The 49,673-nt window shown below is 73.7% G+C and carries 21 protein-coding genes (1 of these 21 only partly in view); 11 read left to right on the forward strand and 10 right to left on the reverse strand.

The window, feature by feature from the left end:
- Positions 1-6,503 carry the 3' portion of a type I polyketide synthase gene (locus E6R18_RS08810; protein WP_240799655.1) on the forward strand. The gene continues 1,525 nt to the left of window position 1, outside the view, so the window shows 6,503 of its 8,028 coding nt (coding positions 1,526-8,028); the start codon falls outside the window, past its left edge; it ends in the stop codon at positions 6,501-6,503.
- Positions 6,504-6,590: 87 nt separating this feature from the next.
- Here the strand turns inward: E6R18_RS08810 and E6R18_RS08815 are convergent, their stop codons facing one another.
- Complete coding sequence (locus E6R18_RS08815; RefSeq protein WP_168712304.1) at positions 6,591-7,550, reverse strand: ACP S-malonyltransferase; 960 nt, start codon at positions 7,548-7,550, stop codon at positions 6,591-6,593.
- 81 nt (positions 7,551-7,631) lie between these two features.
- On the opposite strand from E6R18_RS08815, the gene E6R18_RS08820 reads away from it, so the two are divergent.
- The 4 genes from E6R18_RS08820 to E6R18_RS08835 all read left to right on the forward strand — a co-directional run bounded on the left by E6R18_RS08820 (position 7,632) and on the right by E6R18_RS08835 (position 12,005).
- The gene (locus tag E6R18_RS08820) at positions 7,632-8,834 is read left to right on the forward strand and encodes an alpha/beta hydrolase (protein ID WP_136316286.1); all 1,203 of its coding nucleotides are present in this window, start codon (positions 7,632-7,634) and stop codon (positions 8,832-8,834) included.
- Between the two features lie 402 nt (positions 8,835-9,236).
- Complete coding sequence (locus E6R18_RS34775; protein ID WP_240799656.1) at positions 9,237-9,473, forward strand: hypothetical protein; 237 nt, start codon at positions 9,237-9,239, stop codon at positions 9,471-9,473.
- An 84-nt stretch (positions 9,474-9,557) separates the two neighbouring features.
- Positions 9,558-10,547, forward strand: coding sequence for a UDP-glucuronic acid decarboxylase family protein (locus tag E6R18_RS08830; protein ID WP_136316287.1), 990 nt, complete (start codon positions 9,558-9,560; stop codon positions 10,545-10,547).
- Positions 10,548-10,679: 132 nt separating this feature from the next.
- Entirely contained in the window at positions 10,680-12,005 is a 1,326-nt protein-coding gene (locus tag E6R18_RS08835; RefSeq protein WP_240799657.1) for an activator-dependent family glycosyltransferase, read from the forward strand.
- Between the two features lie 53 nt (positions 12,006-12,058).
- On the opposite strand, the gene E6R18_RS08840 is transcribed toward E6R18_RS08835, so the two are convergent.
- A complete protein-coding gene (locus E6R18_RS08840; protein ID WP_136316289.1) occupies positions 12,059-26,860 on the reverse strand; it encodes a type I polyketide synthase in 14,802 nt (4,933 codons plus the stop codon).
- Entirely contained in the window at positions 26,857-34,422 is a 7,566-nt protein-coding gene (locus tag E6R18_RS08845; protein ID WP_168712305.1) for a type I polyketide synthase, read from the reverse strand. Before E6R18_RS08845 ends, E6R18_RS08840 begins: the two co-directional genes overlap by 4 nt.
- A gap of 454 nt (positions 34,423-34,876) precedes the next feature.
- Here E6R18_RS08845 and E6R18_RS08850 point away from each other — a divergent pair, with 454 nt between their 5' ends.
- The 3 genes from E6R18_RS08850 to E6R18_RS08860 all read left to right on the forward strand — a co-directional run bounded on the left by E6R18_RS08850 (position 34,877) and on the right by E6R18_RS08860 (position 37,698).
- Positions 34,877-35,626: an alpha/beta fold hydrolase gene (locus E6R18_RS08850; RefSeq protein ID WP_136316291.1), complete on the forward strand. Its 750-nt coding sequence runs from the start codon at positions 34,877-34,879 to the stop codon at positions 35,624-35,626.
- 10 nt (positions 35,627-35,636) lie between these two features.
- Positions 35,637-36,875 carry a macrolide family glycosyltransferase gene (locus E6R18_RS08855; RefSeq protein ID WP_136316292.1) on the forward strand — a complete coding sequence of 413 codons (1,239 nt, stop codon included), beginning with the start codon at positions 35,637-35,639 and terminating at the stop codon, positions 36,873-36,875.
- A gap of 88 nt (positions 36,876-36,963) precedes the next feature.
- Complete coding sequence (locus E6R18_RS08860) at positions 36,964-37,698, forward strand: FkbM family methyltransferase (protein WP_136316293.1); 735 nt, start codon at positions 36,964-36,966, stop codon at positions 37,696-37,698.
- 89 nt (positions 37,699-37,787) lie between these two features.
- Here the strand turns inward: E6R18_RS08860 and E6R18_RS08865 are convergent, their stop codons facing one another.
- Complete coding sequence (locus E6R18_RS08865) at positions 37,788-39,404, reverse strand: beta-N-acetylhexosaminidase (protein WP_240799658.1); 1,617 nt, start codon at positions 39,402-39,404, stop codon at positions 37,788-37,790.
- A gap of 515 nt (positions 39,405-39,919) precedes the next feature.
- Here E6R18_RS08865 and E6R18_RS08870 point away from each other — a divergent pair.
- Positions 39,920-40,585: a PAS domain-containing protein gene (locus E6R18_RS08870; RefSeq protein ID WP_240799659.1), complete on the forward strand. Its 666-nt coding sequence runs from the start codon at positions 39,920-39,922 to the stop codon at positions 40,583-40,585.
- 48 nt (positions 40,586-40,633) lie between these two features.
- Here E6R18_RS08870 and E6R18_RS08875 read toward each other — a convergent pair whose 3' ends face one another.
- Positions 40,634-41,842: a macrolide family glycosyltransferase gene (locus E6R18_RS08875; RefSeq protein ID WP_240799660.1), complete on the reverse strand. Its 1,209-nt coding sequence runs from the start codon at positions 41,840-41,842 to the stop codon at positions 40,634-40,636.
- Between the two features lie 195 nt (positions 41,843-42,037).
- On the opposite strand from E6R18_RS08875, the gene E6R18_RS08880 reads away from it, so the two are divergent.
- Together E6R18_RS08880 and E6R18_RS08885 are read left to right on the forward strand one after the other, a co-directional pair.
- Entirely contained in the window at positions 42,038-42,688 is a 651-nt protein-coding gene (locus E6R18_RS08880; RefSeq protein WP_136316295.1) for a class I SAM-dependent methyltransferase, read from the forward strand.
- A gap of 26 nt (positions 42,689-42,714) precedes the next feature.
- A complete protein-coding gene (locus E6R18_RS08885) occupies positions 42,715-43,575 on the forward strand; it encodes a 1,4-dihydroxy-6-naphthoate synthase (RefSeq protein ID WP_136316296.1) in 861 nt (286 codons plus the stop codon).
- Positions 43,576-43,623: 48 nt separating this feature from the next.
- Here E6R18_RS08885 and E6R18_RS08890 read toward each other — a convergent pair whose 3' ends face one another.
- From E6R18_RS08890 to E6R18_RS08910, 5 genes are all read right to left on the reverse strand, one after another.
- Positions 43,624-44,883, reverse strand: coding sequence for a macrolide family glycosyltransferase (locus E6R18_RS08890; RefSeq protein ID WP_136316297.1), 1,260 nt, complete (start codon positions 44,881-44,883; stop codon positions 43,624-43,626).
- Entirely contained in the window at positions 44,870-45,910 is a 1,041-nt protein-coding gene (locus tag E6R18_RS08895; RefSeq protein WP_136316298.1) for a Gfo/Idh/MocA family oxidoreductase, read from the reverse strand. Before E6R18_RS08895 ends, E6R18_RS08890 begins: the two co-directional genes overlap by 14 nt.
- Positions 45,911-46,000: 90 nt before the next feature.
- Positions 46,001-47,311, reverse strand: coding sequence for a lipopolysaccharide biosynthesis protein RfbH (rfbH, locus tag E6R18_RS08900; RefSeq protein ID WP_136316299.1), 1,311 nt, complete (start codon positions 47,309-47,311; stop codon positions 46,001-46,003).
- Between the two features lie 27 nt (positions 47,312-47,338).
- Positions 47,339-48,313, reverse strand: a complete 975-nt coding sequence (locus E6R18_RS08905) for an NAD-dependent epimerase/dehydratase family protein (RefSeq protein WP_240799661.1) — start codon at positions 48,311-48,313, stop codon at positions 47,339-47,341.
- A 193-nt stretch (positions 48,314-48,506) separates the two neighbouring features.
- Positions 48,507-49,673, reverse strand: a 1,167-nt coding sequence (locus E6R18_RS08910) for an alpha/beta fold hydrolase (RefSeq protein WP_136316300.1), incomplete at its 5' end; no start/stop codon positions are given.

Below are 49,673 nucleotides of genomic sequence, written 5' to 3' on the forward strand. Positions count from 1 at the left end.
TGGGCAAGGTGATGCGGCCGGCGCTGGCGAAGGCTCCGGGGCGGCTGGTGCTGTCGCGTGCGCAGGAGGAGAGCGGTCCGCGGGAGGCCGGGGGCGAGGCCGGTCTGTGGGTGCGGCGGCTCGCCGAGGCGCCGGAGGACGGGCGCGCGGAGGTGCTGCTCGACCTGGTCCGGGGCGAGGTCGGCGCCGTGCTCGGGCGGTCGGCGGCGGCTTCGGCAAAGGTCGCCTTCCGGGAGCTGGGGGTCGACTCGGTGCTGGCCGTGCGGCTGCGCGACCGGCTGGCCGCGGCCTGTGGTCTGCGGCTCCCGGCGACGCTGGTCTACGACTACCCGACACCGGCGGCCGTCGCGGCCCACCTCGGTGCGAAGCTCGCCGGCGGCACGGGGGTGCCGGACGGGCAGGACACGGCCGCCGCGGGCGGGGACGCGGCGGACTCCGCGATCGCCGTCGTGGGCATCGCCTGCCGCTTCCCGGGCGGGGTCACCTCGCCGGAGGAGCTGTGGCGGCTGGTGGCCGAGGAGTCGGACGCCGTGGGCCCCTACCCCGGGGACCGCGGCTGGGACCTGTCGCAGCCGCTCGGCCCGGACGCGGAGCGGACCGGCCCCGACTACGCCCGCACCGGGGGGTTCCTGGACGGCGCCGACCTCTTCGACGCCGCCTTCTTCGGCATCAGCCCCCGCGAGGCCCTGGCCATGGACCCGCAGCAGCGGCTGCTGCTGGAGTGCGCCTGGGAGGCGTGCGAACGCGCGGGCATCGCCCCGACCTCCCTGAAGGGCACCCGTACCGGTGTCTTCGCCGGGGCCATGGCCGGCGAGTACGGCGCGCGGCTGCTGGGCCGCCCGGCTCCCGAGGGCCTGGAGGGCTATCTCGGCAACGGCAGCGCGGGCAGTGTCGCCTCCGGCCGGCTCGCGTACACGCTGGGGCTCGAAGGCCCGGCGATGACGGTGGACACGGCGTGCTCGTCCTCGCTGGTGGCGCTGCATCTCGCCGCGCGGTCGCTGCGGGCGGGCGAGTGCTCGATGGCCCTGGCCGGCGGGGTGACGGTGATGTCCACCCCTTCGCCGTTCATCGAGTTCGGCCGCCAGCAGGCGCTGTCCGTCAGCGGCCGGTGCAGTCCGTTCTCGGCCACCGCCGACGGGACGACGTTCGGCGAAGGCGTGGGGCTGCTGCTGCTGGAGCGGCTGTCGGACGCGCGGCGCAACGGCCACCGCGTGTGGGCCGTGCTGAAGGGCTCCGCCGTGAACCAGGACGGCGCCTCCAACGGCCTGACCGCGCCGAGCGGCCCCGCGCAGCAGCGGGTGATCCGCCAGGCCCTGGCCGACGCGTCCCTCCCGGCCGCGGAGGTGGACGTGGTCGAGGCGCACGGCACGGGCACCACGCTCGGCGACCCGATCGAGGCGCAGGCGATCATCGCCACGTACGGGGCGGAGCGCCCGGACGGCGAACCGCTGTGGCTGGGCACGCTGAAGTCGAACATCGGGCACGCCCAGGCCGCGGCCGGTGTCGCGGGCGTCATCAAAATGGTGATGGCCATGCGCCACCGGGTGCTGCCGAGGACGCTGCACGTGGACGAGGCGTCCCCGCTCGTGGACTGGTCGGCGGGGGCGGTCGAGCTGCTGACGGAGGCCCGGCCGTGGCCCGCGACGGACGGGCGGCCCCGGCGGGCCGGTGTGTCGGCGTTCGGCGCGAGCGGCACCAACGCGCACCTGATCCTCGAAGAGGCCCCCGAGGAGCCCCGTGACGATCAAGACGATCAACCGGAGGACCGGGAAGCCGGTCCTGCCGTGGTGCCGTGGGTGCTGTCGGCGCGCGGTGAGGCGGCGCTGCGGGAGCAGGCGGCCGCGCTCGCGGCGCCGGGCGGTGCCGGTGGGGCCGGCGCGGTGGACGTGGGCTGGTCGCTGACGACCGGCCGAGCGCGGTTCGAGCACCGTGCCGTGGTGGTCGGGGACTTCGCCGCCGGCCTGAGGGCGCTGGCCGCGGGCGAACGGGCCGACCATGTGGTCACCGCAGTGGCGGACACCGCCGCGAGCCGCAGGCCGGTGTTCGTCTTCCCCGGGCAGGGCGCCCAGTGGGCGGGCATGGGCACGGCGCTGGCCGACGCCTCCCCGGTGTTCGCGGCGCGGCTGGCCGAGTGCGAGGCGGCGCTGTCGGAGTTCGTGGACTGGTCGCTGACGGATGTGCTGCGCGGTGTGGAGGGTGCGCCGCCGCTGGAGCGGGTCGATGTCGTCCAGCCCGCCTCGTTCGCCGTGATGGTGTCGCTGGCCGCGCTGTGGGGCTCCTTCGGCGTGGAGCCGGCCGCGGTGGTGGGCCACTCGCAAGGGGAGATCGCCGCGGCCTGCGTGGCCGGGGTGCTGTCGTTGCGGGACGCGGCCCGGGTGGTGTGCCTGCGCAGCAAGGCGATAGCGGAGCTGGCCGGGCCCGGCGCCATGGCGTTGGTGACGGCGCCGGCCCAGCGGGTGGCGGAGCTGCTGGCGGAGGGCGTGTCGGTGGCGGCGGTCAACGGCCCGTCCCAGGTGGTGGTCTCGGGCGAGGTGTCCGCGGTGGAAGCGCTGCTGGCGCGGTGCGACGAGCAGGGTGTACGGGCCCGGCGGATCGCGGTCGACTACGCCTCGCACTCCCCCGCGATGGACGTACTGGCCGAGCGGCTGACGGCCGACCTCGCCGGTATCGAGCCCCGGGCCGGCCGGGTGCCGGTGGTGTCCACGGTGACCGGGGAGCCGGCCGACCCGCTGACGATGGACGCCGGTTACTGGCTGACGAACCTGCGCCGGCCGGTACGGTTCGCCGACGCCGCGCGGACGCTGGCCGAACAGGGGCACACCGCGTTCGTCGAGGTCTCCACGCATCCGGTGCTGACGGCCGCCGTCGCCGACGTGGCGCAGGACGCGGCCGTGGTGACCGGCTCGCTGCGGCGTGACGACGGCGGCTGGGACCGCTTCCTGACGAGCGTCGGCGAAGCGTGGGTCCGGGGCGTGGGCGTGGAGTGGGAGGCCGCCTTCGACGGTCTGCGTCCCCGGACCGTGGACCTGCCGACGTACCCCTTCCAGCGGCAACGGCACTGGCTCCAGGCCCCTCCCTCGTCGGGTGACCCCGCCTCGTGGGGCCAGCGCGCGGCCGCCCACCCGCTGCTCGGCGCCGTCGTGCGCCTCGCGGACGGGGACGGCGTCGTCCTGACCGGCGTGCTCTCGCCCCGGTCCCAGACCTGGCTCGCCGACCACGTCGTGGGCGGGTCCGTCCTCTTCCCCGGCACCGGGTTCGTGGAGCTGGCGCTGCGCGCGGGCGACGAGGCCGGCATGGACGTCCTGGACGACCTCGTCATCGAGGCGCCCCTGGTGCTGCCGGAGTCCGAGAGCGGCGAGGTGTGGATCCAGGTCCGGGTGGGCGAACCGGACGGGACGGGGCGCCGGCCGGTCGGCATCCACGCCTGCGCGGCCGGGACCGACGACGACGGGGACGACGACGGTGATCCGGTGTGGACCCGGCACGCCGCCGGATTCCTCACCGCGGCCCCGGCGGGCGACGGAGGAACCGCCGCTGCCGAGGACGCGTCGCCATGGCCGCCCGCCGGCGCCGAACCCGTCGAACTGGACGGGATCTACGAACGGTTGGCGGACGACGGGCTCGGTTACGGCCCCGCGTTCCAGGGGCTGCGCGCGATGTGGCGGCGGAAGGACGAGGTGTTCGCCGAGGTCGCGCTGCCGGCCGACGCGGGCCGCGACAAGGGGTTCGGGATCCACCCGGCCCTGCTGGACGCCTGTCTGCACCCGGACGTCATCGCGGCGAGCGGCGGGCGGCTGCGCCTGCCGTTCGCCTGGGGCGGGGTGCGGCTGCACCTGACCGGTGCCTCCGTCCTGCGGGTGCGGCTGAGCCGTGGCGCCGACGGGGACGTGGCCCTCTCGGCCACCGACGAGTCCGGCGCCCCCGTGGTGGCGGTCGGAGCGCTCAGGACCCGGCCGGCCCAGCCCCGGATCGCGCAGTCCGGCATCGCGCGCGACGCCCTGCTGCGGGTCGAGTGGAGCCCGCTGCCCGCCCCGGAGCGGAACGCGGACGGCCGGCGCTGGGCCGTGGTGGGGCGCGGGGTCTCCGCCGGGACCTACCCGGACGTGGCGGCTCTGGCCGCGGCGGCGGCCGGGGGCGACGCCGTGCCGGACTACGTACTGGCACCGTGCACGCAGGCGCCCCGGCTCCCGCTTGCCGAGGCGGTGCGCCGGGCCACCGGCGAGGCGCTGCGGCTGATCCAGGAGTGGCTGGCCGAGGAGAGCCTGTCCTCGGCCCGGCTGGTGCTCGCCACCCGGGGCGCGGTGGTCGGCACCGGTGTCGGGAAGGTGACCGACCCGGTGCACGCGGCCGTGTGGGGGCTGGCCCGCTCGGCCCAGTCGGAGCACCCGGGGCGGATCGTCCTCGCGGACTTCGACGTCGCCTCCTCGCAGGAGGACTGGCGGATGCTGGCCGCGGCCATGGCGTCGGCGCCCGGCGAGGAGCAGTTCGCGCTGCGCGCCGGCTCGGTGCTGACGCCCCGTCTGGCCCGGGCCGCGGCCGGGGCCCCCGTCCCGCCGCCGCCCCCGCTCGACCCGGACGGCGTGGTCCTGATCACCGGCGGCACCGGGATGATCGGCCGGGTCATCGCCCGGCACCTGGTCACCGAACACGGCGTACGGCACGTGGTGCTGGCAGGCCGGGGCGGCGACGCGGGCGAGCTGCCGGCGGAACTCGCCGCCCGGGGGGCCGAGGTGCGGGCGGTCGCCTGCGACGTGGCCGACCGCCCGTCCCTCGCCCTGCTGCTGAAGAGCCTGGACCGCCCCCTGACGGCGGTGATCCACGCCGCCGGCGTACTGGACGACGGGGTGATCACCTCGCTCACCCCAAAACGGCTCGACGCGACCCTGCGGCCCAAGGCCGACGCGGTGGCGCACCTGGCCGACCTGGTCCTGGAGCGGGGCGACGAGCTCGCCGCGTTCGTCACCTTCTCCTCCCTGGCCGGGGTCCTCGGCGGCTCCGGACAGGCCAACTACGCGGCGGCCAACGCCTTCCTGGACGCCCTCATGCAGCAGCGCCGCGCACAGGGCCTGCCGGGGGTGTCGGTGGCCTGGGGCCTGTGGGAGCAGCCGGACGCCGGCCCGGGTCTCGCGGCCGGCCTGGCCACGGCGGACCGCCGCCGGCTCGCCGCGGGCGCCGTGCGTCCGCTCACCCCGGAGCAGGGCGCGGCGCTGTTCGACGCGGCGCTCGGCCTGGCCGGGGCCCACGACGACGCCGTGCTGGTGGCCGCCCGCTTCGACCGCGCCCGCCTGCGCACCACCTCGTCCGGGCTGCTGCGGGGACTGGCGCGCGGCCCCGCGCGGCGCGCCGCCGCCGGTGCGGACCGGATGTCGCTGCTGCGGCGCCTGACCGGCCGTCCGCCGGCCGAACAGCAGGACGTACTGGTGGAGTTGGTGCGCCAGGAGGTCGCCTCGGTGCTGGGCTTCACCGGCCCCGAATCGGTCGCCCCCTCCCAGTCGCTGGGCGAGGCCGGATTCGACTCCCTGACCGCCGTGGAGCTGCGCAACCGGCTGGGCGAGGCCACCGCTCTGCGGCTGCCCACCACGCTGGTCTTCGACCACCCCACGGCCGTCGCCCTCGCCGCCCACCTGGTCGAACGGCTCGCCGACGGAGGTGCGGGCGGCCCCGCGGCGGACGGGGCGGACGCCGAGGCGGACGTCTTCGGTGCGCTGTTCCGGCAGGCGTGCGCGGACGGCCGTACCGACGATGCCTTCGCCTTCCTGCGCAGCGCCGCGCTGCTCCGGCCCCGGGGCGTGGCTCCGGTCGAGCCGGTGCGGCTCGCCTCGGGCGGCTCCGGGCCCGCGCTGGTGTGCGTCAGCTCCCATGTGGCACTGGGCGGTGCGCACGAATACGCCCGCATCGCCGCGTCGCTCCGCGGGCAGCACCCCGTATGGGCGCTGCCCAATCCCGGGTTCGACACGTCCACGCCACTGCCGCCGAGCAGGCGGGAGCTGGTCGAGGCGCACGCGGAGCGCGTGCTGAAGAGCGCGGACGGAGAGCCGTTCGTCCTGGTCGGGTCGTCGTCCGGCGGGGTGATCGCGCACGCGGTGGCCGGTCTGCTGGAGGCGGCCGGCACTCCCCCGACCGCGGTCGTCCTGCTGGACAGCTACGCGCCCGCCGTCCTCAACTCCTCGCTCGCCGCGACCTCGTTCCGAGACGCGCTGGTCGAGGGGCTGCACGAGCGACAGAGCCCGTTCGCGCGGCTCGACTTCACCCGGCTGACGGCGATGAGCTGGTACGGGGAGCTGTTCGCGGAGTGGAAAGCGGAGCCGCTGGGCGTTCCGGTGCTGCTGGTACGGGCCTCGGAGCCGCTCGCCCCCTCGCTCGAAGGAGAGGACTGGCGGACGGTGTGGAAGACGGCACACACCACAAGGGACGTGCCGGGCAGCCACTTCACCCTGATGGAGGGCCACGCTGAGAGCACGGCCCAGGCGGTACGGGAGTGGCTGGAGGCGGTGCCGGGGTAGGGCCCGCCCCCGCCCCCGCCCCCGCCCCCGCAACAGCTCGGGGCGGCCGGCCGTGCCGGTCCGGCCGCCCCGGTGCGGGCCGACGCGCTACCGGCGCAGCGGCACCCCGTGCTCGAAGACCGCCGCGACGGCCCTCGGGACCGCGTCCGGGTGGTCGACGCAGACCACGGGGAAGGGGAAGTACATCGCGTCCAGGCTGGGCGAGGGGCCCACGATCAGCCCCAGCCTGGTGCCGCGCTGCTTCATCTCCTGGGTCAGGTGCACCAGGCTGATCGGCGAGACGACGTTGGCGGTGAACATCTCGCGCACCTCTTCGGCGCGGGTGAGGACCTTCTGCTCCAGCGACGAGCAGAGCGGCAGCGCGGGGTCGGTGAACGGCATCGACGCGATGTGCTCGCGGGTCACCTCCTGGGCCTGCGCGCGCAGCGGGCTGTGCTCCGCCACATCGGTGCCCTCGGTGACGCTGACCAGGCCGCCGGTGTCGGCGCTGAGCTTCTCCAGCGCGTCCCGGTAGCCGCTGAGCATGGCGACCCGCACCCTGCGGTCCTTGTCCCAGCCGAAGTCACAGCTCAGATAGACGCCCTCGCGGCCGGCGCAGAGGTCGGCCGGGTCGTCGTCCGGGCCGAGGTAGGCGGCGGCAAGGGCCTCTTGCCGCTGCGGCTCCCGCGGCGTCACCGCCGTGCCCGGCCGGAGCTCCCCGCGCATCAACAGGCCCATGAGCTCCCGGCGGTCGCAGGCTCCGGCGACGCAGGAGGCGGCCATCCCGCCCAGGCTCATGCCGCCGGCCATGTGCGGGCGCAGCCCCTTCTCGGCGAGCACGTCCTGGATGCCGAGCTGGGCCGCGGCCAGCCCGACGGGCACCGCGATCCGCCGGATCTCGTCGCTGTACTCCCCGTTCTGCCGCACCAGGCCCTCGACGTCGAGTCCGGTCCACGCCGCGGCCCGGGCGAAGGATTCGCGCACCGCCGCGTACTGGTCGTAGAACTCGATGACCCCGCCCGGTTCGTAGCGGAACTGATTCGTACCAAAAATGGATGCCAGAGCCACGTGTGTCACCTCCATGACATGGCAACGCTAGGCGAGGAAGTACCGGGATTATTTCCAGAGTTGAAACGGATATGATCAACCATGCCTATGGGATACGTGGTGTCCACCGCACTCCTCACCTGGTGCACTTTCTTCTCCGTTGTCGCGCCGCGGCGGCCCCGGCCACTGGCGAACCTGAGCTTCTGGTTCGGCATGGTCCTCAACGAGGTCCCGGTCATCGGCATACTCGCCGTGCTGGCCTCCACGGCGCTGGCCGAGGCCCAGGGCGATCTGGACTCCACGGCCAGCAAGGTGACCGCCGTGATCGCCCTCGCCACCATCCCGGTGATGGCCGTGGCCGTCTGGCGGGGCCTGCGGGCCGGGCGGGTGGTCGAGCGCGCCCTCGACGAGGGGCTCGGCGCCGGCCGGCGGTCCCTGGTGCCCGAGCCACCGCGGCCGTCCTGGCCCCGCCTCCTGCTGCTGCGGCGCCTGACGCGGAACCTCGACGTGGTGCGGATCCCCAACCTCAGCTACGGGGACGCCGGCCGCCGCAACCTGCTCGACGTCTACCGGCGCCGCGACGCCCCGCAGAACGGCCCCGTCCTGATCTACTTCCACGGCGGCGGGTTCACCAGCGGGGGCAAGAGCCGCGAGGCACGCCCCCTGCTCTACCGGCTCGCCTCTCAGGGCTGGGTGTGCATCAGCGCCAACTACCGGCTGCGGCCCGAGACCGACTTCCCCGGTCACCAGATCGACGCCAAGAAGGTCATCGCCTGGGCCCGCGAGCACGCCGCCGAGTACGGCGCCGACCCGTCGAAGGTGTTCGTGGCGGGCAGCTCGGCCGGCTCCAACATGGCGGCCATGTGCGCGCTCACCCCGAACGACCCGCAGTACCAGCCCGGATTCGAGTCGGCCGACACCTCGGTCACCGCGGCGATCTGCCTCTACGGCTACTACGGCTTCTTCTTCGGCGCGGAGCCCGACGTGCCGCCCTCCCCGAACCAGCCGTATGCCTACCTCAACCCCGGCGCCCCGCCGATCCTCATCGCGCACGGCACCAAGGACGCGCTGGCCACCGTCGAGGGCGCCCGGTACTTCGTCGACCGGCTGCGCGGCGTTTCGAACAGCGCGGTGGTGTACGCCGAACTGCCCGGCGCGCAGCACGCGTTCGACCTGTTCCACTCCGCGCGCTGCGAGGCCGTCGTGGACGGCGTCCAGGCGTTCACCGCCTGGGTCCTGGCCAGGTCGGGACGCGCGGCCGAGCCGGCGCCCCAGCCGGAACCCGAGGCCCCGCCCACACACTAGGCATTCACTCAGAAGCCCGGCCGGCGGGATCACTCGGCGCATCGGGGCGGACATGCTGATCTGCGCCCGCAACCGGAGCGGGCGGCACGCGCCGTCCCGAGCCCTTGAGTGGTGATCCCGCCTTGACCCGCCGTCGAGCCCACATCGCAATGATCGGTACGCCGTTCCTCGGTCATGTGATCCCGGCATCCGAGGTCCTGGCCGAACTGGTGGCGCGCGGGCACCGGGTGACCGCCGCCAACGGGGAGGCCGTGGCGGACCGGCTGACCGGGACCGGCGCCGAGTTCGTGCCCGTGGTGCGGCGCCTGCCGGACGACGGCGGGGCGTGGGTGCAGGACCCGGTCTCCACGCTGAACGTGCTCCTGGACTGCAACATGCAGGTCCTGCCGCAGCTGCGCGCGCATGGTGGTGGTGCCGCAGGGCTCCGACCAGATCAGCACCGCCGAACTGCTGGTCGAGCGGGGGGTGGCCCGGCGTATCGACACCGCGGACGCCACCCCGGAGGCGCTGCGCGACGCGGTGACCAGGCTGGTGGCCGACCCGCTGGTCCGGGGCCGGCTGGCGGCGCTGCGCGCCGAGGTGCGGTCCGAGGGCGGTGCGGGGCGGGCCGCCGACATCGTCGAGGCGATGCTGGAGTGAGACCTGCCTCCCGCCGCCGGGGCCCGGCCACCGGACCGGATGCGTACCCCCTACCCGTCGCTGCATCTCTGTAGGGAGTTGGACATGAGCCACACCGCTCGACCCGAGGGTCTGTCGGGACACACGGCGAAGCGGGCGGTGGTGACCGGCGGTGCGGGTTTCGTCGGCTCCCATCTGTGCCGCGCCCTTCTCGCTGCCGGGGACAGCGTCGTCTGCGTCGACAACCTGAGCACCGGGCGGCTGCGGAACATCGCCGATCTGCTGGACCATCGCCGCTTCACGTTCCTCGACGCGGACATCGTCGAGCCGTTCTCCGTATCCGACCAGGTCGATCTGGTCCTGCACCTGGCGTGCCCGGCGTCGCCGCCGGACTACTTCCGGATGCCGGTGGCGACGCTGCGGGCGGGCGGGCACGGGACGTACAACGCGCTGTGCCTGGCGCGCGACACGGGTGCCAGGTTCGTCATCACGTCCACGTCGGAGGTGTACGGCGACCCGCTCGTGCACCCGCAGCGCGAGGACTACTGGGGCAACGTCAACCCCGTCGGCCCACGGGCCTGTTACGACGAGTCGAAGCGGTTCTCGGAGGCGCTGACGGTGGCCTTCCGCGACGAGTACGGCGTCGACACCGGGATCGCCCGGCTCTTCAACTCCTACGGCCCCGACATGCGCGACGACGACGGCCGCGTCGTGCCCACGTTCATCAAGCAGGCGCTGGCCGGCAAGCCGCTGACCGTCATGGGCGACGGTTCGCAGACCCGCTCGCTGTGCTACGTGAGCGACACGGTGCGCGGCATCCTCGCCCTCGCCCGCAGCTGCGAGACCTCCCCGGTCAACATCGGCAATCCGCATGAGATCACCATGCGGGAGCTGGCCGAGTACGTCCTCGGGCTGACCGGCGGCCACTCCCCCGTCCACTACGTCGAGGCGCGCCCGGACGACCCGCAGCGCCGGCGGCCCGACATCGGCAGGGCGCGCCGGGTGCTGGACTGGGAGCCCGAGGTGCGGCTGTTCGACGGGCTGAAGGAGACCATCGCGGCGTTCGCCCTGGCCGGTGACCTCTCGGCCGTGTGACCGACGCGCGCGGACCGGGAAACTCTGGGTGTTTCCCCCGATGCTCGGGGGGCGGCCCGCCCGGGTCCCCGGTGCGGGCCGAACCTGGACGGACTCCGGATCCTTTGTCTCTCCCAGGAGTTCACCGTGCGCGTGCTGTTCGCAACCATCCCCGAGAAGTCCCATCTGTTCTGCATGACGCCGCTGGCGTGGGCCATGCGCGCCGCCGGCCACGAGGTCAGGGTCGCCAGCTGCGAGGAGCTGACCGATGCCGTCGCCGCGACCGGGATGACGGCCGTCGCGGCCGGCACCAATGACGGCATCAACGCGTCGATGCACGCCAACCGCGATGCGCAGGAAGTGGCCGAGCTGATCAGCTGGAACGAGCTGGATCCGGCGAAGCTGACCTACGAGGCCGAGGCATACCGCGCCCAGGTGGTCGCGTACGCCTGCGCCATGTTCAACGAGACGATGATCCCCGGCCTGGTGGAGTTCGCCCGCGCCTGGCGGCCCGACCTCGTGGTGTGGGACTCGCTGACGTACGCCGGTCCCATCGTCGCGGGCGTCGTCGGCGCCGCGCATGCGCGCTCGCTGTGCTTCGCGGACGTGTGGGTGAAGAAGCGCGAGATCCTGCGGGAGCTGGCCCTGGACGTGCCGGCCGCCGAGCGGAGGGATCCGCTCGCCGAGTGGCTGGGCGAACGTGCCGAGGAGTTCGGGGGCGCCTTCGGCGAGGAGCTGACGACCGGGCAGCTCACGCTGGACCCGCTGCCGAAGAGCCTCGGCATCGACACCGGCGCCCCGCGCACCCCCATCCGGTTCGTGCCGTACAACGGCCCGGCGATCGTGCCCGACTGGCTGCGCACACCGCCCGGGCGGACCCGGGTGTGTATGACCCTGGGCGCCTCCAACACCGAGCGCCACGGCGGCGACTACGTGTCCAAGGCCGACATCCTCGGGCAGCTGGCGGAGCTGGACGCCGAGGTGGTGGCCGCGCTGCTGCCGGCGCAGATCGAGGAGCTGGGCACGCTGCCGGACAATGTGCGCGCCGTCCCGTCCGTACCGCTGCACGCCCTGCTGCCCAGCTGCTCCCTGCTGATCCACCACGGCGGCTTCGGCAGCTACGCCAACGCGCTCATGTACGGCGTCCCGCAGCTCACCGTCACCACCCCGCTGGCCGATCAGCTCTACCGGGGCGCCGGGATCGAGGAGCAGGGGGCGGGGCTGCTGCTCGGCACGGACCGGGCGACGCCCGACGCGGTGTACGAGCGGGCCGCGCGCATCCTGGCGGACGGCTCCTTCCAGCAGAACGCCACCCGCCTGCGCGAGGAGGCCACGGCCCTGCCCTCGCCGGCCGAGGTGGTGCCCGTGCTCGAACAGCTGGCCCACGACCGGCGGGAGACGCCTTGGCAGTTCGAGGGCACGCCGGTCTCGCGGCTGGACGACATGTTCACCGCGCTCGTGGTGCCGCCCCGGGGCTGACACCTCCAGGGGACAGCGCAGAGGGGGCGCCGCAGCGGGCGCTCCCTTCGCTGTCAGCTGTCCAGCTCGTCCAGGAACCGGAAGATCTCGTCGTCGCTCGCCCCGTCGAAGTCGGCGGGGGCGGGGTCCTCCTCCTTGGGCGCCGCGGGTGCCTGGGCGGGGATGACGGGCGTTCCGGTCAGCCGCCCCAGCGCGGCCCGCAGCCGTGTCTCCAGCCGGTCGCGCAGCGCGTCGTCGCCGGCCAGGTCGGGAAGGGTCTCGGCCAGCTGCTCAAGGCCGTTCAGGAGCGGGGCGAGGGCGCGTTCGGCGTCGGACGGCAGGATCTCGTGCAGATGAGCGGCGAGCGAGGCCGGGGCCGGGTAGTCGAAGAGCACGGTCGCCGGCAGGCGCAGGCCGGTCCTCTCGCTGAGCCGGTTGCGCAGTTCGACGGCGCTGAGCGAGTCGAAGCCCATGCCCAGGAAGCCCGCCTCCACGTCGACCAGTTCGGCGTCCGGGTAGGCCAGCACCACCGCCGCCTCCCGGCGCACCAGGTCGAGCAGGGCCCGCTTGCGGGCGGGGCCGGTCAGCGCACCGAACGGGTCGGCCGGTGCGGCTTCCGGCTGCCCGGACCCGCCGCTCGCCCCGGTCGCCGGTGTCCCGGCGGCCGCGACGGTGGGGCGGACCGGGCCGCGCACCAGGCCGCGCAGCATCGCGGGCACCTGCTCCGGCTGCCCGTCCTCGAAGACGCCGAGGGCCGTCCGGGCGGGTACGAGCACCGCCTCGGTGCGGCCGCGCGCCGCGTCGAACAGGGCGAGCGCCTCGGCGGTGGACATCGGTACGAGGCCGCTGCGGGCGAACCGCGCGAAGTCGGCGTCGCTCAGCTTGCCGGTCATGGTGCTCAGCTCGGCCCACGGCCCCCAGCACAGCGAGACCCCGGGCAGCCCCTGGGCCTTGCGGTGACCCGCGAGGGCGTCGAGGAAGGCGTTCGCGGCGGCGTAAGCGGCCTGGCCGGCCCCGCCGAGCGGTGAGGCCAGTGAGGAGAACAGGACGAAGCCGGAGAGACCGGCGTCCGATGTCAGTTCGTGCAGGTTCAGCGCGGCGTCGGCCTTGGGCGCGAGCACCCGGTCGACCTGGTGGGGGGTGAGCGCGGTGACGACTCCGTCGTCGACGACCCCAGCGACGTGCACGACGCCGGTGAGCGGGTGCTCGGCGGGGATGCCGTCGAGCAGCTTCCGCAGGGCGGTGCGGTCGGCGGCGTCGCATGCCTCGATCGTCACCTCGGCGCCCAGGGCGGTGAGTCCGGCGCGCAGCTCGCCCGCCCCGGCGGCGGCCGGGCCGCTGCGGCTGATGAGCAGCAGGTGCCGTACGCCGTGCTCGGTGACCAGGTGCCGGGCGAGCAGCCGGCCGAGCGTGCCGGTGCCGCCGGTGATCAGGGTGGTGCCGGCCGGGTCCCATGCGGCGGGCGTGCTGTCGGCGGGGACCCGGGCGAGCCGGGCGAGGTGCACCCTCCCGTCGTGCAGCAGCAGCTGGGGTTCGTCCCCGGCGAGCGCGGCGGCCAGTGCGCCGCCCGTCGCCGGGTCGTCCACGCCGGTGCCGCCCCCGTGGCCGACGTCGAGGAGGGCGAACCGTCCCGGGTTCTCGGTGATCGCCGCCCGGACCAGTCCGTGGACGGTCGCGGCGGGCAGGTCGGCCGGTCCCCCGTCGTGGCCGGCGGCCACCGCGCCGCGGGTCACCAGGACCAGCCGCGCCCCAGCGAACCGCTCGTCGGCGAGCCAGCCCTGGACCAGTGCGAGGGCCCAGTGGGCGGCGGCCCGCGCGGCCCCGGCGGGTTCTCCCGCGAAGGCGGGTGCGACGGCGAGGACGCGCTCGGGGACGGCCGCCCCGGACTCGGCCAGGGCGTGCAGCGTCGGGTGGTCGTGGAGGGCGACGGCACCGCCCAGCGCGGCCAGTGTGCCGGGTGCGGCTTCGGCGCCGACCGTCGCCCAGGCGGCGTCGCGGGGCGCCGCCCCGGCCGGGACGGGCGTCCACTCGGTGCGCATCAGCGACTCGGTACGCGGGCGGCGCGGCTCGGCCGCGGTCCTCGGGCGGAACGCCAGCGACTCGGCGTGCGCGACCGGGGTGCCGGCCGGGTCCCAGACCTGTACGGACACCGTGTGCTCGGCGAGGTCGTCGAGCCTGACCCGCAGCTGCCGGGCGCCCGAGGTGTGCAGTACGACGTTCTGCCAGGAGAACGGCATCACGCCGGCGTCACCGATCGTGCCCACGGACACCGCCTGGAGCGCCGCGTCGAGGAGGGCCGGGTGCAGTCCGTAGCCGGCCGTGTCGGCGGTGTCGGGCAGCGCGACCTCGGCGAAGACCTCAGGGCCGCGCCGCCAGGCGGCGGTGAGGCCCTGGAACACCGGGCCGTAGTCGCTGCCGTTCGCCGAGAGGCGCGGGTAGAGGCCGTCGAGGCCGATCGGTTCGGCGTCCTCGGGCGGCCACACGGCGGGGGCCGGGACGGCGGGCAGTGTGTCGGGCAGCAGCGTGCCGGTGGCGTGCTTGTGCCACTCGGTCCCGTCACCGGCACGGTCCGGCCGCGCGTACACGTCGAGGGTGCGGGCCCCCGTGGCGTCGGCGGCGCCGACCCGTATCTGCACCTGTGCCGCCGAGCCCTCGGGCAGTGCGAGCGGTGCGTGCAGGGTGAGTTCGCCGACCCGGCCGCAGCCGACCTGGTCGCCCGCCCGGACGGCGAGTTCGAGGTACGCGGTGCCGGGCAGCACCACCGTGCCGTCGATGACGTGGTCGGCCAGCCAGGGCAGCCGGCCCGACGAGAGCAGCGCGGTCAGCACCACGCCGCCCTCGGCGAGCTGGACGGCTCCGCCGAGCATCGGGTGCCCGGGTGCGTCCATGCCCGCCGCCCGTACGTCCCCAGCGGGGTCCGGGGCGTCGAGCCAGTAGGTCTGCCGCTGGAACGGGTAGGTGGGCAGCTCGGCGGACGCGTCGCCGGCCGGCAGGAGGGCCGTCCAGTCGCAGGCGCCGCCGTGCACATGGAGTTCGGTGAGCGCGCCGAGGGCGGTCGCGGTCTCGTCGCGGTCGCGCCGCAGGGCCGCCGCCACCACGCCGGGGGTGTCGCCGGTGCGGCTGTCCGCGGCCATCGCGGCGAGCACGGCGTCCGGCCCGATCTCAAGGAACCGGGTGACGCCCGCCGCCTCCAGGGTGCGGATTCCGTCGGCGAACCGGACGGCTTCACGCAGCTGCCTCACCCAGTACTCGGCCGTGCACAGCTGCTCGGCCGTGGCCGTCTCACCGGTGACGTCGGAGACCAGGGGGATCGTCGGCGGTGCCATCGGAATGTCCCGGACGGTCGCGGCGAACTCCTCCAGCATCGCGTCCATGTGGGGCGAGTGGAACGCGTGGCTGACCCGCAGGTAGGTGGTCTTGTCGCCGAGGCTCTTGAAGTGCTCGACCACGCGGTCGACTTCGGTGGTGTCCCCGGAGACGACGGTGGCCAGCGGCCCGTTGACCGCGGCCACGGCGATCCGGTCCGTACGGTCCGCGAGCAGCGGCCGCACCTCGTCCTCGGCGACGGCGAGGGCGGCCATCGCGCCCCCGGCCGGCACCTGCCCCATCAGCCGGCCGCGCGCCACGACCAGGCGGCACGCGTCGGGCAGGGTGAAGACGCCGGCGAGGTGGGCGGCGGCCAGTTCGCCGATGGAGTGCCCGATGAGGTGGTCGGGCACGACGCCCCAGGAGGTGAAAAGCCGGAACAGCGCGACCTCGACGGCGAACAGCGCCGGCTGGGTGTACGCGGTGCTGTCCAGCAGGTCCGCCTCCGGGCTGCCCGGCGCGGCGAACACGATGTCGCGCAGCGGCCTGGGCAGGTGCAGGTCCACCTGGGCGCAGACCTCGTCGAAGGCGTCGGCGTAGACCGAGTACGTGTCGTACAGCTCGCGGCCCATGCCGGGGCGTTGGGCGCCCTGCCCGGAGAACAGGAACGCGGTGCGGCCGCCGCCGGCGGTGCCGGCTGCGGACGGGGCGTCGGTGCGGCCGTCCAGCCAGTCGTTGAGCCGGTCTTGGAGCGCGTCGCGGTCGGTGCCCCAGCACACCAGGCGGTGTTCGAAGCGGGAACGTGCCGCGAGGCCGCGGCCGATCGCCGCCGCGTCGTGGCCGGGCTCCGCGTCGAGGGCGCCGAGCAGGTTGCGGACCTGGTCGGTCAGCGCGGCGGGGGTGCGGGCGGACAGGGCCCACGGCAGGAGCCGCGGGGCGGGCCCGTCAGCGGCCTCCGGTGCGCCGGACGGGAGCGGCGGTGCGACCGCCGGGCCCTCTTCGACGATCACGTGCACGTTCGTGCCGCTGATCCCGAACGAGGACACCGCGGCGCGGCGCGGCCCGTGGTCGCCGGGCCAGGCCCGTTCGTCGGCGAGGAGCCGTACGGTTCCGGCCGACCAGTCGACGTGCGGGGTGGGCCGGTCGATGTGCAGGGTGCGCGGCATCGTGCCGTGCCGCATCGCCAGTACGGCCTTGATGACCCCGGCGATACCGGAGGCGGCCTGGGTGTGCCCGATGTTCGACTTGACCGAGCCCAGCCACAGCGGCCGGTCCGCGGGCCGGTCCTGGCCGTAGGTGGCGAGGAGCGCCTCCGCCTCGATGGGGTCGCCGAGCGCGGTGCCGGTGCCGTGCGCCTCCGCCAGGTCCACGTCGGCGGCTTCGAGCCCCGCGTCGGCCAGCGCCTGGCGGATCACCCGCTGCTGGGCGAGTCCGTTGGGCGCGGTGAGGCCGTTCGACGCCCCGTCCTGGTTCATCGCGCTGCCCCGGACGACGGCGAGGACGCGGTGGCCGTTGCGGCGGGCGTCGGAGAGCCGTTCCACGAGGACCATGCCGACGCCTTCGGCCCAGCCGGCCCCGTCGGCCTCGGCGGAGAACGCCTTGCAGCGGCCGTCCTCGGAGAGCGCGCCCTGCCGGCTGAACTCGATGAACGTGTACAGCGTCGAGAGCAGGGTCACGCCGCCGGCGAGCGCCATCGTGCTCTCGCCGGAGCGCACGGACTGTGCGGCCAGGTGCAGGGCGACCAGCGAGGACGAGCAGGCGGTGTCCACGGTGACGGCGGGGCCTTCGAGCCCGAAGGTGTAGGCGACCCGGCCCGATGCCACACTGGCCGCGCTGCCGGTGGCGAGCTGGCCCTCGAACTCGCCCGCCGACGCGGCGGCCCGGGGTCCGTAGTCGGTCTGGTTCGCCCCGACGAACACCGCGACCGGGCTGCCCTTCAGCGTCGCCGGGTCGATCCCGGCCCGCTCGAACGCCTCCCAGGAGGTCTCCAGGAGCAGCCGGTGCTGCGGGTCGATGGCCGGTGTCACGCGCGGCGAGATGCCGAAGAACATGGGGTCGAACGCGCCGACGTCGTCCAGGAATCCGCCGCCGCGCGTGTAGTGCGTGCCGGGGTGGTCCGGGTCCGGGTGGTAGCTGCCCGCCAGGTCCCAGCCGCGGTCGGTGGGGAGGCCGGTGACCGCGTCGCGGCCTTCGGACAGCAGCTCCCAGAACTCCTCCGGGGTGCTCACGCCGCCGGGGAAGCGGCAGCTCATCGAGACGATCACCACCGGGTCGTCGTCCACCGCGCCGTCCCGGCCGGTGGCCGGGGCCGACTCGCGTGCGGGCGGCTGCGGCGCGGCGGAAGCCGCGCCGTCCGTGCCGAACAGCTCGGAGAGCAGGTGCCGGGACAGCTGGTGCGCGGTGTTGTGGTCGAAGACGACGGTGACCGGCAGCCGCAGGCCGGTGACCTTGTTGAGCCGGTTGCGCAGCTCGACGGCGGTCAGCGAGTCGAAGCCCAGTTCGCGCAGGGCCCGGTCGGTGTCGAGGCCGTCCGCGTCCGGCAGGCCGAGGACGGCCGCCGCATGAGCGCGTACGAGATCGAGGAGCGCCTGCTGCCGCTCGGCCGGGGAGAGTCCCGCGAGCCGGGCCGCGAGGCCGCCGTCGTCCTGCGGTTCGCCGGACTGCGGCGGCGCGGTCTCCCGGGCCTCCGGGAACTGTTCGAGCACCCGCCCGGCGCGGCCCGCCGTGCACGACGGGCCGAACACCCGCCAGTCCACGTCGGCGACGGCGAGGTAGCCGAGGTCGTGGTCGAGCGCCTGCCGCAGCCCGGAGATCGCCGTCTCCGGCGCCATCAGGGTCACTCCGTCGCGGCGCAGGGAGGCGCCCACCTCACCGGAGGCGAGCCCGACCCGGTCCCAGGCGCCCCAGGCCAGTGAGGTGGCCGGAAGCCCCTCGGCGCGGCGGGCCGAGGCCAGCGCGTCCAGGTAGGCGTTGGCGGCCGCGTAGCTGCCCTGCCCGGGCAGGCCGAGCGTGCCGGCCAGCGAGGAGAACAGGACGAACGCGTCGAGACCGAGGTCCTTCGTCAGCTCGTGCAGATGGTGTGCGGCGACGGTCTTGGGGCGCAGCACCGCCTCGGCCCGCTCCGGGTCGAGCGCGTCGAGCAGGCAGTCGTCGAGGACGGCCGCCGCGTGGACGACGGCGGTCAGCGGGTGCTCGGGGCCGATGCCGTCGAGCAGTTCCCGCAGGGCGGTGCGGTCGGCCACGTCGCAGGCGGCGATGGTGACGCGGGCGCCGAGCCCCGTCAGTCGCCGGGTCAGCTCGGCTGCTCCGGGGGCCTGTTGGCCGCGCCTGCTGGTCAGCAGCAGGTGCTGGGCGCCGTTCGCCGCGAGCCAGGCGGCGATCTCGGCGCCGATGCCGCCCGTGCCGCCGGTGACCAGGACGGTGCCGCAGGGGCGCCAGTCGCGTACGGGGGTGTGGCCGGCCAGCTTCTTGCGGGCGAGCCGGCGCACGTAGAGCCCGCCCGTCCGCACCGCGATCTGGTCCTCGCCGCCGGGGGCGCCGAGCCCGCGCACCAGCCGCTCCCCGGCCCGCTCGTCCGCGTCGGCGGGCAGGTCGATCAGGCCGCCGAACCGCTGCGGGTACTCCAGGGCGGCGATCCGGCCCATTCCCCACAGCAGGGCCTGCTCGGGCACGGGGGCCCGGTCGGAGCGTCCGACGCCGACCGCGCCCCGGGTGGCGATCCACAGCGGCGCCGCGATCCCGGCGTCACCGAGTGCCTGGACGACCAGCACCGCCCGGTCCAGGTCCTGCTGGTCCGGGTCGGCCCCGTCGTGGTCCGCCCGGTCGCGGAGCGCGAGCAGGGACAGGACGCCGGTGGCCTCCGCCGCGCCGTCACGCAGCCGCGCGGCCAGCCGGGCCCGGTCGTCGCCCTCGTCCACGTCGAGCACGGTGACGTCGGCGCCGTACGCCGTGAGCGCCTGCCGGGCCCGTTCCTGCCAGGCGTGACGGCCACCGGCCGGGGCGAGCAGCAGCCAGCGGGAGCCGTCGATGCGCGGCGTCACGCCCCGGGCGAGGGGCTGCCACTCGACGTCGTAGCGCCACGCGTCCAGTGCGGAGTCCTGGCGCCGCCGGCGCCGCCAGCCGGCGAGTACGGGAAGCACCGGCTCCAGTGCGGCGGGGTCCTCGACCCCGAGCGTTCCGGCGACCGCCTGCGGGTCCTCGCTCTCGACGGCCGCCCAGAACGCGGCGTCGGCGGGGTCCTGCGCGCTCTCACCGGAGCCCGTCCGCTCCTGATCCTCCAGCCAGTAGTGGCTGCGCTGGAAGGCGTACGTGGGCAGGTCGACCGGCGCCGGGGGCGTGCCCGGGAAGGCGGCCGTCCAGTCGATGTCCACCCCACGGACCCACAGCTCCGCCGCACTGGCCAGGAACCGGTCGAGGCCGCCGTCGTCGCGTCGCAGCGATCCGGTGACCACGCTCTCCTCGGCCAGCTCCTCGACCGCGGCGGAGAGCACGGGGTGCGAGGAGACCTCCACGAACACGCCGTAACCGTCCGCCGACAGCTTCTCGACCGCCTCGGCGAAGCGGACCCGCGAACGCAGGTTCGTGAACCAGTAGCCGCCGTCCATCACCGAGCCGTCGATGAACTCACCCGTCACCGTCGACAGAAGCGGAATCGTGCCCGCACGCGGAGTGATACCCGCCAGCGCATCGGCCAGTTCGGACCGCAGGACGTCCATCGACGCCGAGTGCGAGGCGTAGTCCACCGCGATCCGGCGCGCCCGCAGTCCCAGCTCGCGGCAGGCCGCGACCACCTCCTCGACCCCGGCGACCTCACCGGATACGACCACCTGCGAGGGGCCGTTGACCGCGGCGACGGACACCCGGTCGCCCCACGGGGCGAGGATCTCCTCGACCCGGGCGACGCCCGCGCCGACCGAGGCCATCGTGCCCGCACCACTGGCCAGCTCCGCGATGGCGCGGCTGCGCAGGCAGGCGACCCGCAGCGCGTCCTCCAGGGACAGCACGCCGGCCACGTACGCGGCGGCGATCTCGCCCTGCGAGTGACCCACCACGGCGGCCGGTACGACGCCGTACGACTGCCAGACGGCCGCCAGGCCCACCATCACCACGAAGGACGCGGGCTGGACCACATCCACACGTTCCAGAGGAGGCGCGTCCGCGCTGCCGCGCAGGACAGCGGTGACCGACCAGTCCACCAGCCCCGCCATCGCGGCCTCGCACTCCGCCACGACCCCCGCGAACACCGGGGACTCATCCAGCAACCGGGCGCCCATCGACGCCCACTGCGCGCCCTGGCCCGGGAACACGAACACCGGCCGGCCCACCGGACCGGTCACGCCGGACACCACGCCGGCCGCAGGCTCACCCTCGGCCAGAGCCCCGAGCCCGGCCGCGTACGTACCGAGCACCACGGCCCGGTGCTCGAACCGTGCCCGGGTCGTCGCCAGCGACCAGCCCACCGACACCGGATCGGCGTCGGCCAGCGCACCCAGCGCCGCCGCCTGACCCCGCAGCCCGGCCGCGCCCCGCGCCGACAACAGCCACGGCACCACGGGCGGGACCGGGCCCTTCGTCGCGGGGATCTCCTCGCGGGGCGCCTCCTCCAGGATGACGTGCGCGTTGGTCCCGCTGATCCCGAACGCCGACACACCCGCACGCCTCGGCTGCTCGCCGCGCGGCCACTCACGGGCCTCGGACAGCAGCTCCACCGCACCGGCCGACCAGTCCACATGCGACGACGGCGTGCCGACGTGCAGCGACTTCGGCATCAGGCCGTGCCGCATCGCCAGCACCATCTTCATGACACCCGCGGCACCCGCCGCGAGCTGGGTGTGGCCGATGTTCGACTTCACCGAACCCAGCCACAGCGGCCGGTCCTCGGGCCGGTCCTGCCCGTAGGTGGCGAGCACGGCCTGCGCCTCGATCGGATCGCCCAGCGCGGTGCCCGTACCGTGCGCCTCCACCACGTCGACCTCGGCCGACGCGACGCCCGCGTTCGCCAGGGCCTGCCGGATCACCCGCTGCTGGGCGGGGCCGCTGGGGGCGGTGAGACCGTTGGACGCGCCGTCCTGGTTCATCGCGCTGCCGCGGACGACTGCCAGTACGTGGTGCCCGTTGCGCCGGGCGTCCGAGAGCCGTTCCAGGAGCAGGACGCCGACGCCCTCCGCGAGGCCCATGCCGTCCGCGTCGTCGGAGAACGCCTTGCTCCGGCCGTCCTCCGCGAGCGCGCGCTGCCGGCTGAAGCCGACGAAGCCCGTGGGCTCCGCGGCGATCGTGGCGCCTCCGGTGAGCGCGAGCGAGCACTCGCCCGACCGCAGCGACTGCGCCGCCAGGTGCAGGGCCACCAGGGCCGAGGAGCATCCGGTGTCCACGCTGACGGCGGGGCCGTCGAGGCCCAGCACGTACGAGATGCGCCCCGAGGCGATGTTGGTGACCGTCCCGGTGATCAGGTGGCCCTCCACCCCTTCCGGGACCTGCCGCAGGTTCGTGCCGTAACCGTCGTTCCCGACGCCGAGGAAGACCCCGCAGGCGCTGCCGCGCAGGCTGTGCGGGTCGATCCGGCCGTGCTCGATCGCCTCCCACGACGTCTCCAGGAGCAGCCGCTGCTGCGGGTCCATGGCCAGTGCCTCGCGCGGCGAGATCCCGAAGAACCCGGCATCGAAGTGGCCCGCGTCCCGGACGAATCCGCCGGTACGGGCATACGTGCGCCCCGCCTCGTCCGGGTCCGGGCTGTAGAGTCCCGTGAGGTCCCATCCCCGGTCGCCGGGGAAGGCGGAGACGGCGTCGCCGCCTTCCCCGAGCAGCCTCCACAGGTCGTCCGGTCCGCTGATCCCGCCCGGGAGCCGGCACCCCATGCCGATGATCGCGATCGGGTCGTCCCCGGTCGCCGGGCCGATGGCCGCGACGGGCGACGCCGCAACGTCCGTGCCTGCCTCCTCGCCCGCACCGAGCAGGGCCGTGAGCAGGTGCTGTACGAGGCGGTCGACGTCCGGGTGGTCGAAGACGAGGGTGGTGGGGAGCTTCAGACCGGTGGCGGTACGCAGCGAGTTGCGCAGTTCGACCGCGAGCAGCGAGTCGAAGCCGAGGTCGCGGAACGACCGCGCGTTCTCCAGGGCGTCCGACGAGGCGTGCCCGAGCACGTGCGAGACGTGGGTACGCACCAGATCGCGCAGCAGGCGCTCCTGCGCGTCGGGGGCCAGCGGGCGCAGCCGCTCCAGCAGCGGGTTCTCCTCGGCCGCCGACGCTTCGCCTTCCGCCAGGGCGGCCCTGACCTCCGGGATCTCGTCGAGCAGCGGGCGCCGGCGCGCGGCGGTGAAGACGCGGCTGAAGTCCGCCCAGTCGACGTCGCCGATGACGATGAACTCCTCGTCGTCGGCCATCGCCTGGCGCAGCCCGGCCATCGCGGTCCGCGGGTCCATGAACCGCATGCCGTACCAGTTCAGGGAGCTGGACTCGGCCGCGGCCTCGCCCATGCCGTCGTCGGCGGACCACAGGCCCCAGTAGATCGTCGTCCCGGTGCGGCCACGGGCGCGCCGGTTCCGGGTGACCGAGTCGAGATAGGCGTTGCCCGCCGAGTACGAGCCGTGGTCGCCCGCGCCCCACAGTCCGGCCACGGACGAGTAGAGCAGGAAGGCGTCCAGGTCCCGGTCGAAGAGCCGGTCGAGGTTGGCCGTGCCGACCAGCTTGGCCGCCGCGCCGTCCTCGAACGCCGCGAGTTCCACGTCCCGGAGCGAGTCGAAGCGGCTCACCCCCGCGCAGTGCACCACGGTCCTGATCGGCGGCGCCCCGTCGGCTTCCACGTCCGCGACGAGCCCGGCCAGCGCCTCGTAGTCGCAGACATCGACTGCGGCGACCGTCACCCGGGGGCCCATCGCCCGCAGCTCGTCGGCGAGTTCACCGGCGCCGGGCGCGTCGGGGCCGCTCCGGGAGACGAGCACCAGGTGCTCGGCGCCGCACGTCGCGAGCCAGCGCGCCGTGTGCGCGGCGAGGCCGCCGGTGCCCCCGGTGATCAGGGCGGCGCCGCTCGTCCGGAAGGCCGGCGCGGACGCGTCCCGGCGCGGGTCGCGCCGCAGCCGGCGCAGCAGCGCCTCACCGGAGCGGATCGCGACCTGGTCCTCGTGGTCGCCGGCGCTCAGGGCGTCGGTCAGCAGGCCGGCGTCGTCAGCCGTCAGCTCTGCCGGCAGGTCGATCACACCGCCCCACGCCTGCGGGTGTTCCAGGCCGAAGACCAGCCCCAGGCCCCACGTGCTGCTCTGCTCCGGGTGACCCACGCGGTCCGCGGGGCCGGCCGAGACCGCGTCCCGGGTGCACAGCCACAGCGGTACGGGCTCCTCCCGCTCCGCCACGGCCTGCATCACCAGGAGGTTCAGAGCGAGCCCCGCGCTCAGCCCGGGACGCTCGGGGTGCGCCTGCTCGTCCAGCGCGAGCAGCGACAGCACACCGGCCGCCCCCGCGTGCGCGGCCAGCGCCTCCGCCACCTGACGCCGGTCGTGCCCGGCGTCCAGCACCACAGGTACGACCTCGGCCCCGCGCCCACGAAGACCCTCGGTGACCAGCGCGACGGTGTCACCGCCCTGCTGGGCCGCCGAACTCACCACGACCCAGGTGCCGGACAGCCGCGCACCCGTGCGGACGGTACGCGGCAGCCATTCGATGTCGTAGCGCCACGTGTCCAGCACCGCATGCGCGGTCCGGCGCTCGCGCCACCCGTCGAGCGCGGGCAGTACGGCGCTCAGGGGCGCGTCCTCGGGGAGGCCCAGTTCGCCGGCGAGCGCACCGGTGTCGCCCCCGCGAACGGCTGCCCAGAACTCGGCGTCGACAGGGTCCTGCGCGCTCTCGCCGGAGCCCGCCTGCTCCTGATCCTCCAGCCAGTAGTGGCTGCGCTGGAAGGCGTACGTGGGCAGGGCGACCGGCGCCGGGGGCGAGTCCGGGAAGGCGGCCGTCCAGTCGACGTCCACGCCACGGACCCACAGCTCCGCCACACCCGCCAGGAACCGGTCCAAGCCGCCATCATCGCGTCGCAGCGAACCGGTGACCACGGACTCGTCCGCGATCTCCTGGACGGCTGCCGACAGCACCGGGTGCGAGGAGACCTCCACGAACACGCCGTAACCCTCGGCCGCCAGCTTCTCGATCGCCTCCGCGAAACGAACCTGGGAGCGGAGATTGGTCACCCAGTAGTCGGCGTCCATCCCGGAGCCGTCGATGAACTCACCCGTCACCGTCGACAGAAGCGGAATCGTGCCCGCACGCGGAGTGATACCCGCCAGGCTCGTGGCCAGCTCGTCGTGCAGTACGTCCATGGCCGGCGAGTGCGACGCGTAATCCACCGCGATACGACGAGCCCGCAACCCCAACTCCACGCACCGGGCAACAGCCTCCTCCACGGCAGCGACCTCACCCGAGACCACCACCTGCGAAGGACCATTCACCGCAGCAACCGACACCCGACCACCCCAGGCGGAAAGAATCTCCTCCACCTGGACGACACCGGCACCGACCGACGCCATCGTCCCGGCCCCGCTCGCCAACCCGGCAATCGCCCCACTGCGCACGCAGACCACCCGCAGCGCATCCTCCAGCGACAACGCCCCCGCCACATACGCGGCAGCGATCTCCCCCTGCGAGTGACCCACCACAGCCGCCGGCACGACACCGAACGACCGCCACACCGCCGCCAAACCCACCATCACCACGAACGAAGCCGGCTGAACCACATCGACCCGCTCCAAGGACACAGCCCCGCGCAGCACATCGGTGACCGACCAATCCACCAACCCGGACATCGCGGCCTCACACTCGGCCACAACCCCCGCGAACACCGGCGACTCATCCAGCAACCGGGCACCCATCGACACCCACTGCGCCCCCTGCCCCGGAAACACGAACACCGACCGACCCACCGGACCAGCCACGCCCGACACCACACCAGCCGACGGCTCACCGCCCGCCAACGCGCCCAACCCGGCCCCGTACACACCCAGCACCACAGCCCGGTGCTCGAACCGCGCACGCGTCGTCGCCAACGACCACCCCACCGACACCGGATCAGCGCCGGCCAGCACACCCAGCGCCTCCGCCTGACCCCGCAGCGCAGCCGCACCCCGCGCCGACAGCAACCACGGCACCACCGACGACGACACCGAAGGCACCGGCTCCGTAACCTCCGGAGCAGCAGGCGCCTCCTCCACGATGACGTGCGCGTTCGTCCCGCTGATTCCGAACGCGGACACACCCGCCCGTCGCGGACGGTCCTCCTGGCCCGGCCACTCCCGCGCCTCGGCCAGCAGCTCCACCGCACCCGCCGACCAGTCCACATGCGACGACGGCGTGCCCACGTGCAGCGACTTCGGCATCACACCGTGCCGCATCGCCAGCACCATCTTCATGACGCCCGCGACACCGGCGGCGGCCTGGGTGTGGCCGATGTTCGACTTCACCGAACCCAGCCACAGCGGACGGTCCTCGGGCCGGTTCCGGCCGTACGTCGCCAGCAGCGCCTGGGCCTCGATCGGGTCACCGAGTGTCGTGCCCGTGCCGTGCGCCTCCACCACGTCGACCTCGGCCGCCGCCACGCCCGCGTTCGCCAGCGCCTGCCGGATCACCCGCTGCTGTGCCGGACCGCTGGGGGCGGTCATGCCGTTGGACGCGCCGTCCTGGTTCACGGCGGAGCCGCGGAGGACCGCCAGGATCTGGTGGCCGTTGCGCTGGGCGTCCGACAGGCGTTCCAGGAGCAGGACGCCGACGCCCTCGCCCCAGCCGGTCCCGTCCGCGTCGTCCGAGAACGCCTTGACCCGGCCGTCCTCGGCGAGCCCCGACTGCCTGCTGAACTCGGTGAAGTTGAGCGGATGGCCCATCACCGCGGCGGCACCGGCCAGCGCGAGGTCGCAGTCGTCGTCGCGCAGGGCCCGGATCGCCAGGTGCAGGGCCACCAGGGCCGAGGAGCAGCCCGTGTCGATGGTGACGGCGGGCCCTTCCAGGCCCAGGGTGTAGGCGATCCGGCCGGACATCACGGAGTCGTGGCTGCCGGTCAGCAGGTGGCCCTCGACGCCCTCGGGCACCGCCCGTACGCCGGCGCCGTAGCCCGCGTTGCTCGCACCGACGAAGACGCCCGCGCGCTCGCCGGTCAGGCTCTCGGGGTCCATGCCGGCCCGCTCGATCGCCTCCCACGACGTCTCCAGGAGCAGCCGCTGCTGCGGGTCCATGGCCAGTGCCTCGCGCGGCGAGATCCCGAAGAACCCGGCGTCGAATTCGGCGGCGCGGGCCAGGAACGCCCCGCGCCTGGTGTAGCTGGTGCCGGGGTGCTCGGGGTCGGGGTGGTACAGCGCGTCCAGGTCCCAGCCCCGGTCATCGGGCATCGCGCCGACGACGTCGGCGGCGGACTCGACCAGCTCCCAGTACTTCTCGGGAGTGTCGGCGCCGCCGGGGAAGCGGCAGCTCATCGCGACGATCGCGATGGGCTCGGTCTGCTTGTCCTCCAGCTCCCGGACCCTTTTACGGCTGGTTCGCAGCTCGGCAGTGAGTCGGTTCAGGTACTCCCGCAGCCGCTGTTCGGTCGCGTCGCCGCTCATCTGATACCCAACTCCCGGTCGATCAGGTCGAAGATCTCGTCGTTCGAAGCCGCCGTCAGGTCGTCGTCGGCCTGTTCGCCGGCCGTGGTGTACTCGGCCGGCTCCACCCGGCGCAACAGGGCGCGCAGTCGGTCGGCCAGGCCGAGGCGGTCGCGCTCCTCGTCCGGCAGGGCGGACAACCGGGCTTCCACACGGTCCAGTTCGGCCAATACGTCGTCGGCCCCACCGAACAGCTCGTCGCTCAAATGCTGGACGAGCGCGACCGGAGTGGGGTGGTCGTAGATGAGGGACGCGGGCAGCCTGAGGCCGGTCGCGGTGCCCAGCCGGTTGCGGAACTCGAGCGCGGTGAGGGAGTCGAAGCCGAGTTCCTTGAAGGTCGAGCGCGGTCGCACGCTCTGCGGTCCGTCGGCCTTGAGCACGACGGCGGCCTCGCCCGTGACCAGGTCCGTCAGGGCGCTCTCCCGCTCCTGGGCGGGCAGCCCGGCGAGCCGGTCCGCGAGCGCCGACGAGGGCTCGGGCGCCGGCTCGGCACCGTCCGTGTACGAGCGCGGCACCGGCTGCGCGGCGGCCTGCTGTACGGGGCTGAGCTCGGCGACGAGGCGGCGGTCCCGCGTCATCGTGTACAGCGGCAGGAAGCGGGCCAGGTCGAAGTCGGCGACGGCGACGGTCGTGTCGCCCTGCCCCACCGCGCGGGCGAGTGCCCGGACCGCCCGCTCGGGCGTCATGAGACGTACGCCGCGCCGCGCGAACAGATCGGCGGCGTCCCCCTCGGACATCCCGCCGTCCCAGGCGCCCCAGGCGACGGACGTGGCCACCGCGCCCCGGGCGCGCCGCTCGGCGGCGAACGCGTCCAGGTAGGCGTTGGCGGCGGCGTACCCGGCCTTGCCCACGTCGCCCCAGATGCCGGCCCCGGACGAGAACAGGACGAAGGCGTCCAGGTCCAGGTCCGCGGTGAGGGCGTCCAGGTTGCGGGCGCCCGCCACCTTCGCCCGCAGCACCCGGGCGAGTTCGGCGGTGGACAGGTCGCCGACCGGGGTCTCGGGGTGGGTGGTCCCGGCGGCGTGCACGACGGCGGTCAGCGGCCGTTCGGCGTCGATCGTGGCGAGGAGGGCGGCGAGCCGGTCCGCGTCGGCGGCGTCGCAGGCCGCGACGGTCACCTGTGCGCCGAGTGCGGTCAGTTCGGCGGTCAGCTCCTCGGTACCCGGCGCGTCCGGGCCGAGGCGGCTGGTCAGGATCAGGCGGGCCGCTCCGTTACGGGCGGCCCAGCGCGCCACGTGGGCGCCCAGGACGCCGGTGCCGCCGGTGATCAGTACGGTGCCGCGCGGCCGCCACGGCTCAGCGTCCGGCGCGGGGGCGTGGACGAGTCTTCGGGCGTACACGGCGTCGTCGCGTACGGCCACCTCGTGCTCGCCGGTGGTCCCGGACAGGACCGTCGCGAGGTGCGGGAGGCTGTCCTCGCCGAGGTCGTGCGGCAGGTCCACGAGGCCGCAGGCGCGGTCGGCCTCCTCAAGGCCGAGCACCACGCCCAGGCCCCACACCTGCGCCTGGAGGGGCGCGCGGACCGTGTCGTCGGGTGCGGTGCCGACCGCGCCCGACGTGGCCAGCCACAGCGGGGCGCCGGGAGCACGCCCGGCCAGGGCCCGCACCGCGGCGACGGTGCCGGCGAGGCCGGCGAGGCCGGCGGTGGCCCCGGGCTCGTCGTCGCACGGCCGCTCGTCCAGGGCGGCCAGCGACAGGATGCCGTCGATCCGGTCCGGCAGCGCGACGTCCTCGCGCGCCAGGTCGTCCACGCCGACGGCATGGGGGGTGGCGCCGTGCCGGGCGAGGCCCGTCAGCACCGTCTTCACGAGGCCGTCGCGCGCCGGGCTCTGCGGGGTGACCACCAGCCAGTCGCCGGTGAGCGCGGGCTCCCCGGTGTCCGGCACGGGGGTCCAGTCGACGCGGTAGCGCCAGCTGTCGATGACGGCGGTCTCCTGGCGCGCGGCGGCCCGGGCGGGTGCTTCGAGCCAGTGGCGGCGGCGCCGGAACGGGTACGTGGGCAGGTCGGCCGCGGGCCGCGCGGACCCCCCGGTGAACGCGGGGCCGAAGTCGACGGGGGCGCCGCGCACCCATGCCTCGGCGAGCGAGAGGAGCATGCGGTCGGGCCCGCCGTCGTTCCGCCGCAGCGAGCCCACGGCGCAGGCGTCGCCGTGCTCGGCCAGGGTCTCCTCGGTCGCGGCGAGCAGCACCGGGTGCGGGCTGCACTCCACGAAGAGCCCGTGGCCCTGCCCGGCGAGCGCCCGCACGGCCTCGGCGAACCGCACGGGGCGGCGCAGGTTCGTGCCCCAGTAGGCGGCGTCGAGCGCCGGGGAATCGATCCAGTCGGCGGTGACGGTGGAGAAGAACGGCACCTGCGGCGTGCGGGGCCGGACCGGGGCGAGCAGTGCGCCCAGTTCGTCGAGGATCTCCTCGACGTGCGCGGAGTGCGAGGCGTAGTCGACGGGGATCATCCGCACCCGTACGCCGCGCTCCTGGCAGTCGCGGCTCACGTCATCGAGGGCGGCGGGGTCTCCGGAGAGCACCACCATGCCGGGCCCGTTGACGGCGGCGACCGACAGCCGCCCGTCGAACCGGGACACCAGGGCGTCGGCCTCTTCCTCGGGCACCGCGACGATGGCCATGGCGCCGCGTCCCGCCAGCGCGGTCAGCGCCTTGCTGCGCAGGCACACCACCCGCGCCGCATCCTCCAGCGACAGCGCCCCGGCCACGCAGGCGGCGGCGATCTCGCCCTGCGAGTGCCCGACCACGGCGGCCGGTTCGATCCCGTACGAGCGCCATACGGCGGCCAGCGCGACCATCACGGCGAACGACGCGGGCTGCACCACGTCCACCCGCTCCAGCGACGCGGCCCCCTCCGCGCCCCGCAGCACATCGGTCAGCGACCAGTCGACGTACGCCGACAGCGCCTCCTCGCACTCGGCGACGGCCCGCGCGAACACCTCGGAGCCCTCCAGCAGACCTGCGCCCATGCCGGCCCACTGCGCACCCTGCCCGGGGAAGACGAACACGGTCCGCCCCAGCGGTCCCGCGAGCCCGGACACCACGTACGCGCACGGCTCACCGGCCGCCAGGGCCCGCAACCCCTCCTCGTGGCCGCCCACGACCACGGCCCGGTGCTCGAACCAGGTCCGGGCCGTCGCCAGTTCCCGCCCCACCGCCGCCGGTTCGGCGCCGCCGTCCGGCCAGGCGCCCAGCGCCGCCGCCTGGTCGCGCAGGACCTGCGCGTCCCGGGCCGACAGCAGCCACGGCACGACGGGCGAACCGCCTGCGGCCGGTTCCGCCACGGGCACGGGCCGAAGCTCCGGGGCCTGCTCCAGGATGACGTGCGCGTTGGTGCCGCTGATGCCGAACGCGGAGACAGCGGCCCGGCGCGGCCGGTCCGTGTCCGGCCAGGGCCGGGATTCGGCGAGCAGGCGGACGCCGCCCGCCTCCCAGTCCACCCGCGAGGTGGGTTCGGCCACGTGCAGGGTGCCCGGCAGGGTGCCGTGCCGCAGCGCCTGCACCATCTTGATCACGCCGACGACGCCGGCCGCCGCCTGGGTGTGGCCCACGTTGGACTTGACCGAGCCGAGCCACAGCGGTCGCTCGGCCGGCCGGCCTTCGCCGTACGTCGCGATGAGCGCCTGGGCCTCGATCGGGTCGCCGAGCCGGGTGCCGGTGCCGTGCGCCTCGACGGCGTCCACGTCCGCCGCGTCGAGGCCGGCCCGGCCCAGCGCCTGGCGGATCACCCGCTGCTGGGACAGGCCGTTGGGCGCGGTCAGCCCGTTCGACGCGCCGTCCTGGTTGATGGCGCTGCCGCGTACGAGGGCCAGCACCCGGTGCCCGTTGCGGCGGGCGTCGGACAGCCGCTCCACCAGGAGCACGCCGACGCCCTCGGCCATGCCGAAGCCGTCCGCGCCCTCGGCGAACGCGCGGCAGCGGCCGTCGGCGGACAGCGCGCGAAGCCGGCTGAAGCTGATCAGCGAGGCGGGCGTCGGGGTCACCGACACCCCGGCGACCAGGGCGAGTCCGCACTCGCCCGAGGCCAGCGACTGGGCTGCCATGTGCAGGGCGACCAGGGAGCCGGAGCAGGCCGTGTCGATGCTGACGGCGGGCCCGGTGAAGCCGAAGTGGTAGGCGAGCCGGCCGGAGGCGACGCTCGGCGCGCCGCCGGTGACCTGGTAGCCCACCAGCTCGTCCGGCAGGCTGTCCGAACTGACGTAGTCCGAGGGCATCACGCCCGCGAACACGCCGGTGTCACTGCCCTTGAGGTCGTCCGGGAGCAGCCCGGCGTTCTCGAACGCCGCCCAGGCGGTCTGCATCAGCAGCCGCTGCTGCGGGTCCATGGCCAGCGCCTCGCGGGCGGAGATGCCGAAGAACTCGTGGTCGAACTCGGCGGCCGTGCCCAGGAATCCGCCGGCCCGCACATAGCTGGTGCCGGGCCGGTCCGGGTCGGGGTCGTACAGCGCGTCGACGTCCCAGCCCCGGTCGGCGGGGAGCGGGCCGATGGCGTCGCCCCCGGCCACGAGGAGCTTCCACAGCGCGTCCGGGCCGTCCACCTCGCCGGGCAGGCGGCACGCCATGCCGACGATGGCGAGCGGTTCGTCCGCGGCCGTACGGACCGGCTCGGGCGCGGCGGGTGCCACGGGCCTGCCGTGCACCGCCTCCAGCAGGTACGCGGCCAGCCGTTCCGGGGTGGGGTGGTCGAACAGCACGGTGCCCGGCAGGTCGACGGCCAGGTCGGTGGCGACCCGCCCGCTCAGCCGGAGCAGCGACTGCGAGTCGAACCCGATGTCCTTGAACGGTGTCCGGGCCGGGACCGCTTCGGCTTCCTCGTATCCGAGCACGGCGGCCGCCCGCGTCCGGACCAGGTCCAGCAGGACGAGCAGCCGCTCGTCCTGCGTACGGGCCGCGGCGAGGCGTGCGGCGGCCGCGCTGGTCACGACCTCCTCGCCGGTGGCCGGCTCGGCGGCGGTGTCGAACCAGTGGCGCCGCCGCTGGAAGGCGTAGGTGGGCAGGTCCACGGTGGCCGGTGCGGGCCCCGGGAAGAGGGCCGTCCAGTCGACGTCGACGCCGTCCGTCCACAGGCGGGCCAGAGCCGTGACGGCGGTGACGGGTTCGGCCTGTTTGCGGCTCAGCGCCGCCACGGCGAGGGCGCCCTCGCGGGTCTCGCCGATCGCGCCCACGAGCCCGGCGTCCGGGCCCAGTTCCATGAACCGGGTGACGCCGAGGGACGCGAGACGGGTGAGGGCGTCCGCGAAGCGGACGGTGCCGCGTACCTGGTCGGCCCAGTAGGACGCGGTGAACTCGGTGACCGGCTCGGCGGTGAGGGTGGAGACGATCGGGATGCGCGGGGTTCCGTACGTCAACTCGCTTGCGGCGGAAGCGAATTCGGACAGCATGGGGTCCATCAGCGACGAGTGGAACGCGTGGCTGACGTCCAGCCGGCGGCCCTGGTGGTCGGTGAGCTGTGCGGCCACCGCTTCCACGGCCTCCCGCGCACCGGAGACGACGACCTGGCCGGGGGCGTTCACGGCAGCCACCGAGGCGCCGTCCACCAGCAGCGGGGTGACCTCGTCCGGCGTGGCCCGTAGCGCCCACATCGCACCGCCGGCCGGAAGCGCCTGCATCAGACCGGCACGGGCAGCGACCAACCGGCACGCGTCCGCGAGGGAGAAGACCCCGGCGACATGCGCGGCGGCCAGCTCACCCACCGAATGCCCGACCAGGTAGTCCGGGCGCACCCCCCACGACTCCACCAGTCGGAAAAGGGCCACCTCAACCGCGAACAACGCCGGCTGCGCCCAACCGGTGCTCTTCAACGCCTCCGCATCGGTGAACATCACCTCACGCAGCCCGTCGAAGTGCCCGCACACCTCGTCCAGCGCCGCCGCGAACACCGGGAACGCCTCCGCCAACTCCCGGCCCATACCGACGCGCTGACCACCCTGACCCGAGAACACGAACCCGGTCAGGCCGTCGCCGGCCACCCCCGAGACGGTCTGCGGCAGCCACTCGCCCTGGGCCAGCGCCTCAAGACCGGCGTCCAGGTCGTCGGTGTCACCGCCCACCACCACGGCGCGGTGCTCGAACCGGGTCCGGGTCGTCACCAGCGACCAGCCCACCTCGCACGGGTCTGCCGCGCCCACCGCCGGGCGCAGCGCCGCGGCCTGCCCTCGCAGTGCGGCGGCGCTGCGGCCGGACAGCACCCAGGGCACCAGCGGCATCCTGGCCGGGGGCGTGGCCGGGGCGGCGGGCGCGGGGGCCGGGGCCTGTGAGAGGACCAGGTGGCAGTTGGTGCCGCCCATGCCGAAGGAGCTGACCCCGGCGATCCGGGGGCGGTCGGTGTCGGGCCACTCGGTGGGGTCGCCGACGACCCGCAGGTTCAGTTCGGCGAGCGGAATGGCGGGGTTGGGTTCCTCGAAGTCGAGGCTTGCGGGGATGTGGCCGTGCGACAGGGCCAGCACGGTTTTGAGCAGCCCGGCCGCTCCGGCAGCGGCCTCCAGGTGTCCCAGGTTCGTCTTGACCGAGCCGACCAGCAGCGGGTGTGCGGCGTCGCGGGCGCTGCCGAGCACCGCGCCGAGGGCGGCCGCCTCGACCGGGTCGCCCACCGGGGTGCCGGTGCCGTGGAGTTCGACGTACTGCACGGACTCCGGCGCGACGCCGGCCGACGCGTACGCCTGTCGCAGGACCTCGGCCTGGGCGTGGCGGCTGGGGGTGGTGAGCTGTTCGGCGGCGCCGTCGTGGTTGACGGCGCCGCCGTGGAGCACGCCGTAGACGCGGTCGCCCGCGGCGATGGCGTCCGGGAGCAGCCGCAGGACGAGGGCGACGCCGCCCTCGCCGCGTACGAAGCCGTTGGCCCGGTGGTCGAAGGTGTAGCAGCGGCCGTCCGGGGACAGGCCCCCGAACTCCTCGGCGAGCGCGCCGGTTCCGGGTGCCAGGTTGAGGTTCACCCCGCCGGCGAGGGCGAGGGTGCTCTCGCCGCGTCGCAGGCTCTCCATGGCGGTGTGCACGGCGACCAGCGAGGACGCCTGGCCGGTGTCGATGACGAGGCTGGGGCCGCGCAGTCCGAGGGTGTGCGAGACCCGGTTGGCGATGACGCCGCGGCTGAGCCCGGCCATCGCGTGGTGGTTGAGCGCGGCGCGGCCGGCCTCGGCGGCCAGCAGGGCGTAGTCGTCGCGCATCGCGCCGACGAACACTCCGGTCGCGCTGCCGGACAGCTCGCCGGCGACGATCCGGGCGTCCTCGAACGCCTCCCAGGCGAGTTCGAGCATCAGCCGCTGCTGGGGGTCGAGCACGCCCGCCTCGCGGGGGGTGATCCCGAAGAAGCCGGCGTCGAACCGGTCGGCTCCCTCGATGAAGCCGCCCCGGTCCCCTCCGGCCGGCTCCCCTCCGGCCGGCTCCCGTCCGGCCGGGACGCGGCCGACCGCACTGCGCCCCTCGGTGAGCAGCCGCCAGAAGGCGTCCGGGTCGGCCGCGCCGGGCAGCCGGCAGGAGACACCGACGATCGCCACCGGCTGATCGCCGGCGCGGGAGGATTTCACGGGTCGCGAGGTGTCCATGTGACGTACTGCCCTTCCGCTCTGTGCCGTGCTGTTCCGCGATCTCGGTGAACCCGGTCCCGGGCGCCTGGGCCCTGTCGTCGAATTCCCGTCTGCCGCGCGGCCCGCCCTCCGGGCGAACGACGCGAATTCGACGACGGGACCTACGCCGCATCGCCCTCGTGGGCGCGCGGGCGGCGTGTTCGCGTGGTGGCGAGCGCTTCCCGGTGGGGGCGGCCGGGCACGTCTCATGCCGCGCCCAGATGAACACGGACGCACGGGCTCGTCCCGATGGGTCCGGGGGTTTCTAGGTGTTCACTCAGATCCCGTCGCAACGACCCGTCGGGCGGGCGTGCAGCGCTTCTCCTTGGGTTTCAGCGGTCGACGTCAGAGGTGCCCCCCGGCACTCCCGGCTGTCGGCCGCGTTCGCGACCTGACGGCGGCCGAAGGGGCCAGCATGATCGACACCGATTTGTGGATGCGGCGGTACTTCCCGAGTGGGGAGGCGAAGGTCCAGTTGGTCTGCCTGCCCCACGCGGGCGGCTCGGCCTCCTTCTTCCGGCCGGTGGCGCAGGCACTGCGTCCCCGGGTCGAAGTCCTGGCCGTGCAGTACCCGGGCCGTCAGGACAGGCGCCACGAGGCGCTGATCGACGATCTGGGCGCTCTGGCGGACCAGGTGTGCGAGGCCGTCGCCGCGACGGTCGACCGCCCCTTCGCGTTCTTCGGGCACAGCATGGGCTCGACGCTGGCGTTCGAGGTCACCCGGCGCCTCGAAGCCCGGGGGACCTTCCCGCTGCGCCTGTTCGTCTCGGCCCGGCGGGCTCCGTCGGCGCACCGGGACGAGCAGGTGCACCTGCGCGACGACGAGGGGCTGATCTCGGACGTGCGCGCGCTCAGCGGCACGAGCCAGCAGGTCTTCGGCGACGAGGAGCTGATGCGGATGGTGCTGCCGGCCATCCGGGGCGACTACCGCGCCGCGGAGACCTACCGGTACACGCCCGGCCCACGGCTGCGCTGCCCGGTCACCGCGCTGACCGGTGACAGCGACCCCAAGGCGACGATCGCGGAGGTCGAGGCTTGGCGCGGGCACACGGACGGCGACTTCGACCTGAGGACGTACTCCGGCGGCCACTTCTACCTGCTCGACCACACCGCGCAGGTCCTGCGGCTGATCGGCGACCAGCTCGCGGAGCCGGCCCTGCGATGACGGAGGAGTCATGACAACACGGCACGTCGCGATCTTCATGTTCCCCGGCTACGGGCACGTGAACCCGACGCTGGAGATCAGCCGCTGCCTCATCGCGCTGGGCCACCGGGTCACCTACGTCGTGGACGAGAAGTTCGCCGGCCGGGTGACCGCCGTCGGCGCCGGGGCGGTCTGCTACAGCTCGCAGCGCAGCCGGCTCGGTGAGGGGACCGTGACGGGTGAGGACATCGGCGCCCTGGGCCTGACGTTCCTGCGCGAGTCGATGGACGTGATCCTGCCGCGGACCCTGGAGGCGTTCGAGGACGACGTCCCCGACCTGGTCCTGTACGACCTGGAGAGCTTCTTCACCGCGCGTACGGCAGCCGGGCGGTGGGGCCGCCCCACCGTGCAGCTGTTCCCGTACGTCGCCGCCAACGAGCACTACGCGCTGTCGTACGAGGTGTTCGACGGGGCGAGCGAGAGCCTGCAGAAGTGCCTGGACCTGCTCATGGAGCATCTCGCCGCCGAGGACACCGGTCCGGAGACCGCGGCGGCGTTCCTGGCCAACTTCGACTCCCGCAACGTGGTGTTGCTGCCGAAGTCGTTCCAGCCGCTGGCCGAGACGTTCGACGACCGCTACACCTTCACCGGGCACAGCCTCCCGGCCGACCGTCCCGGGACGGGCTCCTGGCAACGTCCTCCGGGGGACGGTCCGGTGGCCCTGATCACGCTGGGCACCGAGGTGAACGACCAGCCCGGCTTCTTCGCGGACTGCGCGAAGGCGTTCGACGGGAGCGACTGGCACCTGGTCATGGCGGTCGGGCCGGGCAATCTGCCGGTCTGCCGGGCCGCCACCGGGGGCGTCGCGAACATCGAGTTGCACGAGTGGCTGGCGTTCAACACCGTGCTGCCGCACGCGTCGGCCGTGGTGTGCCATGCCGGCATCAGCACGATGCTGGAGGCGATCTCGTTCGGCAAGCCGCTGGTGATCATCACGTACACGCCGGAGGACCGGGTCAACGGCCGGCGCACCGAGGAACTCGGCCTGGGTGTCGCCCTGCCCGGCCATGAACTGAGCGCCGAGCGACTGCGCGAAGCGGTCGAGACCGTCGCGCACTCCGACCACATCCGCCGGCAGGTCGCCCGGACGCGTACCGAGATGCTGGCGGCGGGCGGCCCGGCCCGGGCCGCCCGGCTCATCGACGGCTGGCTCGCCGAGCCGGCCCGGCAGCCGGCTTGGGCCGCCGCATTCCGGGAGGCGGAGGCGTAGGCACGTACGCCGTCGCGGCCTCGTAACCGAACAGCGCGCCAAAATCCCCCCACCCCAACAATTGTCCAGACCGAACACTGGAGCATCCATGACGGAGCTTGTTGAACTGGGTGGAGATCTCAAGGTCTACACGCAGAGCCCCATCGAAGCGCAATACATGTACGATGAAATTTTTCGCCAGGGCTGCTACGACGGGCTGGAACTCGGTGACGCGCCCACGGTTCTCGACGCCGGCGGCAACATCGGGATGTTCGCCCTGTACATCAAGAGCAGATATCCGGACGCGGATGTGCATTCCTTCGAACCGATGCCGAACAACATCGCGCTCTTCCGGAAGAACGTCGAGCTGCACGGCCTCGGCAACGTGACGCTGCACGAGACCGCCCTCGGCAGCGCCCCGGAATCCGGCGTCGAGTTCTCGTTCTTCCCGCTGCTCCCGGCGAACTCGACCCGCTATCCGGAAATCAAGGAAGGGCCGAAGGCCCAGATGGCCGAGCAGCACCAGGGCCTGGCCGAGGAGTTCTACACGGCGGAGAAGGTGACCGTCGACGTCGAGCGGCTCGCCGCCTTCATCCCCCGGGACGGGGACATCGCTCTGCTCAAGGTGGACGTGGAGGGCGCCGAGCCCGATGTGCTCCTCGGCATCGACGCGTCCCAGTGGCCGCGCATCCAGCGGGTGATCGCCGAGGTCTGCGACCTCGACGGCCAGCTGGAGCGGGTCTGCGACATCCTGCGCGGCAACGGCTTCGACGTCACGCCGGAGCGGGCACCGCTCACCGAGGCGGCGGACCAGTACTACATGGTCCGGGCCGTACGCGCCTGAGCCGAAGCGCCGAGTCCGGCACGCCACAACGGCACCGCCCGGCCGCATCGCTGCGGCCGGGCGGTGCCGTTCCCCGGGGAGCCGGATTCTCAGCTCCCCATCGGCCAGTCGATCTCGGGCGACGGGTAGTAGTCCACCCGTGCCTCGCGCAGCCGCGGTCCCTGCGCCGCGAGGCGCGGTTCGAAGGTCTTCCAGTCGTGCGAGGACGCCTTCGCCCAGCCGACCTCGGCGACCGACAGGAGCCGGGGGAAGGCCAGGTTCTCCATCTGGTGGATGCCGAACACGGTCTCGGTGAACATCGTCGCCTCGACCCCGCCCACGGCGGACGCCGGCAGCCCTTCGAGCTGGCCCTCCGGGTCCCAGTCGTAGGACCGCTGCACCGAGGTGGGACCGGCCCACGTCTGGCCCAGCGGGTACTCGGGATAGGTGTCCGTGTACTTCTGGTCGAGGTAGGTGTACATCGCCGGCGCCATGATGACCTTGCTGCCCGCCTTGGCGGAGGCGATGATCTGGTCCTCGTTGATGCCGGGGACCCAGAACTCGGTCAGCGAGTCCTTCGCGGGCAGCGAACCGGCCGCCTCCATCCAGCCCATCGGCTTCTTGCCGTGCTTCTCCAGCAGCTTGGCGATCTTGGCGAAGTAGGTGTCCAGCTGTTCCTTGGTCCGCCCGAAGGTCTCGTCGCCGCCGACGGCGAAGTACGGGCTCGGGCTGAGCGCCGCGACCTCGCCTATGACGTCGTCCATGAACTCATAGGTGGCCGGGTTCTCCAGGCACAGCACGCCCTCGTCGCTCTTGGGGTAGCCGACGTACGGCTCGATGGGCTTGCCGTCGCAGGTCAGCTTCGGGTACGAGGCCAGGGCCGCGTGGGTGTGGTCGGGGCCGTCGATCTCGGGGATCACCGTGACGCCGCGCGCCTGCGCGTACTGCACGATGCCCTTGTAGTCCTCCTGGGTGTAGAAGCCCCCGCCCTGGTCACCCGCGCCGGACTCGGCGCCTGCCTTGGTCAGCTCCGGCCAGGACTTGATCTCGATGCGCCAGCCCTGGTCGTCGGTGAGGTGCAGGCGCAGGTAGTTGACCTTGTAGCGGGCGACCGAGTCGATGTACTTCTCGACGTCGGCCTTCGGCAGGAAGTGCCGGCCCACATCGAGCATCGCGCCCCGGTACGCGTAGCGCGGCGCGTCGTCGATGGTGCCGCCCTGGACGCGCCACGGGCCGGGCATCTGCTGCTTGCGCTCCACCTTCACCGGCAGCAGCTGGCGCAGCGTGGCCACGCCGTTGAAGAGGCCCGAACGGTCGTCGGCCTCGATGGTGATGGCGTCGCGGCCGACGTCGAGCCGGTACCCCTCCTTCTTGGTCACCGCGTTCTTCCCGCCGAGCGCCAGCACGATGCCGTGCGGCTTCGCCCCGGCGGGCACGTTGCGCACCTTCAGCGGATAGCCGGTGGGAACCCGCAGCAGGCCGGCGAGGAAGTCAGCGGCGTCCTTCGCGTCGGACGAACTCCCGGTCGCGTAGATCGCGTCGTTCCGGTTCAGGTCGAAGGCGACGCCCTTGGCGGTGCGGATGCTGACCGGCTGCGGCACCACGGAGGTAAGCGGAACGGCCCCCTGCACGGTGGACACCGCCGGGTTCGGGCTGCTTGCCGAGACCGCCGCGGAGGACAGCGTCACCGTCAGCGCCATCACGACCCCGGTGACGGACAGCCTCACGCCCCGGCTGCGCCAGGGGCTCGATGGACTTGCACTCACTCTCATCTGTAACCGCGTTTCCCGTCGAAGTGGCTTGGCCCAACAAGGTTCAAGCTTTGGTCAACATCGGCTAGCGGAACCCCTAGTGTTCCCGTCCGGGCCGGCGGAACCACCGCTAGGAGAGTCCCTACGGATCGCCTCCCGCCCGGCTCCCGGCGGTCGCTTCCCCGTACCGTCGACCTTCACGAAGGTCCGCCCTCCGGGACGAACCGGATATCGCGCGAGTCATACACGACCAGGACTGCAGCGATATCCGGCCATGCGCTCCTAGGCTGCAGAGCGCTCGCCGATACACACAAATCGGGGAAGGTGTGGCGGACATGTTCCATGCGGAGACCAGCACAAGGAGCGATTTTCCACAGACGGCGGGGGACATTTCCGTCACTGCGCGAAGACTCCCTCATACCGTCGACGAACTGTTCGACGCCGAATCGTCCCTGTTCACAGCGGAGATCCGGAGCGACGAATACAGCGCCGTGGTCCTTTCGCTGTTCGAACGCTCGGGAGTCGGTCTCGCGATCCTCGATCCGACCCTGCGCATACGGTCCGTCAACAACGCGTTCAGCACGCAGTGCGGACGCTATCCGGACGATATATGCGACCGGAGTTTCGCCGAGTTCCTCCACCCGAGCGTGCGCCAGTACGTGCTGCGCCAGTTCGGCCGGCTCGTCCAGGAACACCACGCCCCGGTCGTCAGCCGCTCCATCGCCATGTGGTTCCACGACACCGCGGTCTCCGGCAAGCTCGCCGCGTTCCCGGTGCGGGACGACAGCGGCAGGGTCAAGATGATCATGGCACAGTTCACCCCGGAGGAGCCGGCCGACGACCGCCAGGAGCTCGTGGGGTCGCAGCGGAAGCTGACGGCCCTCACCGCGAAGGTCCTGGAGGGGGTCGCGGCCGGGGACCCGACCGTGCGCCTCGCGGCCAAGCTCTTCCTCAGCCGCCAGGGCGTCGAGTACCACGTGAGCATCCTGCTGCGGCAGTTCAAGGTGCCCAACCGCACCGCGCTCGCGGCGAAGGCGTACTCGATGGGCATGTTCAGCATCGGCTGCTGGCCGCCCAAGATCCTCCCCGAGTACATTCGCCCCGACCGCCAGGGAACCGACCGCACGCGCGGCGCGCGGCAGGACGGCAGCGACTGACCGGCGCCCGGGACGAACCCCGTACCGGGGGTGGCCCCGCGCCGGACGTCACCCGCGCGCGGCCACCTTCTCCACGTAGTCCGCCGCGAGCACCGGCCCGTCGACCGCCCGCATCGCCCGGCTCAGCGCACCGACCCGCTCGCGCGTGTGCCCGTCCCGCACGATGCGGTCCACCTCGGAGCGCACCCGCTCCCCGGTCGCCTCGGCCTGCGGCAGGTGCACGCCGAGTCCCAGCTCCTGGAGCCGGTCGGCGACGAGCCGCTGCTCGGGCATGTGCGGCACCGCGACCACGGGCGTCCCGAAGTACATCGCCTCCATCACGCTGTTCATCCCGGCGTGCGACACGAACGCGTCCGCGTGCTCCAGCACGGCCAGTTGAGGCACCCAGCGGTGCAGCTGGACGTTGTCCGGCACCGCCGGCAGGTCGTCGCTGTCGGCCAGCGCGCCCGCCGAGAGGACCACCTGCCAGTCGCTGTCCGCGAAGGCGTCCGCCCAGGTGCGCAGGGCGTCCTTCTGGTGGTCGAAGCTGAAGCTGCCCATCGACACCAGGAGCAGCGGGCGGCCGTCGCCCGGCGGCTTCCAGGCGGTGTCCTGGGACCGGTCGCCGAGACACGCGCCGATGAAGGCGAACCTCTCGTCGAAGGTCTCCTCGGCGGGCTGGAACCGCCTCGGCAGGAACACCAGGTTGGCGTCGTCGGCCGCCGCGTTGAACTCCTCCAGCGTGACGTCCCCGAGGCCGTGATCGCTCAGCAGCTTCCCCTGCTTCACGAAGAAGTCGATCAGCGCGGGGTGCTCCCGGTCGATCTCGTCCGCGTACAGCGCACCGATCTGCTGGGTCAGCGAGTAGTGCTCGTTGGAGGCGAAGGTCGCGAACAGCTCGATCGCGGGCCGCCGCCACTTGCGGGCCAGCACCCGCCCGGCGGCGAAGGTGCTGACGTCGTACAGCAGCACATCGGGCAGGTCGTCGCCGAACCCGGCCTCGTAGACCGGGACGGTGGCGATGGCCTCGTCGATGGAGCGGACCGGCTCGCGCACGAGGTAGTCCGCGTCCACCCGGTCGGGCAGTTTGCGCGAGGCGAGCCAGGACTCGTACTCCAGCACCTTCGCGCCGGCGGCGGCGGCCAGCGGAGCGAAGCGCGCGTTGGTCGCGAAGGTCACGCGGTGGCCACGGCGCACGAGCTCCGAGACGACCGGGAGCGTCGTGTTGATGTGACCGAACGCGGGGAACGGCAGAAACGCCACGTGGTACGACGACATGAGCAGCAGCTTGCCAGCGGCGGCGCCGGTGGCCGCCCGCACCGGCCCAACACTGGGCCTTTCACCAGTCCGTTGCTGCAGTTCTCCGTGGAGTTCGGGAGAACACCTGGTGTCCGGCCGTCGGTGTGGTTCCGCGCGCGGGCTCCGTGCTCCCGTGGGTCCGATGACCCGTTCCCGAGAAGAGAGCGAGATGCCGTGATCCACCCAGTAGATTACGCCGACGCAACGGAGCTCCACCGGCACGAGCGCGACCCCGGGCTGGACGTCTTCTCCCGCGGATGGCCCGACCAGGCCCCCGACACGGTCTGCGGCTGGGGCTCCAGCGAGCCGCACACCCAGCTGGTCCGCAAGGGACTGCGCACCATCATCGACACGTACGGCGTGCAGACGCTCAACGACGCCGGCTGCGGCGACCTGGCGTGGATGAGCACGATGGACCTCGACGGCGTCGACTACATCGGCTACGACGTCCACGAGCGCGCCACCTGGCCCGAGCTGCGGCGGCGCGGCTACCGGCTGGAGGTCGTCGACATCACGTCGACCGTGCTGCGCCGGGCCGATCTGCTGATCTGCCGCGATGTGTTCATCCACCTGCCCAACGACATGGTCCTGCCCGCGCTGGAGCGGTTCCGCGGCTCCTGCCGGTACCTGCTCACCACGAGCTACGCCGGCGACCCCGTGCCGGAGCAGGGCGCCTTCTCCAACTACGCGCGGGTCTCCGAGCCGAGCCTGCGGCACGCGAAGCTCGACCTGACCCTGCCGCCGTTCGGTCTCGGACAGCCGCTGGACCTCATCCCCGAGAACTCCCCCAACAAGTACCTCGGCCTCTGGGACCTGACCCGATAGCCGCTCCGCCGAAGGACATGAATGTCATGGCAAGCCCTCTGGACCTCGCCCACTCGCCCTGCCCCAACGACACGTTCGTCTTCCATGCGTGGACGGCTGGGCTGCTGCCCGGGGCGCCCTCCCCGAAGGTCACCATCGCCGACATCGACGTCACCAACGGGATGGCGGCGAGGGGCGAGCTGGACGTACTGAAGATCTCGTACGGGGCGCTGCCGTACGTCCTGGACCGCTACGCGCTGCTGCCCTGCGGCGGCGCGCTCGGCCACGGCTGCGGCCCGCTGCTGCTCACCCGTACCGCCCGCGCGCCCGGAGACCTCGCCGGGCGCGTCGTCGCGATCCCCACCGAGCGCTCCACCGCCTACCTGCTGTTCCGGCTCTGGGCCCGGCAGGTCCTGCCGGGGCGGGAGATACGCACCGTGGTGATGCCGTTCGACCGGATCATGCCGGCCGTCAGGGACGGCGAGGTGGACGCGGGCCTGGTCATCCACGAGGCCCGGTTCACGTTCCACGCGTACGGTCTGCACCGCCTCGTCGACCTCGGCGAGGCATGGGAGGAGCAGACCGGGCTCCCCATCCCGCTCGGCGCGATCGTCGCCCGCCGCGATCTGGGTCCCGAACGGCTCACGGCCGTCGCCGAGGCCGTCCGCGCCTCCGTCCGGCACGCCTGGGCCGACCCCGAGGCGTCCCGGGACCATGTGCAGGCGCACGCGCGGGAGATCGCCCCCGAAGTGCAGAAGCAGCACATCGAGCTGTACGTCAACGAGTACACCGAGGATCTCGGCCCGGACGGTCTCGCCGCGGTCCGTGTCCTGCTGGACCGGGCCGTGGAGGCGGGGGCCGTCCCCTCCTTCCCGCCCGGCGCGCTCGACCCGGTGGGCGCCGCGTAAGAGGGGAGCAGCCCCGGGCGCCCGCCCGGGGCTGCTCCCCTTCAGCCGTCAGACGGCCGCGATGGTCCGGGCGGCCATGACGGCCTCCAGGCGGTCCGCCACCGCGGCGGCGCCCGGCGCCGTGCGCACCTGCCGGCCCAGCTCCGCCACCCTGCTCCGCATTCCGGCGTCGCCGGCGATGGCCTCGACGGCGGACAGCAGGGTGTCCGCGTCGAGCTCGGCGGGGCTGAGCGAGCGGCCCACGCCGAGGTCGACGACCTGCTGCGCGATGGCCACCTGGTCCTGCTGCTGGGGCACCACCACCACCGGGACGCCCTGGTGGAACGCTTCCATCAGGCTTCCGGTCCCGCCCTGGCAGACGAACGCGGTGGCGTGCTCCAGCACCGCCAGGTGCGGCAGCCACGACCATGCCTCGACGTTGGGCGGCAGCGGCCCGACGTCCGCCGGTGCCATCCCGCTGCCGAGGGTCATCACGACGTGCCACGGGGTGCCGGCGAACGCTTCGGCGCAGCGCTGGAAGAAGTGGGGGCGGCAGTTGACCGAGGTGCCGAGCGAGACCAGCACCACCGGCGGGGCGCCGGGCGGGGGCGACCACGTGCCCGCGAAGTCCGCCGCGCGCAGGCAGGGCCCCGCGAACAGGTAGTCGTCGCCGAACGTCTCCCCCTTGATCTGGAACTCCCGGACGACGAACGAGATGTTGACGGCGACGTCGTCGCCGCCGGCCATCCGCTCGGCGAACAGGTCGGCGACGCCGGCCGCTTCGACGCGGGCGGTCAGCTCTGCGGCCAGGTCGATCAGCAGGGGATCGCCCGGGTCCACCGGGGCGTGCGCGGGATCGGCCTCGGTCCCGTTCTGCGGAACCTGCTCGTTGGTGCCGAAGCCGGCGTAGGTGCGCACCATGGGCACCCGGTACCGCCGGCTCACCGCGGCCGCCGTGTCGGAGGCGAGCGCGTCGTGCACGACCAGGTGGGGCGGGTCATCGGCGGCCGCCCGCAGCGCCACCTCCAGGGGCGCGTAGCTCTCCCTGAGGAAGGCCACCAGCATGGACGTCGCGGTCTCGTGGGAGGTGATCGTCTGCGGGAAGTCCGAGGTGTAGGACACGACGCGTGCCCCGGTGGCCTCGACGGCGGCCGCGTACCGTTCGGAGACCACGTAGGTGACGCGGTGGCCGCGCCGCACCAGCTCCTCGACCATGCCGAGGCCGGCCTTGAGGTGTCCGAACGAGGGGAAGCCCAGCCACAGCACGTGCCGTCCGGGCTGCTCGGGGGTGGGGACGCCGAGGGGGCCGGCGGGTCTAGCAGGGGTCATGGTTACTCCTCGTCCCGGCCGGTGCGAGCCGGTCGCGGGCAGATGTCTCGGGGATGCCGGCCAGCTTCAGGACCGATTCGAGCAGCGCGGCCTGGCGGACGGCGTCGGCGGCGTGCGGGGCGCGCGCCGCCGGATCGGCGCAGGCCCCGGCGAAGGCGGAGACCGCGCGCAGGAACTGGTCGGCGGCCGGCAGCGTCAGCTCTTCGGTGTGCTGTCCCCGGCTCACCCGCAGCCCGGGCTGCTTGTCGGGGGGCGGGGTGAAGGCCCAGTCGACCTCGATCCGTCCCTCGCTGCCCCAGAGCGCGTAGGTGTTGCGGTAGGCGTGGTCCAGGCCGAAGTCGCACTGGGCGGTGAGGCCCGCGCCGTCGGCGAGCAGCACCGATCCGGTCATGTCGCAGCCGCCGTCCTCCTCGTACCCGAGCCGGGCGCCGAGGACTTCGATGTCGGCGCCGAGGAAGAGCTGGGCGGCGCGGACCGGGTAGCAGCCGGTCTCGCGGAGCGCTCCGCCGTCCAGTGCGCGGCTGTAGCGGATGAGCTCCCGGTCGGCTCGCGGGATGCCGAAGGAGGCGGTGAAGACCCGGGGGGTGCCGATGGCGCCCTCGGCGACCAGTGCGCGGACCCGTTCGTGCTGGGTGTGGTGGAGGAAGGCGAAGTTCTCCATGAAGGCCAGGCCCCGCTCCCGCGCGGTGCGGGCCAGGTCGGAGGCGGCCTCGGCGCTCGCGGTGAGCGACTTCTCCACCAGGACGTGCTTGCCGGCCAGCAGGGCCGCGTGCGCCCACTGCTCGTGCAGCGCGTTGGGCAGGGGGATGTAGACCGCCTGGACGTCCTCGCGCGCGAGCAGTCGCTCGTATCCGGTCACCGCGTCGCAGCCGAAGCGGTCGGCGAACGTGCGCGCCTTGTCGGGCGTGCGGCTGGCCACCGCCACCAGCCGCAGCCCAGGGCAGCCGAGCAGGGCCGGGATCGTGCGGCGCCAGGCGATGTCGGCGGCGCCCAGGACTCCGATGCCCGTCGGTTCGGCGTCAGACACGGCGTCTCCCGCGTACGGGAAAGGTGTGTGGCGTTGACTCCATGGTGTCCCTCTTCTTGCGGACCGCAGCAGTGCGCGAGCCCGGCCGGCTCAGCGGTGCTTGGCGACGAACTCGCGGATGGAGGCGACCATGTAGTCGGTCATCTCGGCGGTGATGCCCGGGTACACGCCGATCCAGAAGGTCCGTTCCATGATGATGTCGCTGTTCTCGAGACCGCCGCTGATCCGGTGCTCCACGTCGAGGTAGGCGGGGTGGCGCACGAGGTTGCCGGCGAACAGCAGCCGGGTGCCGATGCGCCGGGCGTTGAGGAAGTCGACCAGCTCGGCGCGGCTGAAGGGGGCGTCCTCGGTCAGGGTGAGGACGAAGGCGAACCAGCTCGGGTCGCTGCCGGGGGTGGCCTCGGGCAGCAGCAGCCCGGGCACGCCCTCCAGTCCGTCGCGCAGCCGCTTCCAGTTGCGCTTGCGGGCGGCGGTGAAGTCGTCGATCCTGCTGAGCTGGCTCAGGCCGAGCGCGGCCTGGAGGTCGGTCGACTTCAGGTTGTAACCGATGTGCGAGAAGATGTACTTGTGGTCGTAGCCGTGCGGCAGATCACCCATCTGGTACGTGAAGCGCTTGAGGCACTTGTTGTCCTCGCCCGGCTCGCACCAGCAGTCACGGCCCCAGTCGCGCATCGACTCGGTGATGCGGGCCAGCTCCACACTGTTGGAGAGCACGCATCCGCCCTCGCCCATCGCGAGGTGGTGGGCCGGGTAGAAGCTGACGGTGGCGTAGTCCCCGAACGTGCCGGTCTTGCGGCCCTGGTAGGTCGACATCAGGGCGTCGCAGTTGTCCTCGACCAGGAACAGCCCCCGGTCCTCGGCCAGTTGGGCTATCTCGGTGGCCTCGAAGGGGTTGCCGAGGGTGTGCGCCATCATGATGGCCTTGGTGCGAGGGCCGATCGCCGCCTCGACCCGTTCCAGCGTCGTGTTGTACGTGCCGAGGTCCACGTCGACGAAGACCGGCACCAGACCGCACTGCACGATGGGGTTCACGGTGGTGGGCCAGCCGGCGGCGACGGTGATCACCTCGTCGCCGGGGCGCAGTCGGCGGTCCTCCAGTTCCGGCACGGTGAGCGAGGCCAGCGCCAGCAGGTTGGCGGACGAGCCCGAGTTGGTCAGGTGGGCCTTGCGGACGCCGACCGCCTTGGCGAACTTCCGCTCGAAGCGCAGCGCGGTGGCCCCGGAGGCGATCCGCATCTGGAGCGCGTGCTCCACCAGCGTGGCGCGGTCGTCCTCGTCCAGGACCGCTCCGGCCGGGAGGATCGGGGTGACTCCCGGGACGAATTCCTGCCCGGAGGCTTCCTGGTCCCGGTGGTACTTGCGGGTCAGTTCGATGATGGACTGCACGTCGGCGTCGTTCATGGATGCCCTCCTCGTCCGCTGCGGTGGTCAGATGTGGTGTCGTGGCGTGGGTACGGGGACGCGGAGGCTGCCCCACAGGGCGTGCAGCGCCTCCGTCACGGTGCGGGCCGGGGCCCAGCCGAACTCCCGCCGCGCCAGGCCGATGTCCAGGGGCCGGTCGCCGGCTCCGGCGTCGCGGCGTACGGCGGTTGCCGGGCCGCGCACGGTCTCCGGGGCCGGTCCGTCCGCGCCGGCGATCCGGATCAGCTCGTCCACCGTGTCGGCCAGCCGGGCGAGGGCGCCCGAGCCGATGTTGACGATGGGCGGCAGCCGGTCCGCGCGCGCCGCGCACAGCACGGCGTCGGCCACGTCCCGGACGTCGACCAGTTCCCGGCGTACGCCGTCGAGCGGTGGCAGCCGCACCTCGGCGGGGTGCTCGGCGAGCTGCCGGGCGAGTCCGCCGAGCAGGCTGTCGCCCGGGGTGAACGGGCCGAGCGCGATCGGAATCCTCAGCACGGTCGCGCTCACCCGCCCCAGCGCGGCGGCGCGGACGACGACCCGGGTGCCGGCGAGCTTGGTCTGCGCGTACCGGCCGACGGGGCGGCCCGGCAGCGTCTCCGTCAGCTTCTTGCCGGGGTGCGCGCCGTATTCGTACGCGGAGCCGATGTGCACGAGCCGCACCGGTTCCGGCAGCGCCGCGACGGCGTCGACCAGCCGCTCGACCAGGGTCACGTTGCCCTCGGTCAGCTGGTCGTCGGTGACGTTCCACAGGGCGCCCGCCGCGTTCACGACCAGGTCGGGCCGCAGGGCGGCGAGTGCGCCGGCCAGCTCCGCGGGGTCGCCGCGGCTGAGGTCCAGGGCCACCGGGCGACAGCCCTCGGGCAGTCCTCCGGCGCGGCGGGCGACGGCGGCCACGGGGCGGCCGGCGTCGCGCAGCGCGGCGCACACGTTGCGGCCGACGAAGCCGCCGGCGCCGAGCACCACGGCGGTCGGCCGCCGGTCCGCGGAACCCACTGGGTCCATCAACGACTCCCGGATGTCTGGTCCGTTGGGGCGACGGCCCGGCCGGGCGGTCGTCACTGCCGCCACTATCCACGCGACCCGGGGATGCACACAGCCGCGGCGGGGCCATGCACCCAATCTCTGGGTGTTTCCCCCGATGCGGCGCGCGGCCCGGCCCCCACCGGGGACCGGGCCGCGCGCCGGAGCGTCGGCGTCAGGAGGCCGGGGGGACCGGCTGCTCCCGTATCCAGCGGTCGACGGTTTCGGCGGTGGTGTGGGCCAGGTCCTCCATCATCGTGAAGTGGTTGCCGGGCACGTCCACGACGCGGTCCGCCTCGCTCCACCCCGTCTGCCACTTCTCGGGAGCCAGGCCCTCGCCGCCGGGCATCGGCTCCCCGGCCCGTGCGAGCAGCACCGGCGAGTCGAGCTTGCCCGGCCGCCAGCCGCCCAGCAGGTTGAAGTACCAGCTCATCGCGGACAGCCGGGCGGCGTCCATCCGCGCGAAGCCGGCCTCCCGTTCGAACATGCCGCCGAGCAGCTGGTCCTCGAACTGGCCGAGCGAGTCGTCCCCCGGCACATAGGTGTCGACCAGCACGACCCCGGCCGGGGACCGGCCCTCCTGTTCCAGCCGGGCGGCCGTCGCGTAGGCGAGGACGCCACCGGAGGAGGAGCCGAGCAGCGCGAAGGGCGCGTCCCCGACCTGCTCGCGCACCGTCCGCGCCAGCAGTGCGACCAGCGCGTCCTCGGTCGCCGGCAGCGCCTCACCGGCCGCGAATCCGGGCACCGCGAGGGCGATGACGTCCCGTACGTCACGGAACGCCGAGGCGAACCGCGCGTACTGGTGCACACCGGCGAGCGCGACCTGCGAGCTGAAGCAGACCAGCCGGACCGGTTCGGCGCCCTTGGCCAGCCGGACCGAGGTGGGGGCCCCGTCCACCTCGTCGGCGTCCGCGAACGTGGGCCGCAGCCGGGCGACGCTCTGCAGCAGCTCGAAGCCCTCGCGCAGCCTGCGCTCCTCGCAGGCGCGGCGGAACAGCCTGCCGATGGTCTCGTCCGTGTCGGGGGCGGCGACGGGCGCCACCTCCGCTCCGTCCGCCGCACCCTGCGGCGCCGTGCCGAGCAGGGTGTCCAGATGGCCGGCCAGGTCGAGGGGCGTGGCGTGGTCGAAGGCGACGGTGGCCGGCAGCCGCAGCTCGGTCGCGGCCGCCACCGCGTTGCGCAGCTCCACCGAGGTCAGGGAGTCCAGGCCCAGTTCGAGGAACGGCTGCTCGGGCTCGACCGCCTCGGCCGACGCGTGTCCGAGTACGGCGGCGGTGGCACCGCGCACCAGGTCGAGCACGGCGTCCCGGCGGGCCGCTCCGCTCAGCGCGCGCAGCCGGGG

Origin of the sequence: Streptomyces sp. A1277, from assembly GCF_004795015.1 — a bacterium.
Lineage (GTDB): Bacteria > Actinomycetota > Actinomycetes > Streptomycetales > Streptomycetaceae > Streptomyces.

Coding starts and splice junctions, on each gene's coding strand:
- E6R18_RS08820 (WP_136316286.1), top strand. CDS start 7,632: ATGCCTATGGGATACGTGGTGTCCACCGCACTCCTCACCTGGTGCACT.
- E6R18_RS34775 (WP_240799656.1), top strand. CDS start 9,237: ATGGTGGTGGTGCCGCAGGGCTCCGACCAGATCAGCACCGCCGAACTG.
- E6R18_RS08830 (WP_136316287.1), top strand. CDS start 9,558: ATGAGCCACACCGCTCGACCCGAGGGTCTGTCGGGACACACGGCGAAG.
- E6R18_RS08840 (WP_136316289.1), bottom strand. CDS start 26,860: ATGAGCGGCGACGCGACCGAACAGCGGCTGCGGGAGTACCTGAACCGA.
- E6R18_RS08850 (WP_136316291.1), top strand. CDS start 34,877: ATGATCGACACCGATTTGTGGATGCGGCGGTACTTCCCGAGTGGGGAG.
- E6R18_RS08855 (WP_136316292.1), top strand. CDS start 35,637: ATGACAACACGGCACGTCGCGATCTTCATGTTCCCCGGCTACGGGCAC.
- E6R18_RS08860 (WP_136316293.1), top strand. CDS start 36,964: ATGACGGAGCTTGTTGAACTGGGTGGAGATCTCAAGGTCTACACGCAG.
- E6R18_RS08875 (WP_240799660.1), bottom strand. CDS start 41,842: ATGTCGTCGTACCACGTGGCGTTTCTGCCGTTCCCCGCGTTCGGTCAC.
- E6R18_RS08885 (WP_136316296.1), top strand. CDS start 42,715: ATGGCAAGCCCTCTGGACCTCGCCCACTCGCCCTGCCCCAACGACACG.
- E6R18_RS08890 (WP_136316297.1), bottom strand. CDS start 44,883: ATGACCCCTGCTAGACCCGCCGGCCCCCTCGGCGTCCCCACCCCCGAG.
- rfbH (WP_136316299.1), bottom strand. CDS start 47,311: ATGAACGACGCCGACGTGCAGTCCATCATCGAACTGACCCGCAAGTAC.
- E6R18_RS08905 (WP_240799661.1), bottom strand. CDS start 48,313: ATGGACCCAGTGGGTTCCGCGGACCGGCGGCCGACCGCCGTGGTGCTC.